The following is a 57,671-nucleotide window of genomic DNA, read 5'->3' as shown; positions in this document are numbered from 1 at the left end:
GGCTTTTTTGCGTCAAAGGCGATTTCTCCATCGCTATCGCAAGTAATATCCCATAGGCTAGCACCACGAGTAGGACGGCGATTTAGCCTATCTAGTGGCATTACGGGGAAATTTTGCCCAAGCCCCCAATAATCAGGCAAACTCTGGAAAAAACTACAATTTAGCAAATAACGCTCTTGGACTTGCTCTTGGATTCTAATGATTTCATTGTGATTTTTGTGCTTTAGAAGTTTGATGACTTTTTTGATGATTAGATGAACTAGAACTTCCGTGTTTGAGCGGTCTGTCAAATCGATATACCCCAAGTCAAAAAGCGTAAGTAGCGACTCCATATGGTCAAGACTATCGTGGAGATATTCTATGGCATTTTTCTCACTCATACTTCGGTATAAATCTAGCATTTCAGCAATAAGCGGTGGGTTTTTTTCTTTTAGTCTTAGGGCTTTCTCATCATACTCTTGGCTAAATAGCTCTAACACGGGCGCGACTAGCACGGCGTGATTTGCGCTGACAAATCGTCCTGATTCTATGAAAATATCTGGCTCTTTTTCTTGCTTGTTTTTGACAATCTCTTTTAGCGAAAACACGACATCTCCGCTAAATTCGCTTAGCGTGTAGTTGCGATTGTTTGCGCCATCGTGCTGGGTGTATTCTACGGCTAGCCCACCACCGATATTTACACAAGTGAGGTTTTTTGCCCCCATCTTTCGTAGCTCCGCATAGATATTTCCCACTTCCCTTATGGCTTTTTTTAGCGGGGAAATATCGCTTATTTGGCTACCTATATGGAAGTGAATCATACTAAATTGTGTTAAAAGATTTGATTGCTCAAGTAGTTTGATTGCTTCTAGCAACTCCGTAGAAGTAAGCCCAAACTTCGCATTTATGCCGCCTGACTTGCCCCACACTCCTGTGCCTGTGCTATGCAGGCGGATTCTAAGCCCGATATTTGGATATGGCTCGCCCATTTCTTTTGCCACTTCGATTATGGAGTTTAGCTCATTTAGTCCCTCAATAGTAAGCGTGATATTGTGCCCCATCTTAGCAGCGATAAACCCTAGCGAAGTCATCTCCTTGTCTTTGAAGCCATTTACCGTGATAGGACAATCCTCATTTGTATAAGCCATAGCGATGATAAGCTCGGACTTTGAGCCAGCCTCTAGCCCATAGCACCTACCTTGAGCACAATCCACAAGAGGTAGGATAAAGTTTGGCATTTGATTGACTTTGAGAGGAAAAACTGCTTTGAACTTGCCCTTGTAAGAATACTCTTTTATCGCGTTTTTAAACGCACCAAAAAGCTCTCTTATCTGCTTGTCTATGAGGTGTGGGAATCGCACTAGCAAAGGACCTTTATATCCTTGTGCGCGCACTTCTTGGACTATCTCTAAAAGCGAGGGTTTGCTTTGATGATTTACTTTGACAAGTCCATCTTCGATGATGAAATCATCATTTGACCAAAATTTTATCCCATAATCAACCACAAAAACTCCTTAAACTCACTTGTGAATAGAATCTATATATAAATCTGTGTCTTGGCTTATCAAAGCAATAGTAGCATTTGTAGCCACAAACCTCGCATTATAGCACAAAATGTTTTATATATTTTTCTAGATTTTGCTTGTTTTTGCGATAGATTTGCATAAGATTTGGCTACTTTGTCGCATAGTATTTGGTGTGTTTTTGTGATTGTTCTTGTTTGTGATTATTCTTGCTAAATTGCGAAATGCAAAAATAGCAAAATTCTATTATGTGTTTTGCATAAAACCTCTAGTTGTTAAGAAAATGCCTGCATTAAATAATATGTGCTAGAATGCCAAAATTTAGAGGGTTTAGAATTTTATGAGGTTTTAGAAATACAAAAAATCTAAAAATCCCAATCAAAAATCACAAGTAAGGAAAAATATGCAAAATCTAGCAAATACATTGCACTCATTGCGCAGTTTTTGCGCTACATTTTTTTGTGTTGCCCTAGTGAGTGCTACTTCAAGCACGGCTATGCTAGCAAAAAGTAGCAAAAAAGTATCACAAGAGATAAAAACCGCCACAGAAACAAACACAAATGGCGCAGATAAAAATGCTGATGAATCTAATGAGTCCTCCACAACCACACAAAACACACAAAACACCCCCGCAAAAGAATCCAAAAATCCAAAAAGCATAGCCCCCAAAAACATAGTCGGTGGAGTTGCCATAAAGGTAAATGGCGACCCTATCACTATCTATGAAATAAAAACTATCCAAAAACAACGACATTTTGACAAATCTCAAGCCGTAGAATTTCTAATCGCACAAAGGCTAAAAACACAAGAAATTGAGCGGCTAAAAATCAATGTCGATGACGAAAGGCTTGATAGAGAAATCGAAAATATCGCCTCCCAAAACCAAATGAATACGCAACAATTTATGCTAGCACTGAAACGAGAGGGAATAGAGTATGACTTATACAGAGATGAGCTAAAAGACCAGATAGAGACTAGGGAGCTTATGAGAAATGTGCTACTCTCTGCAGAGACTTCAAGTGAAGATGAAATCCACAAATATTACAATGAACACAAAAGTGAGTTTAACACCCCCAAAGAAGTCGAAGTCGCCCGCTACAGTGCCAAAAATCCAAAACTCCTAGAGCGCACCATAGCCAATCCAAACACAACCATAAGTGGCGTAGAAAAAACCCAAGAAAAGCTAGAGCTAAGTGCGCTAAACCCACAAATAGCACAGCTTTTTTCTTCGCTAAAAGAGGGGAGGTTTAGCCAGATTTTGGACGCAGGTGGTGGCAACTATGTAACTTTCCGCGTAGTCAAAAAGCACGGACAAACGCTTATGAGCTTTGAAGAAGCAAGGCAATATATCGCCCAAAAGCTATCCCAAAATAGCCAAGAAAAAGTGTTAAGTGAGTATTTTGAAAAAATCAAGCAAAAAGCCCATATCCAAACCTTGCGAGAACCGTAAGCAAAGCGTTTTTAGAAAACCATAAGCCAAGCAAATCAAAACATAAGCCACAAGGCTTATAAATCACATTTCTAAAGCGTAAAAATAAAGACAAAACGCAAACAAACATAAAAACACAAAATCACACAAAAAAGGGCATAATTTCAAAAAGTTTTTAGATGCGATTTTTGCAAATCCTTACAAAGTGTGATTAACAAAGGCGTATAAATGTTTGAGCAAGTAATGTATTTTTACCACGACCCACTTTTTGGGGCGAGTATTTTGCTAGGCATTGTGGCGATTCTTATTTTTGCTGATTGGAGTAGAAACAAATACAAAGCAAAAAAGAAAGAAATGGCATTGCAAGATTTTGCAAAATCTTATAGCGAGGGCTCGCTAAGCGATGAAATAATAGACTTTCTCTCCATATCCAAAAACCCCACTCCACCACTTATGCTACTTGCCAAAACATACGCACTTGCAGGCGATAGAGGCTATGCGATAAAAATCTATCTAGGGATTTTAGAAAAAACAACAAACACACAAGAAAAACTCATCATCTTAGAATCTCTAGGAATCACTTATTTTGAAGCAGGATTTTTGCAAAGGGCGAAAGAAATATTTCTAGAAATCATAAAAGCCTATCCTAGAAATAGGCAGGTTTTGGACTACCTTATGCGCGTGTATGAAAATATGGGTGAGTATGAAGAAGCCCTAGACGCACTAGAATCCATAGAAGAGCTAAGTGTGCCCAAGCAACGCGCTAGCATTGAGCAAATGCGCTCATATCTGCACTTTATGGTATTAAAAAATAGCAACTTTTTATCTCTAGAAAAAAAGCGCAAAGAGATTGTCTCGCTTATGCGCTATTGTGGCAAAATCAATCGCTTAGCCCTAGAATACCTAAGTATGTATGATAGAGAGGCTTTTTGGGCAGAAGTGTTAGCACTAGACACGCAATCAAGCATAAAGCACAGCTTGCACTCAAATCCCACTCTAATAAAAAATGAACAAAATCACATCGATTCTAATGAAGCGATTTTGCAGGTTTTGGATATTTTGTGGCGATTTACTAGAGAGGAAATCCCATTTGAGAAGCTAAAAAATCACAAAAGCATAATGGATATTTTTCGCTCAAAAGGCTATGTCAAAGACAGCCAAGAATGCGAGGTGTTTGAGCTAGAAGCGTTGCGGATTTTGCACGCACATTCTACGCAAAGAGGTGAGCTTACATTTGAATACCGCTGCAATCAATGCAAAAATATCTTTCCGTTTGACTCATATCGTTGCGCAGTGTGTGCAAATATAGGGCAAATGGATTTGGTGTTTAGAGTGGTAGAATCTAGGCAATCACAATTTGACTCTAGCATAGATTCTACGCAAAATAGTGCGTTTATAAATAGTGCAAAGCAATTTGCTAGCAATTTTTCTGCGACATAGATTTACGGCACTTTGGCAATGACTTTATCCACGACAAAACCTCACAAAGAAGCACAAATGCAAAAAACTATACAAATCCACACTGATGGTTCTTGCCTTAGCAATCCGGGGGCTGGGGGGTATTGCGGAATCTTGCTATATAAAGGTGTAGAAAAAATCATCAAAGGCGCACACCCCCTCACTACAAACAATCGTATGGAGCTAACTGCCGTGATAGAATCCCTAAAAGCCCTAAAAGAACCTTGCAATGTGGAGCTTTTTAGCGATTCTAAATATGTGTGTGAGAGCATAAACAAATGGCTTCCAAATTGGGTAGAAAAAGATTTTGCCAAAGTCAAAAACGAGGAGCTGTGGAGGGAATATCTGCGCGTGGCACAGGGACATAGGATTGAAGCGATTTGGGTGAAAGGGCATAATGGGAATATGATGAATGAAAAATGTGATAAAATAGCGCGTGAGGAAGCACAGAGAGAATCCCAAAAACAAGCCCAAAAAGGAATCTAAAATCCACAAAATAAGGCACAAAATCTTAAAAAAAGGAATGAAAAGAACTAGCGATAAAGACAAACTAAACCCAAAAATACACAAAGCAAAAATATGCAAAGAATATAAACACACAAAATATTTAAAACTAAGCTAAAATCTTAAAAAACACTTTACTAAAATCACTTCAAACCTCCAAAATTAAGGAAAAAAATGTCTAACTTCACTCGCTTAGAATCCGCACTTGGCTATCATTTCACAAACCAAAAACTACTCCAAGAAGCCCTAACCCACAAAAGCTGTGCTAGCACAAAAAATAATGAGAGATTAGAATTTCTAGGCGATGCGGTGCTTGATTTGCTAGTGGGGGAATATTTGTTTAAAAAATTTGCACATTTTGATGAGGGGAGGCTCTCAAAAATGCGTGCTAGCCTTGTGAATGAAAAAAGTTTCGCTTCATTTGCGCGGGATTTAGGGGTGGCAGATTTTCTCGTGCTATCTATGAGCGAGGAGCAAAACTATGGGCGGCAAAAAGATTCTTTGCTTTCAAATGCGTTTGAAGCGATTATGGGGGCTATGTATCTAGAAGCAGGGATTGATAAAGTGCGTGAGATTTTGGGTAAGATATTAGAAAAATTCTATCCAAATATGCGCTTTGAAAATCTACTCACAGATTATAAAACCGCTTTGCAAGAGCTAACCCAAGAGCGATTTGGTGTGCTACCTAGCTATGAGTTATTAGCGCAGAGAGGACCTGACCACAAAAAGGAGTTTTTTATCCAAGTTTGCATACACGATGCTATCTATGCAAAAGCAAGTGGCAACTCCAAAAAAAGTGCACAACAAGCTTGTGCAAAGCTCGCTTATGAAGAGCTAATCAAAGAATCCACTTCACAAAAACATTTGCAAAAAGACACGCAAAAAAATACACAAAATCAAAAAGAATCCAAAAAAGATTCTAAGCAAAAAAACAAGCACAATGAAAAAGAATCATACACAAAAGACAAAAAACACAAAAAGCCAAAATCTGCCAAAAAATCTCAAAAAAAGGCACAAAAATGAATACCTTTGGCAACTCCCTAAGGCTCACTACTTTTGGCGAATCTCACGGCACGCACATTGGCTGTGTGATAGATGGATTCCCAGCGGGGGTAAGGGTGGATATGGAGCTACTTGCAGATGAGCTATCTCGCAGGCAAGGGGGCAAAAATGCCTTTGGCACACCTAGAAAAGAAGCAGATACTCCGCAAATATTAAGTGGTGTATTTGAAGGAGTAAGCACAGGCGCACCTATCGCACTACTATTTGAAAATAGCAATGTCAAATCCAAAGATTACAGCGAGGTAGCAAGTGTGTTTCGCCCCTCTCACGCAGATTTTACATATCAGTGCAAGTATGGGATTAGGGACTATCGTGGTGGGGGGAGAAGCTCGGCAAGAGAGAGCGTAGCGCGCGTAGCAGGAGGGGCGTTTGCCAAAATGCTTTTGAGAGAATTTGGCATATCAACACAAAGCGGGATACTAAGTATAGGGGAGTGCAAGGGAAAAAAGCTAGATTTTGAGTATGCTTGTGCTAGCGAGATTTTTGCCCTTGATAAAGACAAAGAGGAGGAGCAAAAAGGCATCATATTGCAAGCGCGAAAAGAGGGGGATAGTATCGGTGGTTGCGCACTTATAAGGGCTTTTGGAAATAGAGAGGTTTTGCGCGGGCTAGGAGAGCCACTATATGATAAGCTAGATAGTGCCATAGGTAGTGCTATGCTTGGATTAAATGGTGTCAAAGCCGTAGAAATAGGGTGTGGGGTAGAATCTAGTCAAAAAAAAGGCAGTCAAAATAATGATGAAATGAAGCTAGAATCTAGCATATATTGCGCTAATAATGCAGATAGGGATTCTTATGCGGATTCTAGCTTTGGGGCAAAATCTCCACTAAGCCAAATAAGATTTGCTAGTAATCATAGTGGCGGGATTTTGGGTGGTATCGCAAATGGAGAGGACATAATCGTGCGCGTGCATTTTAAGCCAACTCCTAGTATTTTTCTCCCACAAAGCACGGTAAAGGTAGAGAGTGCAAAATCTCATATAGAGCCTTATAAGCTAGAGCTAAAAGGCAGGCACGACCCTTGTATCGCCGTGCGCGGAAGTGTGGTGTGTGAGAGTATGTTAGCTTTTATCCTAGCTGATATGCTTTTGGCAAACACTCACGCAACTCTAAAAAATCTGCAAAAAATCTATTTGGATTAGACAAGAGTAAAACTATATGGGAATCTAAGATTTTATAAAATCACTAAAAATTTTTACGCAAATCCACTTCAACCAAAAAGCCAACTAAAAAATCTAAAAACTATACCGCATATCTATGAAGTAGCTTCTGCCTGCACCTGCTAGATATGTCCCGCCTGTGAGATTCCCGCTAGTAGAGCTTATGCTTGTGTTTTGATATGCGATATAAAATGTGTCAAATACATTCCTAACCCCCGCAGATAGAACAAATGTGTGAGAATCTCTGTAAGTGTAGTTTATGCCAATATCACTTAGGATATAGCCTATATCTTTGTTGATTTTGATTTGGTTGAAATCGACTTGATTGCCCTGCCAAGAGTTATTTATCCACACATTTAGCTTGTTGTTGCCTATTTGTAGCACCCTTACATCTGCCAAAAGTGTAGCCTTAAAGAGCGGCGCATAAGGGATTGGTTTGCCCTCCATAAAAGCCCCCGTAGAAGTGCGCCTAGTGCTTACACTCTCCCGCCCCTTTAGCACATTTGTATATAGATATGACACACTCTCACTTAGATTTAGAATATCGCCAAACAAAGAATGCTTGCCGCTTAGCTCCACACCTAGTCGCTGTGTCTGCCCTATGTTGAAATACTCCGTAGTAAAGCCATTTAGCCGATGACGAATTTCATTTAGCGTGTGGGTATAAAAGATACTTGCGCTAAAAGATGAAGTCCTAAAATAATCCCTTACCCCAATCTCGCCTGTGAAATACTGCTCGGGCTTTATGTCGCTTGGGACTTTTGGGGCGACACCTGTGCTTGTGGTGTCATAGTTTGGGTCAGAGCTTATGACTTGTCGCACGCTAGGGCTTATGTAGCCTAGCTCGCCTTTTAGATATACCACGCCAGAATCGCCATAATGAAACGCAGGGGTTATCTCGGCTGCGTATCCCCACTGCGGTTTTGAAGTGCTTATGGGGAAGTAGCTATTGTAGCTACCAAAACTCATACCCGTATGCCCTCTAATCATAAAGTATGAAAAATCCCCTCTACCACCAAGACTTAAAGAAAACCACTCTGCAAACTTCATCGTATCCAAAAAATATGCTGATAGGGAGTATTTTTGTCCTTTGTTGCGGACATTTGTAGAGCGAGATTTGGCTAGATTGTCGCTTAGCTCGATTTGATTATCTAGCCCTAGCATAATGGTATTTTTGGGGATTTTGTGCTTTATTTTTAGGTTTAGCCCTGCGCTTTGATTGTTAAAAGTGTTGCGTGTGTCGCCTCCTAGCTCTTGGCTAGGAAAAAGAAAGTTGCTAAACTGATAAAACAAAAGCGCGTCAAATGCGAGGCTCTCGCTAGATTTTGCATTGTAGTTGAGTGAGGTTTGGACAAAGTCTTGGGTAACTTCGCCACTGCTGTTTTCACTACCACCATTTGCGCTTGCTGGCGAAGTGTATCGCTCTGCTTTTAGAGAATCATAATCACGCAACACTGCATTAGTGCAGATATTACCCGTATTGTTTATGCAGTTTATCCTGCTGTGATAGCCTGCGAAATATCGCCACATTTTTGAATAGCTTATGTTGAAATCAAGTTTTTGATTGGAGGTGATTTGATAGATTGTTTGAAGCGCAGTGTAGAGATTGTGGGTGTATTCTTTGGGGCGTGTGCCACTTTGATAGTCATAGCTTGCACTAGCAGAGAGAAATAGCTTTTTGCCAAGTGCTTTGCCACCATCTGCGCTTACGCCACCACCTAGAGAGCTCCTACCCTCATAAGCCAAGCCACGAAGTGAAAATCTAGCAAAATCCTTGCTTGGCTTTTTGGTAACGATATTTACCACGCCACCGCGTGTGCCTCCACCATAGATGACAGAGCCACCACCGGGGATAATCTCTATGGATTCTATTGATTCTATGGGTATGTGATTAAACGGAGCAGTGCTTGTATTTCCGTGTGCGCTACTTGGATTGCCGACATCTTGGAGATTGATAGGGACACGATTTACTAGGACTTTTACAGCGCGTGAAGCATCTAAGCCCTGTCCGCGAATGTCGATATTTTTTGTGCCTTGTGGTCCTGCTATGAAGCTTATAAAAGCCTGCTTTTCTAGTGCGTCTTCGAGGTTTTTATAGCCCCTATCTTGCAAATCCTCTTTGTCGATAATGATGATATTTTTGACTTCTTCTTTTAGTGGCAAATCAAACCCCGTAGTCGCACTAACTGTTACTTTGCCCAAATCTTTTGCTTGCAATTCTTGTTTTTCTTGTGTGTTGTTTGGTTGAGTGTCATTTGTCTCATTTGTCGTATCGGTGTTGCTTGTATTTTGGTTTGTGATAAAATCTGTGCTTTGTGTGGCAAAGATAAAGGTTAATTGCGTGTTTATCGTAAATATCACAAAAGCAATATGGCAAAGTAAGCGTTTTATGTTTTTGGCAATCTTTTTCATTTTTGTTCCTTTATGAGAATCATACTTACACATAAAATAAAAAAATGCCCGCATTATAATACAAAAAAATAAAAATAAAATAAAAAAGCGAGTAATTCTTATAAATGTCTTAAAATGAATATCTTAATGAGAAATCTTGCTTTTATCGTGCTTTTTAGCTTTCTGCAAAAAGCGCGTGTGAATGAAAGTGCTTTGGTAAATGCGTTTTGTGTGAATTTATTATGTATTTTTATTGGTGTTAGATTTTAAGCGCGTTGCAAGCACATTTTGGGAAGTAAAATGCTTTTTGTAGGTTTTGGTAGTTTTAGAAGTTTGATTTGTGTCGCGGTTAGAAAAATCTTTTAGAAAAATCTTTTAGAATCTTTGAAAAACTTTTTTGCGCTTTTATCACTGCTTGATAAAATGCCTTGATAAATTGCTTAGAGGTTTTGTGATTGCTTAAAAAAATCACAAAACCAAAAAGCGCGTAAAAATGCCAAACTACTCACTTAGAGCACTATGCACGGCTTTGGCACAGCAAACCCCATCAGCGATAGCCCATACAACGAGGCTTTGCCCTATGCGTGAATCCCCACAAGCATAGACTTTGTCCCTGCTTGTGTGAAAAAGATTTGCACTAGATTTTGCGATACCACTTTCAATATCGCTCGCAGAAAAATCTGTGGTTTCTTTCTCCAAAGAAGTGGCTAAAGACTTGCTTGGGCTAGAAAATCCCGCACTATCGCCACATTTTGTAGCTACATTGCCGTTGCTATCAAACTCCACCCCAAACGCGCTTTTTAGGACTTCTTCACTCCCGCTAAACCCCATAGCAAGTAACACCAAATCCGCTTTGTATTCTTTCTCGCTTCCGCTTACTTCAGAACGAACTCTTTTTTCGCCCTCTTGTTTCCACTCCAAATCCACTGCGACTACACCGCTTACCTGTCCGTTTTTGGCGATAAATTTTTTGGTTAGCTTTTGATACTCACGCACATCTTTTCCAAAATGCTCTATTGCCTCTTCTAGCCCATAGTCTGTGTAAAAAGTCTGCTTTTTTAGTGGCCAAGGATTTGATTTTGCGCGGTTTTGCTCTCGCTTAGGACTTCGCTCAAAGCGTGTGATAGAGCTAGCTCCTTGTCGCAATGCCACTGCCACGCAGTCTACGCTAGTATCGCCACTGCCGATGATAAGCACGCGTTTATCTTTTGCTATGTCGCTACCTTTTTTTGCGCACTCTTTTTTGGCTGAAGTCGCGCTTTGGAGGAGTTTTTTTGTATTATCACGCAAAAAATCCATAGCAAACATTATCCCCTTACTATCCCTGCCCTCGATTTGTAAATCAATAGGCTTGCTAGCACCTGTGGCTAGCACCACTGCGTCATATTGGGCTAAAATCTTATCTGCTTTTGCTTTGGTGTTTATATCCTCATTTACGCGAAATTCTATGCCGCTTTTTTGCATTATCTCTACGCGTCTTTGCACGATAGATTTATCTAGCTTCATATCAGGGATTCCATACATTAGTAGCCCACCTATTTTATCGCTTCGCTCATAGACTACCACACTATGCCCTAGCTCATTTAAGCTATTAGCGCAAGCTAGTCCTGCAGGACCAGAGCCGATGATGGCGACTTTTTTGCCACTTTTGACTTTGGGGCTAAATGGCTTTACAAGCCCATTTTCAAAGGCATTCTCAATGATATTTAGCTCGGTGTTTTTGATTGCCACAGATTCGCCATTTATCGCGCATACACAAGAATCCTCGCAAGGTGCTGGGCATACACGCCCTGTAAATTCAGGGAATGGATTGGTAAGGCTTAATCGATGATATGCCTGCTCCCAATGGGAACGATAGACTAAATCATTCCACTCGGGAATAAGGTTGTGTAGCGGACAGCCTATCTCGCCTCCGCTTACTCGCCACGATTGTGAAGTGCAAGTGGGGAGATTTTGCCTAGCGACTTCGCTATAAGGCTTTTGGGCGGGGGCATTTATCCCTGTGTGGCAAAACGCAACACCACAATCCATACACCGCCCTGCTTGTCTTTGCTGCTCCTCTATGGGCAATGGTGTATAAAACTCCCCATAATGCTTGATTCTCTCTTTTGGGCTTTGCGCCTGTGGTTTTTGCTTGCTAAAATCAATAAATCCGCGTGGGTTACCCATTTTTTACTCCTTATTGGCTTTTGTCAAAATATTTGCCTTATTTTTTTGATGCTTTTGTGATTTTTTCAAACGCCGCTAGCTCGGGATTTGGCTCGTTTTTGCACGATTGCAATGCGCGCAATGCCACCTCATAATCGCGTGGCAAAATCTTAAAAAAGTCATTTTTGTTAAATCGCCCTAGCACTTCTTTTGCCTTTTTTGAGCCTGTGTAGTCAATGTGGGTTTGTAGCATTTGCTTTATCTCGCGCTCATCTTCTTTGCTTAGCTCTTTTATGTCTACTAGCTCGGCATTTACACGCGGGATATTGTGCTGTCCTAGCACAAAAGCATAGCCCCCACTCATACCTGCTGCGAAGTTTTCGCCCACATCGCCTAGACATAGCACGCGCCCACCTGTCATATACTCACACCCGTGCACTCCCATACCTAGCACTACCGCGCTCACGCCAGAATTTCGCACGCAAAATCTCTCCCCTGCTATGCCATCTAGATAGACTTCCCCTGCGGTTGCACCATATAGGCAAGCATTGCCTACGATTATGTTTTCCTCAGGGCTTAGAGAGGATTCCTCACTTATGCGAGCGATGATTTTGCCACCACTTAAGCCTTTGCCTAGATAGTCATTTGCATCGCCTATGATTTCTAGCTTCACTCCGTAGTTTAGAAATGCTCCAAAGCTATTGCCCGCACTGCCTATGGCTTTTATGTGGATAGTGTCCTCTTTTAGCCCCTTTGCGCCGTAGATTTTTGTGATTTCATAAGAAAGCATAGCACCAAATGTGCGTGAGAGATTTGAAACTTCTAGTGCTAGATTTGTTTTGCGCTCCTCTTGGAGAGCTTTTTTGCACAAAGGTAGCAGTATGGTAGAATCTAGCGTTTTTTCTAGCTTATTGTCTTTGAAATCTTTACAATAAGTGGCGGTTTGGTTATAGGTGGGTAGATTTTTTATCATTCTATCTAGGTTGATTTTTGAGGCTTTGCCTGATAACTTTTTTTGTCGCAATTTATCTACACGCCCTACCATTTCATCTATGGTGCGAAACCCAAGCCTAGCCATATATTCTCGTAGCTCTTCAGCGATAAATCGCATAAAATTCATCACATCTTCTACCTTGCCAGCAAATCGCTCTCTAAGTAGCTTATCTTGCGTAGCGATACCAAATGGGCAGGTGTTTAGATGACACACCCTCATCATCGTGCAACCCATAACAATAAGTGGTGCGGTGGCAAAGCCGTATTCTTCTGCACCTAGTAGCGTAGCGATAGCCAAATCCCGCCCGCTTAGCAGCTTGCCATCTGTCTCTAGCCTCACTCGCTCTCTAAGTCCATTTAGAATCAGCGTTTGATGAGTCTCTGCTAGTCCTAGCTCCCAAGGCATTCCAGCATTGGCAATAGAAGTTTTGGGGCTTGCTCCCGTCCCCCCGTCATAGCCAGAAACTAGGATAATATTTGCCCCTGCTTTTGCCACGCCAGCAGCGACTGTGCCTATGCCAGATTCTGCGACAAGTTTGACAGAGATATTTGCGTGAGGGTTTGCGTTTTTTAGGTCATAGATTAGTTGGGCTAAATCCTCAATAGAGTAAATATCGTGGTGTGGTGGTGGCGAGATAAGCGCGACACCGGGGGTAGAGTGTCTAGCCCTAGCTATCCAAGGATATACTTTAAACCCCGGGAGCTGTCCACCCTCGCCCGGCTTTGCGCCTTGTGCGACTTTGATTTGGATTTCTTTTGCGTTGGCAAGGTATTCGATATTTACGCCAAATCGTCCGCTAGCGACTTGCTTTATTGCGCTTGATTTAGAATCTCCATTTGGTTCTTTTTTGTATCTCTCTGCGTTTTCGCCACCCTCGCCACTATTGCTTCTAGCACCTAGTCTATTCATAGCGATTGCTAGGCATTCGTGAGCTTCTTTGGATATAGAGCCATAGCTCATCGCACCTGTTTTAAACCGCTTGATGATAGAATCTATACTTTCTACCTCATCAAGGCTAATTGCTTCGCTAAAGTCTAGCTCAAGTGCGTCTCGTAGATTTACTAGCTTAGAATCTATAATACTTGTGTATTCTTTGAAAAGCTCATAGCTTCCACGCCTGCAGGCTTCTTGTAAGCGAAAAATCGCCATAGGGTCAAGCAAATGCTCCTCTTTGTCGCAAGAGTGAGTGCTTGCAGAATGTGTGTTTGCGGTGCTTGCTTCATTGCTATATCCTGCTCGCCATTTGTGTGCGCCTTTTGATTGCAGGGCGTTGATTTGTGGTGCGCTAAAGGCGGCTTTGTGCACGCACAGATAGTCTGCTTCAATGTCCTCTAGCCCTATACCCTCTATCTTGCTAGGCGTGGAAGTGAAATACCTCTCAATGACTTGTGAGCCTATGCCTATGCACTCAAAGATTTGCGCACCATTGTAGCTTTGCATAGTGGAGATTCCCATTTTTGAAGCGATTTTTACGATACCTTTAGAGGCGGCTTTTATATAGTTTGCCAATGCTTTCTCATAGGGAATCTCCAGCTCTTTTTGCAAAATCAGCTGATATAAGCACTCATAAATCAAATACGGATTTATCGCAGTCGCACCAAATCCTAGCAAACACGCAAGATGATGAATCTCTCTTGGCTCGCCTGATTCTATGATGAGGCTTGCGTGAGTGCGGCGGTTTTTGCGCACAAGGAAGTTGTGCAAGCCAGATACGGCTAGAAGTGAGGGAATCGCACAAAGATTTTTGTCTATGCCTTTATCGCTTAGGATAATGATAGACGCGCCCTTTTCGATAGATTCTAGCGCGTCTGCAAATAGTGAATCTAGCGCGTCTTGTAAAGTCTGCTTGGTGTAGTCAAACACAATAGAGAGTGTTTTTACGCTAAAGCCTTTTAGGTTTTGGATTTTGTGTAGCTCTTCATTGCTAATGATAGGAGAGGTTAGCTTTACTCGCTTGCAGTTTGTCTCATTTGGCTTTAGGAGATTGCCCTCGCGTCCTAAGTAGATTCTCTGTGAAGTTACGATTTCTTCTCTTATAGCATCTAGTGGTGGGTTTGTTACTTGAGCAAAAAGCTGCTTAAAGTATTTAAATAGATTTTGTGGGGTAGAATCTAGCACCGCCAAAGGCGTGTCAATCCCCATAGCAGCGAGGCTTTCTTTGCCTTGCTGTGCCATAGGTAAGATGCTAGTTTTTACTTCCTCATAGCTCCAGCCAAACGCGCTTTGCAGTAGCAAGACTTTCTCTTTTGACATAAACTCGTGCTTGTGCTTGCTAGATTCTAGTTTTTCGATTTTGATAAGGTTTTCTAGCCATTTTGTGTATGGCTTTGCATTGGCGTATTGGTCTTTTAGCTCGGAGTCAGAGACTAGCCTACCACGCGCAGTATCCACTAGAAGTAGCTTGCCCGGTTCTAGTCGCTTTTTTGCTTTTATGTTTGCTTCATCTATGTTTAGTGTGCCTGTTTCGCTAGCCAAAATCAAAAAATCATCTTTTGTGAGGTAGTAGCGCGATGGGCGAAATCCATTTCTATCCAAGCTCGCTCCCATAATAATCCCATCGGTAAATATGATAGAAGCAGGTCCATCCCAGGGCTCCATAAGCGTGGAGTGATACTCATAAAACGCCCTTTTGCGCGGGTCCATATTGTGATTTTTGCTCCACGGCTCGGGTATCATCATCATAAATGCTTCTTCTAGGCTTCGTCCATTTAGGCTTAAAAACTCTAAAGTATTATCAAACATCGCAGAATCACTTGAGGGCTTAGCAATGATAGGAAACACCTCGCTTAAATCATCAAAATAATCACTTTTGCACAGCCCCTCACGCGCTCGCATAGAATCTACATTGCCCTTTATGGTGTTTATCTCGCCATTATGCACCATATAGCGATTGGGGTGGGCGCGCTCCCAGCTAGGAAAGGTATTGGTGCTAAAGCGCGAATGCACTAGGGCGATAGCAGACTTCATATTGACATCTTTTAGGTCTAGATAAAAATCACTTAGCTGTGTGGAGATAAGCATTCCTTTATACACGATAGTCCGTGATGAAAAAGAGCAGATATAAAACCTAGCTAGATTTTGGGCATAAGCCTTTTTCTCAATCGCTCGCCTTGCTATATAGAGTTTGCGCTCAAAATCTATCCCTTGAGCAATGTCTTTTGGACGAGCGACAAAGACTTGGAGGAAGTAGGGCATCGCATCTCTTGCTACTTGCCCTATTGCGCTTGGATTTACAGGGACAAAACGAAATCCTAACACTTCTAAGCCCTTTTCTTGCAGGGTTTGGGCTATGAGGGCTTTGCCCTCCTCTTTTGCCTCGACATTTGGAGAGAGAAATACTTGCGCTACGGCATAGTCCCCCTCATCTGGGAGGGCAAAACTTAGATTTTGAGAGGTAAAAAACTCGTGTGGAAGCTGAAGCAAAATCCCCGCACCATCGCCTGAAGTGTCATCTGCACTTGTCCCGCCTCTGTGCTCAAGCTGAAGCAGGATTTGGAGGGCGTTTGTGATGACTTTGTGTGAGCGGATACCACGGATATTTGCCACCGCGCCGATTCCGCACGCATCGTGCTCAAATCGTGGCTCATATAGCCCGATATGGTTAGAATCTAGTGGATTTTGGCAAATGTGATTTGTGGTGTGGGTAGTATGCTGTGATGGGGTTTGTAGTGAATTTGAAGCGTGTGAGATTTTGTCTAAAGGCTTTGGGGGGATTTTTGGGATTTGCTTGGGGATTTGCAAATGTGCTTGTTTGCTCATTTTCTCTCCTTAAATTGTGGATTTTTGTTGTGGATTTTGCAGTTTTAGATTTTGCAAGATAGTTTGTAAAGATTCTGCCTTTAAGTTGCCTTTTGTCCTAGATTTGCCCTATTTTGCTAAAAGCGCGTAGCTTATGTATTGCTTTGGGCAGTTTGTCGCTGTGAATTTTAGGGAGGGCATTATATTATTATTATGCTTAGATAATGATAAATTACTAGCAAAACTAAGGTTAAGTTGCTTTAAGCAAAATTTCACGCGCTTACAAAAATCGTTGGCTAAAAATGCTTGGTAGTTTTTGGCGATTTTTTGTTTTCGGTTATGATATTTTCTCTTATTAAAGTTTGATTAAGTTTATTTGTTTTATCATTTCATATTTTTATTTTGCATTTGAATCTTATTTTCTTAAAAAGCTATGAATAATGAGAAAATATCTTTTGTGGTGCAAAATATGGCGCGAAAATATTTTAAGGAGTTGTTATGAAAAATATGCAAAAAAGTATTCAAAAGGCGTTTTTACTTGCAAATGCGATGGGTGTGCTTGCTACGCAAGGGATATTTGCTAGTCAAATCGCTAGTGGGATTGCACTCGCTGATAACGAGAGAGAGAGAGAGAGTAGCTCACGCACAATCCCTACGAAGTCTTGGCAAGTGGATTCTAGCAAATCTAGCAATTCTAAAAATATTGATTCTAACGCCACAAAATCTAAGCAACAAAACAAAAACATTGCCAAGCTAGCTTTAGTAGAATCTACCCAAGATTTTGATAGCCCTACTACGCAAGCTACACAGACTACAAAACGATATGACAAACCCCAAAAAGACGCTTCACAGACTATCACCGAGAGAGATTTGGGACGCATAGTCGCTTATGGCTCGCCCGATGTGAAATCTAGCTCAACTGCAAAATACCAAAGCAATGCTGGGGTAATCTCAAAATCAATGATACAAACCCACCCAAGTGGCAATGGCGATATAGGCTCGATTTTGCGCTTGCTACCAAATGTGCAATTTGACAATGCCCAAAATCGCTCTACCGCGCAGGGCGAAATCGACCCTGCAAATATCAGCATTTCAGGTGGGCTTTATTATCAAAACAATTTCCAAATTGATGGACTAAATATCAACAACGACTTAGACCCACACGGCGAAGTAAATAACAACATAAACACCTTGCGAGGTGGGCAAAATCAAGGCTTTGCCATAGATACAAGCCTGCTAGAGGGTATTGTCGTGCAAGATAGCAATATCAGTGCGGCTTATGGGAGATTTAGCGGTGGTGTGATAGAAGCCACCGTGCGCAAACCACGCAGAAATGCGGGTGAAATAAATGGCTGGAGGGCAAATATAAGCTATCAATTTACCTCAAGCGATTTGACAGAGTATCATCTAGATAAATCAAGTGAGGAGTATTTCTATGCTAGCGCAAGTGAAGCCTATCAGCCAAACTTTCACAAGCATATTATCCGTGCTAGCACAGAGGGCTATATCACGGACAAAGTCGGGCTAGTGGCTAGCTTTAATACCACGCAGAGCTTTATCCCGCTAAAATCCTATCCACAAACAACTGCGGCAAATACGGCATACATAGGCACAGAAGTGGGAGGCACAAGGCAGCAAAAGCGTCAAAGCTATAATTTCTATGCTAAGATGAACTATGACATTACAGAAAATCTAACGCTTGAAGCATATCTAGGCTATATGCCTCAAACAAACACCTACTTCACAAATAACGCCAAAGACAGCTTCTACCAAATGGATTCTGGCGGAATCCAAAGCGGGCTAAAGGCAAGTCTGCAAACTCCTATTGGATTTTGGCTAAACTCGCTAGGCTACACACGCATAGAAAACTCTCGCCGAAGCGATAAAAACTACTATATAAGCTGGTATGGCTCAAGTATTCATAATTGGGCTTATACCAATGTCACCACAGGCAATTCAGGTAGGGCTATTGAGGGGGGATATGGCGATTTGGATACACTGCAAGATACACTTAGCCTAAAGAGTGATTTTACTTTCAATTCTTTGTCGTGGGGAATCTTTGATAATGTATTTCGCATAGGCACAGAAATCAATTACCAAAAGGTGCAAAGAAATCGGCTAGAAGATGTGTATTTCACTTCTGGGCTACCACTAAACACAAATACAAACACCTGCTACAAAGACCAATTTGGAATAGGGCAGGATTTTTGCTCGTCTGGCGATACATTTACCACAGGGACGACACAAGCAAATGCAAATTGGAGTGGGCAATACTTCAATGCCCTGCAAGTATATCAAGCAGGCAAAACAAGCCTAGATTCCGTGTCTTATGGGATTTTTGCAGAAGATGATATGAAGCTAGATTTGAACTTTGAGCGAGTGAAAATAGGCGAACTAAATGCCAGAATCGGTGTAAGACTTGATGGCGATGACTATATGAGTAAGCATACGATTGCTCCTAGATTTTCACTAGGATATATAACGCCCATTGCGAAATCCTACCAAACTACACTTACTTTTGGGGCAAATCGCTACTATGGGCGCAATCTTTTTTCATATAGGCTTTATGACAATGAACAAAACTTGCGAAAAAACTACACAAGGACTTCCTCAAATCAACCGTTTGTAGAATCTAACACAACAAATAATTCTACTTACAAATTTAACAAACTAAAAGTCCCTTATGATGATGAGCTAATGGGCGCAATAAGCCAAAATCTAAATTATGCTCAAATCGCGTTTAAATACATTTATAGGCAAGGTAGAGATGAGATAATGCGCCGCTCTAGGACAAATAGCAATGGTTTGCCAAGCTTAGAGGGCTACTCAAATAATTACACGATTTGGACAAATGATGGCAGTAGCCAAAGCCATATCTTTAGCCTAAGTGTAAAAAACATAAAACCTATATCGACTTATGGTGTGGCACATAACTATCTCTTTGCCTTTGACTACACTCGCACAAGTCGCACTTACAACCTACTAAGTGCAGATGAAGCCTACTACAATGATACACTTATCAAATACAATGGAGAGATTATCAACTATCGCGATAGACCTGTGGAAAATTGGGCGCGCCCTTTTACCCTGCGACTTGATACCACACACGCTTTTAAAATCGCTAAAACAAAGTGGGTGTGGAATAACTTTTTTAGATTTCGCGCGGGCTATGACAGAATGGTGATACTCACAAGGACTGACCCACGCTATGATTCTAGCTTTTTGGGCTCTCAATATGGAAAAATGCGTTTTCCAAATGCTTTTAGCTGGGATATGAGATTGGGATTTGAGCTAGATATGTATAATGGGCAAACACTATATATGAATGTAGATATTTTTAATGTCTTAAATAGCAAAATCAAATCAACTATTGCCAATACTGCTTATGCTGGCAGCACTTCAAGTGGGGCTTTTGCTTCCTCAAGTGCTGTGGCAGTCTATGAGGTGGGGAGGCAGTTTTGGCTACAATTGGGATATAAATTTTAGCGTTTTTATCGTTACGCTTAGATTTTGGTTTGTAGCTAGGAATTGCTAATCAAGGTGTTTTATCATCTAAAGCATTGTTTATAAGCATTTTGTAACCTTAGACAAATTATAATTATGGCTAATTTTTGCAAAATCATCTTGCAAAAACTTCCCTAAATCCAAGTAATCAAAGTTTGTAAGGAGAACAAAATGGCGTTGCGTATTTTGAAATGGTTTGCAGGTATCGTAGTGGGGCTGTTGCTACTTGTGTATGTGCTAGTGTTTAGCCCTATTGGTAATTTTATCTTTAAGCCTGTGGTGCAATCCCAAATAGACAAATACTCGCCCGTTCCACTCACGCTTAGCACCTTTAGCGTAGGGCTTACAGGGCTAGATATTGTAATCAAAAACGAGCCAAAGCTAGAGATTACGCTAAAGGGGGATTATAATCTTTTCACGCTAAATATTGACACTGCACTAAATATAAATGCTAGTGATATTTCGCTATTTGATGAAGTAGCTGGAATGCCTCTAAGTGGTGCTTTTGTGCTTGAAGCAAGCGCAAAAGGCAAGGTATTTGGTGCGCTAAGCGCAGAGGCCCATAGCAATATCGCCAAATCCAAAACCGACATAAAAGTAGAACTCCAAAATCTAAACCCACTAAAAATCTATGCCGACATAGTCCACCTAGAGCTAGCAGAAGTGCTAGCAATGATAGGTCAAAAGCCTTATATTGAGGGTGTGCTAAGTCTTGATGCGGACATAGTAGGCAACGAAAATATGGAATTTAGCGGGAAAAATATCTTAGAGATAAAGCAGGGGGATTTTAGCCAACGGCTTATCGCTAAAGATTTTGGTATCCAAGTCCCAAAAACCACATTTACCATACGCCAAGAAAGCATATTTGACAAAAAAGACATTAAGCAAGATTTTGTATTTGACTCAAATGTCGGCAAAATCACACTTAGCTCGACTTCAAACATAGAATCATTTGACACAAAAGGTGTGTATAGCATAGTTTTAAGCGATATTAGCGCGTTTACGCCATTGCTAGGAATGAAAGTGCGTGGTGCGCTTCGCACAGAGGGAAGCATAGAGGGAGGGCTAGAAAACATACTTATCGCGGGCAAAACTGATATAGCTGATTCTGCTAGCACTTATAGCGCAAACATTGTCAAATCCGCACTTGCAAAAGTGAGGTTTGATACACAAAATTTGCGCATAGAAAAGCTACTTTATATGATATATCAACCCCAATACATTTCTGCTAGCGTGGGTGGCAAGGCTGAAGCGTGGGATTTTGACAAAGGTATAAGCACGCAAGCAAACTTCTCCCTAAAGGGCGTAACCTCAAATCCCGTAATCAAAAAAGAATTTGACTTAGATATGCCAAATACACCTTTTAACGCGAATCTAAGTGCCAAACTAGACAAAGGTGTGGGCAATGCAAATCTTATCTTTGACTCAAATCTAGCAAGGCTAAATGTGCCAAATATCGCTATTGACTTACATAAAGGAGCTTACTCCTCGCCATATAGCGCGATTTTGCCAGATTTAAAAAAGCTAAAATTTGCAACCAAAATCGAGCTTGTGGGGAAATTTGAAGCGAATGGGGATTTTGCTCTAAGTGAGAATCTAAAAGCGACTTTTCATACCAAAAGTCTTGGCGGAAATGTCGATGCGGAGCTAAATGGCGATAATTTCAATGCAAAGATAAAAGAGGTGGATTTGGACTCTGTGCTAAGTATGGCTCAAATCCAAAAGGTGTTTAGCTCTAAGGTAAATGGCGACTTGGTGTATAACACTGCGAGCGAAAAAGGCACGCTAAAAGCTAGGCTTGATAATGGTAGGTTTTTGAAAAATCAGCTAACAGACGCACTCAAGCAATATGCCAAATTTGACGCCACAGGGCTAGTATTTAACAACATAAGTCTAAATAGTGATATAAACAAAATGGTGCTAAACTCCGCGCTAAATATGCAAAGCGGGGATTTTAGCCTAAGTGGGCAAAATATCATAACAGACTTGGAAAAAAGCACGATAAATGCTAAGCTAAAAACCACGCTAAAAAAAGACACACTAGGCATAAAGCTAAGTGGGAATCTCACTTCCCCCAAAGTCGAGCTAGACTTGGGCGAACTGCTAAAGTCTAGACTTGGCAATGAAGTGCAAAAAAGCGTAGGCAAAGAGATAGAAAAAGCACTTGATAAGCACATAGATGAGGGGGCAAAAAAAGAAATCGGCAACACGCTTAAAAAACTTTTTAGATAGATTTTGCTTGATTATTTGGATTGGCTGTGCGATTTAGGGTAGAGGGACTAAAAGGAAGCCAAAAAATCACTATATTTTTGCGTGGCTCATCTAGCGATATAGCTATGCAAAAAGCCGTAAATAAAGGCATATATCCACTAAGCATAGTAGAGTGTCCTTATAGTGGATTTTTTGCTAGCTCCTTTGTGGGGAGGATTGTGGGCTTTTGTGTGGATTTTTGGAGAAATGTTTTTGCAGAGGTTTTGTTGGTGTTTCGCCCATTTGTTTCAAGTGGCACAAAGGGTGCAAATGGTATAAGCAATCAAAATTTTGCAAATCTTTTTACCCGCCCTATAAGCCCGCTTAGCATATCACAAGACTTGGCATTACTAAGTATTATGCTAGAGTCTGCCCTGCCTTTGCAAGATGTGTTTTTGAGCCTAAGTGCGACTACGCCTAGCCCTACCCTAGCGCAAATGTATAGAAAGATTTTGCTTTCTTTGCAAAATGGAGAATCTTTGAGTGAAGCAATTTCTCCGTTTGAAAAAATCTTTACGCCTATGGGGGTAGCACTTCTGCAAGCAGGGATAAAAGGTGGCAAACTTCCATCTATTTTGCAGATTTTGAGTGAGTATTTCCACCATATAGCAACCACAAGGCAAAATCTTACAAAAGCTCTTTTTTACCCCGCGTTTGTTCTTTTAAGCACGATTTTGGCGTTTGTATTTATCGCGTATTTTGTTATCCCAGAATTTAGCGAGCTGTTTTTGTCTTTTGGTGTGGAGCTGCCTTTTAGCTCCAAAAGCCTTATTTTTGCTTCGCAGATTTTGCAGGATTTTGGTGTGTATATACTGCTTTTTGTGTGCTTGGCTACGGTGTTTGTAGCGCAGGGAATGAGGGCAAAAAATCATATTTATTTTGCCCTCCATCGCTACATATTAGAAGCACCGCTTATAGGTAAAATCGTGCTATATAGGGATTTGTGGGTGTATTTTTTGAGTTTTTTGCATTTGTATGAAGCGGGGGTGGATTTTGATACCACGCTAAAAGTCGCACCAAATGCTATCCAAAATCCACACCTAAAGCACGAGCTAAGCCTAGCACTCACTCGCATAAAAAATGGTAAAAATATCTATGAAGCGTTTAGCCCCTGCCCGCATATAGAATCAAATATCAAGCATTTTTTGAGTATAGCACAGCAAAGTGGCGAGCTAGCAAAAATGCTAAATCTATGCACGAAATACTATAAAAACAGATATGAGCAGTTAAGCGCAAAGATTCTAGCCTATATCGAGCCATTTTCTACTATCATCATAGCACTTCTTGTTGCGTGGCTAGCATTTGGGATTTTCCTGCCGATTTGGGAGCTAGGAAGTGTAGGCTTTTAGTGTCATAAGCATTTAGTGCGAATCTTTAGAACGATAGCTAGTGCGTGAGATTTTGCTTTTTGAGTGGGGCATAAAATCATATAAGCAAATTATGGTATTGTTTTTGCTAGCAAAAGTGCATAAAGACACTTTCAAAGGAATCATACCAAATGAGGCTAAAAAGACTTTTAGCGATATGGGCAGGTGCGCTAGCTGTGCTGTTTGGAGCGGGTGAGGTGCGTATTGATAATGCCCCTGCGAGTTCGTTTGCAGATGGGTTTAAGCGTGGGCTTATCTATGGGCACGCAGGATTGCTTTTTCAGCAGTCTATCGGTGCTAATCCCTACTCCACTTATGGCGACATAAACCTAAGTCTAGGCTATGAGACAAGGCGATTTATGGGCTATAAGTTTGGTGCGGAAATGTGGATAGTGCCTAAGCTATATGAAGCAAACGCAGGGGATTTCACACGCTCGCAGACTTACTTTGAAGTGCCTCAAATCTATGCGGATTTTTATAATGAGTATGAGAGATTTGGCGGAATTATAGGGCGATTTAAAACCGATGAAGAGTGGATAACCAACTACACAGAGGGCTTAAGTGCTAGCTATGATAGAGTGCGAAATCTATCGCTAAATTTTACTTGGGCTTTAAGAAATGCGTTTTTTACTAATTATTTCGCGCAAAATTATCAAGTATTTGGCGACTATCAAAGCGGAAAAGTAGGCAGCTTTAGTGGTGGTGCGTTTAATCTGCGTGCAGATTTTGCTATCCCCCAAGCTGCACTTGTGCTTAGCCCGTATCTATATATGGTGCCAGATTTTTTTGTCGCACCGGGGCTAAAGACGAAGCTAGACTTGTCCATCAACCAAAAGCTATTTTTTCGCGCACTTATCCACCTCGCTTCCTATGTGGGTGTAGGCAAGCAAGCTAGCTCTACAAGCGGAGGTGGTGGGGTTATTTGGGGGGAAGCACAGATTGATTGGGGGAGATTTGTAGCGGCTGGGCAGGATTGGCAAAGCTTTTTGACCGCAGGCGTGGGAATCATAAACACACCAAATCGTGGGGCGATATATATTGATAGCTTTGGGCAAAATACGCCTTTTGAGAGGGCGGATGGAATTTTTTATTATAACTCCACCACGCCTTATGCCTTTGCTTCGGTAAATCTATGGCGATATGTGAGCTTGTATGGGGCGTTTCGCACAAGTATCATCTCTAGCAATGAAACGGTGCTAAATTGGGAAGCGAGAGTGGATTTTCGTCCTATCAAAAGTGTATTGCTAGGAGCAAGCGCGGTGGGTGTAAATAGCTCGGTAAATGTTAGAAATAATCGTGTGATGCCAACGAGATTTGGTCCAAGTGGTAGCTATACGATATTTCGCGGGTATGTGGAGTATAGCTTCTAAGCCATAAAAGAGATTAAAACTCTATGCGCGTGTGCAAGAAGTAAAACAAGGAGTAAAAATGGAAAAGTTAGTCAAGTTTTACAAAATCTATGTAATCGCTTTGGTAGCCGTGATAACTATCGCTAGTGTGGTGTTTCGCGTCATAAATGGAGCTGATGAAGTGGGATTTGGTGGAATGGTGGCACTATTTGGACTGCTGCTGTGGCTACCTCTTTTTGTGTATGGGACTTTTGTGTATCTACCAAGCAGAATCTATCAAAAATTTCAACGCCCAAAAGAGGAGCAAAGAGATTTCATCGTGTTTGAAAACACCGCGTTTGAAATGCTGTATTATCTCTCGCTTTTTGTGCTAGCATTTGTCGTAGTGGTGGTGATGAAAGGCATTTTGTAGCAGGGTTTAATCTAGTAGTCAAAATCTTAGCACCAAGCCCACTTGCACAAGAGAATCTAAGAAAGAATCTAAATGGATTCTTTGCTTTTTTCTGGCTTGTCTGCTTTTGTATGTGCGCTCATTATCTTTAGCACTTCTTCTTCGCTTAGGCTTTTTAGCTCTTTGTAATAATGCTCGGTGCTGACAAAATAATCTATGCTTGCCACACAGATAAGCATATCACTTTGGGATTTTAGTAGCTCGGCGACATCGCGTGAGATTACAGGGGCTAGGATAAATATACTTTTTGCTTTTTTTTGGATACAAGTTTTTATCGCTAGGCTCATTGTGATTCCGCTCTCTACTCCTTGGTCAATGAGAAAAACATCTTTTTGGGACAAATCGCTTAGTGTCGCACCCTTGCGGAATTTATAGATTCTAGGAAGCAAGACTTCATCATAGGTGCGTCTAGCCTCTCCATAGACATAATCAAGCGTAATATCAAAACTATCAATGAGCTCTTCATTTAGCACAATATCCATATTTTCACTCACGCTTGCTATCTCGCACTCATCATTCATCGGCGCAAATATAGGTGCGCTAAAAAGCAAATCTAGCTTGGAGTTTAGCTTGTGTGCAAGATTGTGCGCGAAAAATAACCCATCAAAGCTCGTGGATAAAATAATATTTTGGCTAGAATCAATATGCTGATTGACAAACATATCATAGAGTTTGTCAAATGCGTCTTCTCTATTTTCAAAAAGTTGGGTAGCTAGATTTGTTAGTCCGTGTAGACTTCTCTCGCGTGCCTCATTAGATAGATTTTGGGATAGGTTTTGTGGTAAGTTTTGGGCAAATGATTTTGCACTCATTTGGTTTAGGGTTTGTATGGTGGATTTTGTGCTTCGTAGGGTATCTTGGGGTTTGAGTGGTTTTGTGGTTTTGGTAGGAGAGGGCTTTTGCGCATTTGAGGGATTTTGAGTGCTTGTAGGATTTTTTGATTCTAGGCTAGATTGTGTGCTAGCAAAGTCTTTGTCTAAATCACTAGCGTTTATATCTTTTGGTGTGGGCTTTGGTGCGGATTTTATGCTTGATTTGGCGTGCTTTTGAGCGATTTTGCTTGGCATACTCTCTCCTTAAATCTTAAAAATCTCTAAATAAATTTGAGACAAAAAAAGTGGCTAAAATCTAAAAAGCAAGTATATCTCATAAAAAGCAAACTTGCCAAATCTATACCCAAAACCTCTATCAACTCCCCTATATCAAAATCTATCAAAATCTCATAGAAAGTCCTGTGCCACCTAAGGGAACGAAATTAAACACTACGCGCACGAAATAATCACTTTGGATAAAAAACGGATTATCCTCGTTGTTTGTGAGGATAGGACGCCTGCGGTTTATAAACTTTAGCCCAATCCCAAAACAACGCACATTTTTATAAACCCCTATATCCCAATCAAGAAAAGCATCTCTGCTAATGTCATATCCTGCCTGCATAGATAGGGCAAAAACCCCAAAATCTTTTGATAAAACTCCGCGAATATAGTGAGCGTGGGTATTTGTAGTGAATGTATTTGAAGTCAAATCAAACCCACGATTTGCCCCGCCGTCTTTGTAGTAGTAGGAAAGTAGCGAGCTAAATGTGCCGACATTGTAGCTAATGCTAGCAGAGATTTCATTTAGCGAGCCATAATAAAAAGAGTAAAAAAAGCTTGTGGAGAGATTTAGCCCATCTAGTGGCGAGTAGGTGAAGCGATTTTCTAGCGGGCGTCTAGCGATTTGTCTTGGGTCGTTTATGTCTCTTATTATACCATTGCTATCGGCGTCAAAATTTAGCCTCTGAAAGATTTTCCAATCAAAAATAGGATTGCCATTATTGGTTATGAAGTATTGGCTTAGCTTCAAATCTAGCGTGTTTGCTAGGATAGAATACGCGCTTATACCGCTTGGGTCCCAAATGTCATCATAATATTTCCACTCACCATTTACCCTAAATGGATAAGTGTTGGCAAATTCTGCGTTGTTTGATAGGGTTGCGCTATTGCGATTGTTTAAGCCACTTGCACGAATATTGGCAAAATATCCGCCTGCTTGCCTATCAAAAAGCCCATCTGCATAAGAAATGTAAGGATATGGTCCGCTAAATAGGGCTTCAAATTGGATAGAGTGAAAGATTTTGTCAAAACTGCGTGATAAATCCGTGTTTAGCGACAGGGAATAATTAGCCGAAAAGATATTGCCAAATTTTAGTTGGTTTGGGAGATTTTGGCTTTGGCTCTCACTTGTGATGACGCCTCCTACATAGCTATTTTGAGCGGAGTGGATATTTAGATTTTCTGCATAAAATTCATTCCAAAATCCAATGGAGAGGTATTTTTTGAAAAGTGAGAACTGCAAGCCCACAGGGATTTTCACAGCGTTTTCGATATAGCCATAGCCACGCGTGCGGATAGTGTTTTTCATCTGATAGTCTATGGAGTAGAGCAAAGACTTCCAAAAAAGAGAGTTTGTGTATTTGTGGTATTGGAGGTTTGGCACGGATTGTAAAGTGGTGGAGTTGCTTAGCTTGGCTAGGTTTAGGAAATATTTGATATTTAGCCCAAAGTAGTGATTATCTGTTTGGAGGTAGAAATTTGCCTTAGAAGCGTAAGTAGCGTCATAGATTCGCTTATTTGCCTTATCTAGACGGTAGTAATCCAAATCATTCATATGCACCATATTGACATAGATTCCATTATCTAGCTCGTTTTTTAGGCGAAAATACTTTTGGAGTGGCTGCTTGCCTAGATGATAAAATCTAAAGCCATAAACTTCTCTGTTTTTTATATTGTATCTTTCTTTGTAAGAATCGAAATTATAAAGATAGCCCACTTCTGCCATAGTCCTATCATTTGCACTATCTACTAGCCTCATCTCAAAGTGTCCGCCTACACCGCGAGAAGTTCGCACTTGGGGCGTGAAAGTCATATCAAACCACGACTTTATAGGCACGAAGTAGGGCTGTGCGTAGATAAACCCCTCTGTATTTGATGACAAAAAGTAAGGAAACAAAAATCCGCTTTTGCGATTTAGGTTTGTATCTATGGTAAAGTATGGGAAATAAAAAATCGGCACATCGCCGATATAAACGCGCGGATTCCACAAAGATACACGCTGTTTCTCGGCATTATATGAGCCAGAGCTAGCTTCCATTCGCCATATCGGGCTTTGGACTTGACAGCCCGAGATTATGGCTTTTTTGAAGCCATATACACCTTTTTTGGAGCTACCAGATATGGCGTTTACCCACATTCCGCTAGTGGTGTCTTGCAAATATAGTGGCTCTAAAATCCCATAGTGCTCATCTAGCTCAAAGCTCGCAGAATGAGTGCGAACAAGCAAAGTGCCACCCCGATAGATTCTCACTTCTCCCTCTGCATAGACTTTTTTGTTTTCTATGTCGTATTTGATGACATCGGCTATGGTGTATAAATCAGGATTTATCATCACGGCATTGTGGATAGCGTGTATGACATTGTTTTCGCTTTTTACCTCATCGGCTAGTAGCTCAAAAATGCGCTGATTGTCTTTGTCATACTCTGCAGCTGCGGTTTTAGACGCAGAAGATAGAGGGAGATTTGGTGGGATATTTTTGGGAGTTTGTTGAGTTTGGGCTTGGGTAGGCTGCGTGTCTTGGGGAGTTTTAGCAAAATCTTGAGTGGTTTTGGCTTCTTGTAGTGCTTGATTTTGGGTGGTTTGATTTTGTGAGGAATGTGGTGCTTCTTTGGCAGAATCTTTTTGTGTATTAGCGTGAGTAAAATCCTGCGTGGATTTTGTGCTATCTTTTATTTTGCCTTGTGCTTTTCTTTGGGATTTGAAAGTTTGAGCTAGGCTATCATCATCGAGATTAAAATCCCTCATATTTGTGCCAAACTCATTTGAGAGGCAGATTTCAGCAAGTAGCACACAAACAAGCAAAATCCAAAATCTAGCGCGAAAGGCTCTAGGAAATCTAGCGCAAATTAGGCTTAAAAATCCGCGATAAAATCCCCCCCAAAGTCCGCACCAAAATCTAGCCACGCAAAATCCCTATTGCTTTTTTTGGATAACGATACTTTGGCAAAGTCTATCATATAGCGTGCGCCTAAAGCTATCGCTTAGCGCAAACATAAAAGGGATATAATACACAATCTGTGAAACCTCACGCAAAAACGCGCGAAGTAGCGACTTTGGCACGGAGGGCGAGTCAAGCAAGTCTATGCTTACCACTTCGATTTTGCAGACTATCTTGCCTACACTTGCACCATACCACGCCACGAAAATCCACTGATAAATCATATCTATCACAAACATTTGCAATAGCATTGGATTCATAGCGTTTATGATTTGCTCTGCGTTGCTCTCTTGGAGGCTTTTGTTGATACTCTCTAGCGCACCAAAATTTAGCAAGCAAACCACCACACTTACTATCAAGCTATCTAGCACAAAAGCAATGAATCGCTTATCAATGTCTGCTAGCTGTATGTCCTCTCTATCAAGGATTTCTTGGATTTGCTCATCGCTCATTTTTTGGATTCCTTTTGTTTTGGCTATGGTTTGGATTTTGTGGTTAGATTTTGCTAGATTTTAGGATTTTGGCGTTTTTTTGGCATTTTTGGGCGAAGTTTGTTGCCTAAGGCTTGATTGCTTTATCTGCTATGTCTTTGCGATATATTGCACCCTCAAATTGTATGGACTTTGCGATTGTGTAGGCGTTTGCTTGGGCTTTTGGCAAACTATCTGCTATGCCAACTGCTAGGGCTACTCTACCACCGCTTGCTAGCATAGAATGCTCCTTATCCTCGCTACTCTCACTCACTCCTGCATAATGCACTCGCCCTAGATTTTCATCATAAGGAGTGATTTTGATAGTATGAGGAATGCTACTACCAAAGGGGTAGTTATGACTTGCAAGCACTACTGCTACGCAGTGCTTATCGCTAAAACTCACTTGGAGATTTTTTAGGTTTTTGCTTTTCACAGCTTCGCAAATATCAAGCAAAGGCGTTTGCAAAAGTGGCATAAGCACTTCGCATTCTGGGTCGCCAAAGCGGACATTGAATTCTAGTAGATATGGCTCTAGCTCGCCCCCTTTTTCTACCACCATTATTCCTGCGAAAAGCACCCCACAAAAAGGCGTGCCTCTTTTTTTCATTCCCTCTAGCGTAGGGGCAAAAATCCTAGATTCTATTTTTTGCATTAGGGTTTTATCGCAAAGCGGTGTCGGTGTGTATGCACCCATACCACCTGTATTTGGTCCTTTATCTCCGTCATAAAGCTGCTTGTGGTCTTGACAAGCGGGCAAAGTGATAAAGTCCTCTCCATCACAGATTGCAAATACAGAGAGCTCATAGCCTACTAGATACTCCTCCACCACGATACGCAAGCCCGCTTCCCCGAAGCTTTTCCCACTTAGCATTGATTGTATGCTTTGCTTGGCTTCATCATAAGTTTGGGCGATGATTACGCCTTTGCCCGCGCACAGTCCGCTAGCTTTGACTACGATAGGAGGGGTAAGCGTGCGTGCAAAATCTAGGGCTTCTTGTGGATTGTCTGTTTGGATATATTTCGCAGTTGGGATTTGAAACTCACATAAAAAATCTTTCATAAACGCTTTTGAACCCTCTAGCTTTGCAGCATCTTTGCTAGGTCCAAAAGCCTTTATGCCCTCTTTTGCTAGTTCATCGCTTAGCCCTGCCACTAGCGCACTCTCCCCACCGATAATTACCCAATCGATTTGCTTCTCTTTGCAAAAGGTAGTGATTTCCTCATTGCTTTTTAGCTCTACATTTTGCCCTAGCGTTTTTGTGCCTGCATTGCCTATGGCAAAATAGATTTCCCCTACCCGCTTATCACTTCGCAAATGCTCGCCTAGCGCGTATTCTCTGCCGCCATTGCCGACTATGAGTATGGATTTTTGATTTGTGGGATTTTGGGAAGTGGAAGAGGATTGCGCGGAATAGGATTGCGAAGTGCTAGGGGGGTTGCTTGACATTATTAGCCTTTTTAAGATTTTGTATAATAAAGCACCCAAATAACCGCTACTTAAACTTTGCGCAGCCCACTCTTACAAGCTACAAATAAGGCTGGAGGATTCTCTTAGGCGGCAGACACTCGCCTACTTAAAGGCTTCAGGCGCGAATACCGACACACAAAAACCGCTACCAAAGCCTAAAATACTTCGATTAACGGACTCACCAAAAAAAGAAACACGAGTTATTCAGGCGCAATACTTGTGATTGACACATTTTATAAGGCATTATTATAAAGTTGTTTGGCTTAATTTTGGGTTACAAAGTAATCAAAAAAAATTTATTTTAGGACTTCTTGGCTTTTGCTAGTGTGTTTTTTATCTAGCCATAGCCATTGAATCATAAGTATAGCCACGCCTATGTCGATACACACATCAGCGACATTAAATATCGCAAACTCAAACCAATAATGCCAATGCACAAAATCCACTACCGCGCCGTGTATAAATCTATCAATGACATTAGAAACCCCGCCTCCTAGTATAAGCCCTATACCCAAAAAATACCGCTTCATTGCGTCATTGTTGAAAAGCAAGTATGCAAAAATCGCTAGCAAAAATCCCATTTGAAGCCATTTGAGATATTCACCTAGACTTGCTAGCATAGAGAAAGCCACGCCGTCATTATACACAAGCACGATAGAAATCATCTCGCTACTCCAGCGAAATCCATCTAAGATAATGCCTTTTACATATTGGTCGCAGGCAATCACGGCTATGATGACAAGGATAAGTTTTATGAAACCATAGATTTTGCTTTTTGCAGTGGAATGGGGAGCTTTTTTGGGGGATTTGGGGGGGAGATATGAAAAAAATGTCGTATTTTGTGAGATTTTCACCCTAACGCTCCTTTGAAAAATGTCTCTATCTCTGCGCTCATCTCTTCAATCACACTCATTTGCTTGCCCTCTAGGAGAATCCTTAGCTTGTTTTCTGTGCCAGAGTAGCGGATAAGCGGGCGCAAATGTGCTTTTGTGATTTTCTCACATAATTGTTTATAGCCGTTTAATGATTCTAGTGGTGGCTTTGAAGTTACTTTGATATTTAGCAGTTTTTGTGGGTATAGCTCAAATGGACGCAGGGCTTTGTGGGATTTTGCCTTTTTGCGCAAGATAAGTGCCATTACCTGTATCGCGCTTAGGACACCATCTCCTGTGGTGGAATAATCACTAAAGATAATATGCCCACTTTGCTCGCCACCAAAGTTTGTGCTATGCTTTTTCATCGCATCAAACACATACTTATCCCCTACCCCACACCGCTTAAGTGATATATTTTGGGATTGTAGATATTCTTCTAAGGCAAGATTGCTCATCTGTGTGGCTATGACTATGGAATTCTCTAGCTCATTTATAGAATGCAAATACACACCAAGCGCACCTATGAGGTTGTCCCCATCGACTATACCGCCTTTGTCATCTACGACTACAAGCCTATCTGCATCGCCATCAAGCCCAAATCCTATATCCCCTCGATATTTTAGCACCGCTTTTGCTAGGTTTTGAGGATGCATAGCCCCGCACTGCTCGTTTATGTTGAACCCATTTGGCTCGTTATTTAGCACTATGACATCTGCACCTAGCTCGCGAAAGATTGTGGGGGCGACTTTGTATGCCGCGCCGTTTGCACAATCTAGAACGATTCTAAGTCCTTGCAGGGTAAGCTCTTTTGGGAAAGAGTTTTTGATATGAACGATATATCGCCCGATGACATCATCTATGCGCTTTGAGCTACCGATAGACTTGCCTTTTTTGTAGGCATTGTCAAAAAGTGTGGGCGAGTGGAAAATCTCCTCAATGTGAGATTCTGCCCTTTCATCAAGTTTGTGCCCAAATCTGTCAAAAAACTTTATGCCATTGTCCTCATAGGGATTGTGGCTTGCAGAAATCATTATCCCCGCATCACAGCGCATATCAGCAGTGAGAAACGCAATCGCAGGAGTTGGCATAGGTCCTACTTGTATGACATCATAGCCCACGCTTGTAAGTGCACTAACTAAGGCATTTTCTATCATATAGCCACTGCGCCGCGTGTCTTTGCCAACTAGGATTTTATTGGTTGAGGGGATTTTGGAGTCTTGTGTGTTGTGAAAATATAGCCCCGCAGCTATGCCAAGACGCAAGCATAAACTAGGCGTAATAACACCTCCCGCTTCGCCACGAACGCCATCTGTGCCAAATACTTTTTTAAGAGCTTGTTTTTGTGATTTTGTGGTTTTTGTCATTTGTCTAAAAACTCCCAAAGAATTTTTTATGCGATTTTGCACTTCCCCTATTTTCACTATTTTCACTTGCTTTTTTAGGCTTGCTTTTTGTTTGTGAATTGTTTGCAAACTAGAATCTTACACTATTTTTGCAACTATTTTTGTAATGTTTTTGGGGCAATTAAACTCATTTTAATCAAAACTGCTGTAAAATGCGCAGTTTAAATTTTCCCAAAAGGACAATCTTATGGCAAACCATAAATCCGCAGAAAAACGAATAAGACAAACACAAACGCGCACGCTCCGCAATCGCTACTATCGCACTAGAATCAAAAATATCATAAAATCCGTGCGAGAAAGCATAGAAAGCAAAGACGCGACAAAAGCCCAAGAAGCATTCAAAATCGCAAACAAAGAGCTGCATAAATTTGTCTCTAAGGGTGTTTTGAAAAAAAATACTGCCGCTAGAAAGGTAAGCAGACTAAATAGCGCACTAAAAAAACTAAGTGCGTAACTTCACAATCTTGTAATACTTCATCTCTTTCCGCAGTACGCAGAATCTAGCACAAAATCCAAAAGAGCAAATCTTAGAAATGCTACTTGATAAGCTAAAGCCAATCATTTCTCGCTACGAGGAAATAAGCTCAAAACTAGCTGATTCTGCAAGCCTAAGTGATGTCAAACTACTAACCGAACTTAGCAAAGAGCAATCCTCCATAGAGGAAATCACTCAAAAAGCCAAACAATACATTTCTACGCTGGATTCCATCACGCAGAGCAAAGCCCTGCTAGATGACAAAGAGCTAGGCGAACTCGCAAAAGAGGAGCTAAAAAGCCTAGAAGCGACAAAAGCTAGGCTAGAAGATGAAATAAAGATTTTACTAATCCCCAAAGACCCCAATGGCAATAAAAATGTATTTTTAGAAATCCGCGCAGGGACAGGAGGTGATGAGGCGGGAATATTCGTGGGCGATTTATTCAAGGCGTATTGTCGCTATGCGGATTTGCGTAAATGGAAAGTTGAAATCATAAGCTCGAGCGAAAATAGCGTAGGAGGATATAAAGAAATCATCGCGCTAATAAAGGGCGAGGGCGTGTATTCGCGCCTAAAGTATGAGGGTGGCACACACCGCGTGCAGCGCGTCCCAGAGACAGAATCGCAAGGGCGCATTCACACTTCTGCCGTAACCATCGCCATAATGCCCGAAGTCGATGATGTGGAAGTGAGTATCAACCCAAATGACTTAAAAATCGATGTGTTTCGCAGTGGCGGACACGGCGGACAAAGTGTCAATACCACCGATTCAGCGGTGCGAATCACGCACATTCCAACGGGCATTTCAGTCTCTATGCAAGATGAAAAATCCCAGCACAAAAACAAAGACAAGGCATTAAAAATCCTCAAAGCGCGAATCTATGAAATGGAGTTAGAAAACAAAGCAAAGACAGAGGGTGCAAACCGCAAGGAGCAAGTCGGCAGTGGCGATAGGAGTGAGCGAATCCGCACTTATAACTACCCGCAAAATCGCCTAACCGACCATAGAATAAATCTCACGCTGTATAGCTTAGAGGAGATTATGCTATCAGGCAATCTAGATTCCATAATAGACCCGCTTATCACACACGCCCAAAGTGAAGCGATGAGTGCGAGTGAGTGAAACTATAAGTGAAGCGAATGTGGGATAAATCTGCGTAGCAAAGTTTTTAAGCAAGCCAAACAAAGTTAGGATAAAGTAAAAACGAATTAGAATAAAAAAGCAGAATCTAGTTTTTGAAGTTTTTTAAAACACTATCGCAGGTAAGGCAAAAAGGCTAATAAAGCAATACTAGACTTGCCAAATAAGGCTAGCTAAATGTTGTTTTGGCTAGTTGTAGTATCTATGAAATCACTTCCGCAATACAATCAAAAAAAAACTTGTAAAAAACACCAAAAAATGCCACAAAAATCTAGCGAAAAAACATCGCTACACTTGGCTTTGACTAGAAAAGACATTCTAGTCAAAATATTTCTATGCTAAATAGCTTTAAAGAAACGCTATTTTTTGAGCCATTTTGGTGGATTTTTCTCTAGGGCAGAATCTTTAAACATATCTTTCATTATCGCATCGGGGCGTAGCTTATCCCCCCAAGCGTCCAAATTTTGTTTATAGGCAGGAGTTTTCTCAAACATTTTATTCATATTTTTGACATTGCGGATATTCCACATATCAAGCGGCTGATTAAACGCCTTTGTACCATAAAACATTCCTTTCATTGAGCGAACTCTGCTGACATTCCATTTATCAAGCGGTTGGTTAAAGGCTTCTGCTCCTGCAAACATAGCTATCATAACCTCTACACTACTGACATCCCAATTATTTAGTGGCTCATTAAAAGTCTCCAAACCCTTAAACATTAGACTCATATCCTTGACATTGCTGACATCCCAACACTCAATCCCCTTAAACTCATACCTAAGTGGGATAAGGTATTCGGTATCTGGGTCGTTTTCGTCTTCTTCTGTGTCAAAAAACAAACGCTTCATATCTGTGATTTTGCTCGTATCAATCTCGCCTAGATTTATACTTTCATCTCTTATGAGCTTTTTTAGGGCGATTAGATTTTTGGGGAAGTATTTAGGGTTGGGGCAGTTGTCATATCCATCATCACTTGCATCTGTGGCTATTTGACGAGAATCTGCTAATCGTTTGCCGCTAGGAAGTGGTATTGCAGAGCTTTTAATCTCAAGTTTTGATATATCTAGCTCTGTATCATCGTCTTCTGTGGACTCACTTTGGCTGTCATCATCTGCTATATCTTCGCTTATGGCTTTGTCTTTTTGGAATAGTGCGCAACCTGTCGCGCCAAATATCACAGCCATTCCAAAAAGCCCTACAAATATAGCTTTGCACAATGTGGCAGACATTCCTAGTAGAAACTCCAAAGACAATACCAAAGAAGCAGGCTTATTAGGCTTATATTGTTGGCATTCTTGTTTTGTGTGTTTTTGGTTTTTGTATAGCATTTGCTCTCCTTATTTGGATAGTAAATTTTTAAGGTAAAATCGCTATTGTAGCGCAAAAAAATATCTAAAAAGATACATTCTCTTATTTTTTAGATAAGTTTTTAGCAAAATTGATAGGATTTTGGAAAAGTCTTAAAACAAGTAGCGTGAAATGCGACAAAACAAGACGCTACATAGCCCGACATTATTTAACGATGCTAGGCAAATGTTTCTTAACGAAGCACAATCCCTCAAATGTCGCACAAAAGCCTATTTACTGATACTTTTGCATTTTTTGTGGCTATTTTTTATTCTCAAAAAGGACAAAATTATGAATTTATATTAGTTTTTTTTGCATTTTTATAGTTATTTAATAAGACTTTTAAATGTTTATCGTTACAATCAACCTTTTATTTTGCAAAAGGAGAACGCAATGGCTGAAGTAAAAAGACGCGATTTCTTGGGTATGGCACTAGGCGGCGTTACCGCTGTGGGTGCTGTGGCTTCACTAATCGCTGTGAAAAAGACTTGGGACCCTCTCCCAAGCGTTGTTTCTGCTGGTGTAACCACCGTAGATGTGGCAGAACTAAAAGAGGGGGATTTTTCTCGCGTTGAGTGGCGTGGTAAGCCTGTGTTTATCATTAGAAAAGACGCTCAAGATGGCTTTGATGCGAAGCGAAACTTCAAAATAGGCGATGCTGTGTATACGCTTGGTTTGCAGATTTGCACTCATTTGGGTTGCATACCATTCTACAAAAGCGATGAAAAAAGCTTCCTTTGTCCCTGCCACGGCGGACGATTCACGCTAGATGGCATAAATGTCGAGGGCACTCCACCACCTAGACCATTTGATGTTCCGCCATTTAAAGTAGAAGGCACAGTGCTTACGCTTGGTGTTTCTGGACCCGAGTATGAAGCTATGCTAAAAGCATAAAGGAGAGAAAATGGCGACTTTTAACAAATCAGAAGGACTTATGGATTGGCTTGATAAAAGGCTTGGTGTAAATAAATTCCTCAAAGTGATGATGACGGAATATTGGATTCCTAAAAATATCAATTTCCTTTGGGCTATGGGCGTGCTTTTGCTGACGCTATTTACGCTACTTGTGGTAAGCGGGCTGTTTTTGCTTATGTATTACAAGCCTGATACGGACTATGCGTTTAATAGCGTGAATTTCACTATTATGAAAGAAGTGGAGTTTGGCTGGCTGTGGCGACATATACACGCAGTAGCTGCAAGTATGGTGTTTGTGATTATTTACATTCATATGTTTGTAGCGATTTATTATGGCTCGTATAAGCAAGGGCGAGAAATGGTGTGGATAGGCGGTATGTTGCTGTTTGTGGTATTTTCTGCGGAAGCATTTAGTGGATATATGTTGCCTTGGGGACAGATGAGCTATTGGGCTGCTACTGTTATTACCAACCTTTTTGGGGGGATTCCATTTATTGGTGATGATTTAGTCGAGTGGATACGAGGAAACTATGTCGTAGCCGATGCGACTTTGACAAGGTTTTTTATGCTTCATGTAGTGCTATTGCCTGTGGTGATAATGCTACTTATCGCATTTCACTTCTATTCACTACGATTCCCCCATGTAAATAACCAAGATGGCGAAGAGATAAACTTCGAGGAAGAAGCAAAAAAATACGAAGAGGGCAAAAGAGCAGAGTCCAAAGTTATTCCTTTTTGGCCTGTGTTTATGTCCAAAGACATTTTTGTGGTATGTGCGTTTATGGTGCTATTTTTCTACCTTGTGTGCTATCACTTTGATTTTGCTATGGACCCTGTGAATTTTGACCCAGCAGATTCTCTAAAAACTCCTACACATATTTATCCTGAGTGGTATTTCTTGTGGAGCTATGAAGTGTTGCGTGGATTTTTCTTTAATGTGGGACCGATAAAAGCTAGCGACATAGGACTTGCAGCATTTGGTGTGGCACAAGTGGTATTTTTGCTACTTCCTTGGCTTGATAGAAGCCCTGTGGTAAAGCCAGCCCACAAACGCAAGGCTTACTTTGTATGGTTTTGGCTACTTATCATAGATTTAATCGTGCTAACCGTCTATGGCAAGCTCCCACCAGAGGGGATAAACACCTACATAGGTTGTGTGGCTTCTATTGGATTTTTGTTCCTTATCTTTGTCGCACTGCCCTATATCACTATCAAAGAGCGTAAAGCTACGCAAGGAGGTGGGCTATGAGAGAATTAAAGATTTTAGTCATTGTAGTGATTGTGATTGGCGTGATTTATTGGGGTGTGGAGCCTTTGGCACATAGCGTTATGCACCCAAAAGTCGCTCCTGCAGAATTTGACTTTGTTGCAAGTGGCAAAAATGATGTCTTTGACTTAAAGCAATTAGTCAAAAAAGCTGATGCCAACCTAAAATCTGCACAAAAAAGTGGCAATCAGCTAAACATAGAACGAGCGCAAAAAGAGCTAGATAAAGCGCAAGAAAATCTAGCAAATCTTGATGGATTTTGGAGCAAGATGGACTTAAAAAATGGCAATGCAGAGGAGGGCAAGCAAATCTTTGTAGAAAACTGCAACTCCTGCCACACTGTGAAGTCCCAGCCTGATTTGGCTGCTCGCAGCACAGAGCAAAGCGATGAGGAAGTCTCTCAAGCCTATGGTGTTATCCCGCCAGATTTATCTACCGTGGCAGCTGTGCTAGACCACAACTTTTTGGCGCACTTTATCAAAAACCCTATCCTTGCTTCTAAGCTATGGCACAAAGAAGACCTAGTCTATCCTATGTCAGGCTACGATTGGCTAGGAGATGAGGCGATAGGAAATATCGTGGCATATCTTTCCTCTATCGCACCAAAAGAAATCAGTGATAAAGAAGTATTTGAGCAGGCTTGTTTGCGCTGTCATAGTGTGAATTATGACAAGCTCACTTCACCTAGTGTCATCGGCGATTTGAACCGCTACTTGGGTGCTCGCTCATATATCTACTTCTATATGAGCTCAAACTCTAGCACTGATGATTTGGAGAGATACTTAGGAGCGCGTGCGCCTGATTTGTCTATGATGATTCGTGCGCGCGGCGAGGACTATCTATATAAATTTATGAATGACCCACAAAAACTTCTGCCCGGCACTTCTATGCCACGACTAGGGCTTACAAAAGAAGCTGAAGAAAAAGTCATAAACTATCTAAATGAAGTGGGAGACACTAAGAAAGAGCAAAGAGAATCGCTAGGCTGGAAAATAATGCTATTCTTTGGCATTATGGCAGTGCTTGCGTATCTTTGGAAGCGCAAAATATGGGCTGAATTGCATTAGTGTTTGTTTGGAGGGGGGTTTAGATTTTGATAGCGTTTTACTTATTTTTACCTATTTGGGATTTCAAAATAGTGCGGAATCTAAGAAAAATTAGGTTCTCTTTTTTGAAATCCTACTTTTTGATTCTGCATAATATTTCAACTTTATCCACCATTAGCTTTAGCATTTTACTCTACTAGACAATTTTAAGTGCGATTTGGACAAGTATTTAAGCCAAGATTCCAAGCAAAATCCCGTGCACAAAATAATGTCTAAGTCAAAATCAAACAAATCTTTTTAAACAATCCTAAACTATTCTGTGGCTTACAAATTTGGAATAGTTATCCAAGATTAGCCCCTCTTTGCCTTTTTTGGCACTTTTGCGAAATCCTAGCCCGCAAGATTCATAGGCAAAAAACACATTTGGTTGATAGTAAAATCCATTATGCTCATTTAGCTCGCAAAACTCCTGATACACAGGCTTGAAGTTGGCATACTCACCGATATTTTGTGCCAAAGTCGCTCCACTCTCATCAAAAATCTCCACTCCCCCGCCCTCTCTTCCGAAGCTTGCCTTTTTGACTTGGGCTAGCTTTGTGCCACCATTTGCGCCACTATTTGAGAGCGGCTCAAAGCTAGCAGGCAATAGCAATGGGTGGTTTGGAAACAAATCCCACAAAATCTTTAGCATTCTTTTGCTTTGGAAAAGCAAAGTATAGGCAGGATTTAGAAAAATACCTGCTTTATTTTGCATTATCCCGCGCATAAGCAGGGCTAGCTCTGGCTCATCTATGGCGATAGATTCCCAAGGCAAAAGTTTAAATAAAAATTCGTAGTTCTCATCATTAAAAAACACCCCCTCACTCTCGCTAAACTTCACTTCATCTATGTAGCCAAATTCACTTGCAAAGCCCACACTTTGCGCGATTTCTTGCAAAAATCTTGTTGTTTTTTCTTCTTCGGCATTTCCTTTCACACTTGCAAAGAGAATCTTCCACCCCTCATAGATTTCGCTAAATCTAGCTGTATCCTCTCCTAGTGTGATTATGCGCTTAAAATTCTCTCCCAATGCCTCATAGATATTGTTAAATTGCGCGTTTTCATCATATCCATTTGCCTTTAGCATAGCCCACGCTATCACAGAGCTTTCATATAGTAGCGTTGGTGTATCAGCGTTAAATTCTAGCAATTTTATAGGCTTTTCATCTAGCCCGCCACTAAAATCAAATCTCCCATACAAATGCCAATGCACCTCCTCCTCCCAGCTTTGCTCTATCATAGGAATTAGCGAGTTTGGTATATCTAGCTCGAAGTATAGCTTTTCATCTATGACATATTGCGCCGCTTCGCAAAACATATCATACAGCTCATTTCCCGCTTCATAAAAAGCCTCGCTTTCCTCCTCGCTTATCTCTACCATTTCAGGCTCGATATATGGTGTGCTATCAGCATCTGTGTGCCAAGAAAGTCCTAGCTTTTCTAAGTCATCATTTGTGATTGGTTTTAGTGGAGTTACTTGCATTTAGTGTCCTTTGTTTGTAGTATTTTGCACATATTTTTGCATTATATCAAAATCTATATTTACTAGCTTTTTAAAGCATATATTTTGTGCTTTTGCGCACGATTTGAAGCATAGCATTTGTGCTATAATGCCAAGTGCAAACAAAGGCACATAATAATGGTGTATTTTGTAATTTGCATTATAAAAAAGGCAATCAAAATGAGTAAAATCATAAATCAATCAAGTCAAAATCCAAATGATAAAAACTATGACAAGCCAAAGGCATATATTTTTGCAGGTGTAAATGGTGCTGGCAAAACCACTCTTTATTATGATAAGCTAGAGCAAGGGAAGCACTTTGGACTGCGAATAAATATTGATGAAATTGTAAGCTCTTTTGGGGATTGGCGTGAGCAAAAAGACCAATTTCGTGCTTCAAAAATCGCCCTAAAAATCCGCACAAGCTACATAGCCCAAAAACAAAACTTTAATCAAGAAACCACACTTTGTGGAAAAAGCATAATCACACTATTTGACACACTAAAAAAAGCTGGATATGAAATCTATCTTTATTATGTAGCTCTAAATTCTGTCAATCTTGCAAAAGAGCGTGTAGCAATGCGAGTAAAAAAAGGTGGGCACAACATAAAGCCACACCTAATAGAAAGAAGATATGTAGAATCACTACAAAATCTAAAAAAAATCACGCCACTTTGTGAAAAAGTAGAAATCTTTGATAATTCGCAAAACACGCCAAATGGCACAACAAGCGCATTTAGGAAAACCACAGATATGAGCTATATAGATTCTTTATTGAGCTAGTTTTTTGCTGTCATAGATTTTTTAGATTTTAGTGCCTTTGCTTCATTTGCCCCATAAGCCCCATTAGCTCTTGCATTCCACCCTTGCCACTAAATCGCTTTGCCATTTTTGCTGCGTTGTCAAACTGCTTGACAATGCGATTTATATCTGCGACTTCTAGCCCCGCTCCTTGTGCGATTCTCTTGCGTCTTGAGCCATTTAGCAGGCTTACATCTGCTCTCTCTTTTTTTGTCATAGAGTCTACCATTGCGCGGATATTTTTTATCTCTTTGGAGTTGTCTAAATCGATATTTTTTAGCCCACCTGCCACTTGAGATAGACCGGGTATCATAGAGACTAGAGAACTCATTGAGCCTAATTTTTTGACATTTTCTATTTGTGCTAGAAAATCCTCAAACCCAAACTGCCCCCTTTTTAGCTTTTTGGTAATGTCTTTTGCTTCTTTTTCGTCAATCACTGCGGCGGTTTTTTCTGCTAGAGATACTATATCGCCCGCACCCATAAGCCTAGATACGATTCTATCTGGCATCGCTATGTCTAAGTCTGGGATTTTCTCTCCATTGCCGATGAAGCGCAGTGGGATTTGTAGCTGATAGGCGATATTTAGGGCGATTCCACCTTTTGAATCGCTATCAAATTTGCTCAAAATCACACCACTTAAGCCCACCTTTTGATGAAATGCCTCCGCACTACGCAAGCCGTCTTGTCCGCTTAGAGAATCTGCTACATAAAAGATTTCATTTGGCTCAATAGATTTTTTTATCGCTTCTAGTTCGTCCATTAGATTTTCATCGATTGATAATCGTCCTGCGCTATCGACTATCATCACATCAAATCCCCCTTGCAATGCCCTTTTTTTGGCTTCTTTTGCGATGATTTGGGGTGTGAGATTTTTTTCGCTAGATTGTTCCGCAAGGCTTTGGGGTGTGAAAACCTCCACTTCGATTTGCTCTCCCAAAATCTTTAGCTGGGAAACTGCAGCTAGCCTAGCCAAATCGCACGCCACAAGTAGCACCTTTTTATTGCGAGTTTTTAGGTAGTTTGCTAGCTTTGCGCTAGTGGTGGTTTTGCCACTACCTTGCAATCCGCACATAAGCACGACTGTGGGCGGACGAGGCGCATACACAAAGCCATAGTTTCCACTTGTGGTTAGAATCTGCGTTAGGCTCTCACTCATCGCGTCCAAAAAACTTTGCTTACCTATGCCTTTTTGCTTGGTTTTTAGCGCGATAGATTCTAGCAAGGCTTTGGTTACTTTGTGGTGGACATCGTTTTTTAGCAGGGCTTTTTTTAGCTCATCTAGTGCGCGATTTAGTGATTTTTCATCATCATTGAAGCGGATTTTGGAAGCAATGGTTTTAAAAGAGGTGCTTAGAGTTTCAAACATTTTTTTCCTTACAAAAGCTAGATTTTACAAAAGCTAGATTTTGGTGCAAAATCTTAAAGTGTCAAAATCTTGGCATCCAAAATCTTAGCTTCTGTGATTGGGCTTTGCATTATTTTCACAACGCAAACACAAAATGCAAAATTGTAATATATTTTGTTTAAATTTTTATGAGATTTCTAGTTAGATTTTGCGATACAATAATGCCTTATAATTTTTGGCACACATTTAGCATAAATCACACAAAACACCTAAAGGCTTTCAAAATGCAGGCAAGAAAAATCATAAGTGTAACCGTAGTCAATGAGCATAGCGTCCTAGCGCGTGTTTCAGGGCTTTTTGCAGGGAGAGGATATAATATTGAGTCCCTAACCGTAGCACCTATCCCAAATAGTGATTTATCGCGAATCACTATCGCCACAGAGGGAGATTCTCGCGTGCTAGAGCAGATTATCAAGCAGCTTCACAAACTTATCCCCGTGCTAAAGGTAAGCGATGATGATGATTTACTAGAGAAAGAAACAGCACTTATCAAGGTGGGGATTGATGAGGATTTGGCAGGGATTGAAGCACTAGCTAGGGCTTATAATGGCAAAATCGCCAATGCCAATGAAAAATACATAATCATCGTAGCCACCGAAAAACCACACCGCATAACAAGCCTCATAAAAGCCCTAAGCAAGTTTAAGCCAAAAGAGATTTTGCGTAGCGGTGTCATCGCTATGGAGAGATATTAGCTAAAACTTATACCCCACTTGTAGCCAGAATTGTCGTCCCACTTCATAGACTGCGTAAGTGTAGCTAGAGCCTGCTATATCATAGCCTGTGTTTCCGCTTGATTGGCTTATAGTTGTTTCATTGCGAGCATTTAGGACATTATAGATGTCTACATTCACATAAAAAATATTTTTGTGCCACATATCCACTTCAAACCCTAGTCGCATATCCCAGCTAAATGCCCCCCTAAAGTTCTTTTTGACATACACACCCTCTATGTTTGGATAGAGTGCTTGCCACTGCTTAAACACCGCGTTGCTTGCGCTTGTGGTTAGCGTTACCATTCGGCTATATGGCGAGCGATAGCGAAAAAAATTGTTCCATAGCCACCTAAACTTCCCTATATTGAAGCTATGTGTAGTGCTTAGTCGCAAGCTAAAAGGACGCACAAAATTATCCACAGGTCTATCTCTATACCTAATAGGTGCATTATCATAGATGATTAGAGGGTCATTTAGGTATTCATCATCAGCACTATTTGCAAAGATATTGTAAGTCCTTTTGCTATGAGTCCAATCTAGCGCAAACAAATAGTGGTGCTTCACTCCAAATGTTTCAATAGTGCTATGATTTTGCGCTATTAGTGAGATGATATGACTTTGGCTTTTTCCCTCATTGCTCCATACATTGTAGCTAGTGGAGTAGCCCTCTTGTGCGGGCAGATTTAGCGCGTTTGCGCTTACGCGCATTATCTCATCTTTGCCATTGCGAAAGATATATTTTAGTCCCACGCTAAATTTTCCTAGATTGTTAGAAATCCCTCCCATTAGCTCATCACTATATGGAATCCTTAAGCTACTAAATTTCACGCTTGAAGTCCAAGCAGGATTTAGCGCGGTATTTAGCTCTATTTCCTCCCAATCACAACTCACACAATCCCTTTTATACGAATGCCTAGTCGCAGAAAAATCTAAGAATCTATATGAAAAAAGATTGCGTCCGTAGTAGCGATTTGCCCCAAAGGTAAGTGTGGTGCGCCACTGCTTGCTTGTAGGGGTGGCATAGCTAAGCGAAAATCTAGGAGCGATAGTATGCTTATCCATATAGCTATCGCCATCAAATCTCAATCCAAGACGCGCATTCATATCCCCAAATTTGCCCAAATCTAATGACATATCATCTTCTACAAACGCACCATAAGCGACATTATCAAGTGTGATTTTGTTTGCTCCATAATATTGCGTGATGACATTGAAGTATTGTGCCACCGCGCTATCATAGTTTGCCCAAGAGTTTGCTCCTGTGTGTTGGGATTTTACTTGCTCGTTTCTTGAGTTTTGGGCGTAGACTTGATATGTTTGGTTATTTCGGTAGATAGTGGTGTTGGGGTTGAAAGTTGGCTTGCCGTTCATACACGCGATAAGCCCTAGATTATCAGGTGTGGTGGGGCAAGGAGTGGTTGATGGCACAGGGATATTATTGTCATTTGCGAATTGCACATAAGGCGATAGCCTCTGCCTTGTAGCTTTTTGATAGGACACTTCTGCACCAAGTGAAAAATTGTGCGTGGTGCGCCACACAACAATAGGATTAAACAAAAAATCACTCTTTAGTGTGGGGATATGTGAATTTTGTCGCATATTGCCATAGTTTGCCGCAGTGTAGATAGACGCAGAATTTGTATCACTACGAGCCCAATCTACCGTATCGCTTACAAACCAAAGTGCATAATAAGTATATCTAGAATCAGCACTTCGCTCACTATCTATGTATGAGTAGCCTATCGTGGTGGTAGATAGCCCGATAGGCGTTTGATACATTGCCTTTATGCCAGCTTGAGCGCCCCCGCTTTGCGCGACATAGTCCGCATTATACGCTCCACCACTCCAAAAATAGCTATTATATTGTGGCATATAGCCTAGATTAGCCTCTATGGTTAGATTTTGGGTTGGGTTGTAGTAGGCTTTTATGTAGTAGTTGTAGGATTGGCGTTTTTGGTCTTTTTTGTCCCCAGCATTTTGCCCGCTTGTGTTGGTAAGAGGGTTTGCCACAAAAGTGGGGATAAAGCTCTGCGTGGTGGAAAAACTAGCGATGATTCCTAAATCTTTGGTGGCATAGCCCTCTAGTGAAGCGCGAACTAAGTGCTTAGTGAAGTATGGGTGATAGTATTCGCTTGTAGAATTTAGGAAGTTTGATTCTATGGAGGGGTCGATATGATAGTGTGTGAGGGAGATTCCGCGTGCATTGCCTTGTGTGAATTGATAGCTAATATTTGCGTGCCAGCCCTTGATTCCGCTCATTTCCTTGCGTGGTTTGCGCACATTTGCCTCCACCACCCCACCGCTAAACCCACCATAGCTCGCACTGATATTAGAATCTTGCACGATGATAGATTCTAACAAGGAAGTATCGATACTAAAGGCTTGGGAGCGCGGATTTTTCGCTCCTGTGCCATTTACGCCATTATCGCTAGTGAGATTTGAAGTGAGGTCGTTATTGACATTGAAGCCATCAAGTTGGAAATTGTTTTGATAAAAAAGTCCACCTGAAATGCTGATATTTGCAGGGTCGATTTCGCCCTGTGCGGTAGAGCGATTTTGGCCGTTGTCATATTGCACATTTGGCAAAATCCTTAGAATTGAGCCTATATCGCCATTTCCACTTGGGCTAGATTCTAGCATACTGCGTGAGATTTCTCCTGCACTGCTTTGGTATCGCTCCCTAGATTGAGTGCCATTGTCCTTGTATCCTTTGGCTACTACTTTGCCTAAGTCTTTTGCTTGTAAATCTTGTGATTTTAGCTCTTTTGATTTTGTATAGTGTGTATTAGAATCTTGTGCTTTAGAATCATATATTGCAGAATCACTCTTTTTGGATTTGATAGAATCGCTAGAATTTACTTGCCAAGACTTCGTAGGGATTGCGCGGGAGTTACTCTCTCTCTCTCTCTCTCTCGTTATCAGCGGATGCAATCTCTCTAGTAATCCCACTGCCAACAATCTCACTACTAGCAACTTCACTAGCAAATATCACTTGATTTGTAAATGCACTCATTACACTTGCAAGCAAAAACACTTTTTGAATATTTTTCATAAAAAACCTTTTTTACACACTCTATACATTCCACACATTTCACACACGCATTTATGCGCATTTACACACAATTTTTTTTGCATAATTTTTTTGCATTTTTACTTTGCCACTCTCATTATTTCTATGCTTTTAAGAAAAGTAAGAATTATATGCAAAATAAATGCGTATAGTAACTCAAATATTCTTAAAAAGATTTTAATCGCAATTAAAGTTTTGTCTAAAAAAAGATTTTTAAAAATATATTCTTCACACAGATAAACTCCACAAAATCTTTAAGTTAAAAATATTTTTACCAAGTTTTATTTTAGTGTTTATTTATGCAAACTTATGTGCATTTTTTATATAAATTTGCCACTCTTTACCGATATAGTTTGGATACATTTTGGTCGGGTTTAGTGTAGGAGTTGCGCTTTTTATACAAATTTCCAAACAAAAGGGGCTGACTATGAAGCTGTTTTCCAATCTCTCTATTGGAGCAAAAATCGTATCATTTGTTTTTGGTGTCGTTGCGCTTGGGATTATTTCCCTTGTGCTAATCGTATCGTTTCGCCTAAGTGAGACGATGAAAATCAGTGCCGAGCAAGTCATCGCAAACGCTTCTGCGCGAAACGCGGATTTTGTGGCAAACGCATTTGGAGAATCTAGCTCTATGCTATCTGCTTCGGTGCAAAACCTAGAGGATATTTTACATCTCATACCTTACTATGAGATTGACCCTACGATTTTTGAGGACACTCTCACAAACGCTCTTGACAATCTATCTTATGCTACTTATGGCTATATTTATTTGACAAATCCCCCAAGTAATTTTCGCAATAAAAATTCCAATTTCACAAGCCAAAATGGGGATTTTGTGATTTTTTATAAAGATGAAAATATGAAAGCGCACGGCGGGCTTAAGCTACAAAAAGCAAATAGTGCTATTGTGGGGCTATCAAGCGTGCAAAAAGCCCTAAAATCTAGCTATGGCAAAGAGTTGGTAAATTTTGGTGAGCCAAAAAATATCAATGTCGGTGGCAACCTAATCGGTGTGAATGTCGCTGCACCGATTTTTGACTCAAACAAAAAAATCATAGGCGCGATAGGATTTATCATTGATTCTGCGATTTTGGGGGATTATATACTTGACCCAAGTCTTAGAAATTTTGTAGGCGAAGATAAAATGCTAGTAAATAGCAATGGAACAATTACCGTGCATACAAACTCCAAAATCGTGCTAGAGAATTACTTTGATTTAAACAAATCTCCAAAAGTCCAAAAAGTCTATGACACCATAAAGCAATCCCAAGACAAAATCTTTGATGATTATAAGACTTTGGGAGGTGTAGATAGCTATATCAGTGTGAGTTCTTTTAAAAACAGCGATGGCTCTTCTTACTCTATCGTGGTAAGTGCGCCCAAAAAAATGGTGCTAGAGCCACTATATAATCTCCAAAAACTCATATTTTTTGTCTCTGTGGTGGTGCTTGCTATCATTATGGTAGTGCTATTTTTCTTTGTCAAAAAAAATATCGCTATGCGCTTGCCTATTATCCTAAACACGCTTGATTCATTTTTTAAATACCTTAATCACGAGGGAAATGAGGTGCATACCATAAAAATCCGCGCTCAAGATGAGCTAGGCAAAATGGGGCAAATCATCAATGAAAACATAGAAAAATCCCAAGTATCAATCGACAAAGACGCAGCCCTAGTCAAGCAATCCCTAGAAGTCATAAGCAATATTCAATCAAGTGGTGTGATAGATAGACGCATTTCACTAGAGGGTAGCAATCCACAGCTAAATGCACTAAGGGATTCTGTAAATAATCTAATAAATGGGATAAATACAGCTGTGGGCACAGACCTAAACGAAATCAATCGTGTATTTGATAGCTATACAAAGCTAGATTTTACTACTGAAGTAGCAAATCCAAAAGGACGCGTAGAAGTCGTTACAAATACACTAGGTGCAGAAGTAAGAAAAATGCTAAAGACTTCACTAAACTTTGCAAACTCTCTTAATGAGCAAAGTGATAAACTTGAAGAAGCAGTAGCTTCTCTTACTCAAAGCTCAAACTCTCAAGCCTCAAGTCTAGAGCAAACAGCAACAGCAGTAGAGGAAATCACTTCATCTATGCAAAATGTATCCTCAAGAAGTAATGAAGTGATTAACCAAACAGAAGACATTAGAAATGTCATAGGAATCATAAGAGATATAGCAGACCAAACAAACTTACTTGCACTAAATGCAGCTATTGAAGCAGCTAGGGCTGGTGAGCACGGCAGAGGATTTGCCGTTGTGGCTGATGAAGTGAGAAAGCTAGCAGAGCGCACAGGTAAATCACTAGGAGAGATTGAAGCAAATACAAACTTACTTGTGCAATCAATCAATGATATGGCAGAATCTATAAAAGAGCAAACGGCTGGAATCGCTCAAATCAATGAAACCATAACAAACCTAGAATCTGTAACCCAAGAAAATGTAAGCATAGCAAATGCTAGCTCACAAATCTCTACAAGTGTATCTAATATCGCTAAAGCAATATTAGATGATGCTAATAAGAAAAAGTGCTAGGGAGAGAGTATAAAAAGAGAATGTGAGGGATTGAATTTTAGTGTGGTAGTATGGGGATTGGTGTTTTTGTTTGGATATTTTATTGTGCGAGAGAGAATGTAGAGTGAGGGTTAGAAAGTGAGTGAGGGAGTGAGGGAGTGAGGGAGAGTGAGGGAGAGTGATGGTATGTAATATAGTGGAAGTGGGATTTGTGCTAGAGAGTGAGTGAATGTGAGGGGAGTTTGAGAGTGTAGAGAGGGGTTAGAGGGTTGAAGTTAAAGTGTTGAAGTTAGAGGGGGTTAAATAGTTGGGTAGTGAGAGGATTGGAGTTGGAGGGTTTAGAGTGGATAAGTGTGATTTTATAGTTCATTGTTTGGGGATTAGAGTGTGTTGATGTTGTGTTGGTGTTGTGGTGTGAGAATGAGAGGGTGTTAGGAGTTTTAGCGAACTTGAGGGAGATTTTGGATATTTCGGTTTCTTATAGAAACCTCAATATGACAATGTCAATGCAGCTCAATATGATAAAACAGGTGGGCATAATGACAACACAATCGTCATTGCGAGAATCTGCGTTAGCAGATTCGTCAATCCACCACACCGATATTATAAGACGAAGTTTCGCCATTGTGAGACTTGAGGAAATCAAGTCGTGGCAATCCATAATTGAATTTAAAGAGGGTAAAACCATAAATCCTCCCTCCCTTAGCACGAGTAGGCTTTAGGAAAAGCAAACTCCGCAGTTTGTCATACTTAAGCAAAGTGGAATATCCAAAAATCCAAACGCAAATGTGCAAAATCCTTTGGATATTTCGGTTTCTTATAGAAACCTCAATATGACAACGAAATGAAGCGGTATGGCAATGTTGATTCTATTGCGAGTAGGCATAATGTAATTCCCTACTCTATTGTAGGTGGCAACTCTACTTATTCCCCCTCCCTTAGCACGAGGGGTTTGGGGGTGGGTAGATACCACCTATGCTTCTTAAGCAAAGTCAGCAACTGCTAGCGACAAAAACGCAACTGCTAGCAATGCAAATGCCCCCATTATCAACAAGGCAAACACAAACACTTCTGTCATTACTAAAGAAACTTCGGCTACGCCTTGTTTTCTAAAGAAACTGCGCTACGCTTGTTTTCTAAAGAAACTGCGCTACGCTTGTTTTCTAAAGAAACTGCGCTACGCTTGTTTTGTGAGCGAGCGAAGCGAGCGTGGTAATCTACAAAAGTAAAGAAATGGATTGCTTCGTTGTGGCTAAAGCCACTGCCTCGCAATGACGGTGTGGTGGATTGCCACGAATCGCTACGCGATTCTCGCAATGACGCAAAGTCAGCACATAATACAAAATCAACGCTCAAAGACGCAAGACTTACCCACCCCCAAACCCCCTCCGCAGAGGGAGGGGGCTTTTGTCCTCCTCACACACGAAGTGGCAAAAAGCACGGTTACTCTAAGGGAGAGGGCTTTTAAATCCCAAACTTACCCAAATAATCATAAACCCACCCAAATCCACCCATAAACCCAAAACACACCCCCAAAAACAATCCCCAAACCCCCTCCAAAATCACGCAACCCCTAAATCACACAAGCCCTAAAACCAATGCGCGAAGCGCAATGAAAATGCCGTGCTTACGCCACTGCTAGCTTGAGAGCTAAAGCCAGCGAAAAATACGCCTGTGTAGTTTAGGCTAAGTTCGCTATTTTTTTGCAATACCCATATCGCGCTTAAGTCTAGATTTGCATAGAGTGGTGGCAGTGGGATTACCGCAGTGTCATTATTACCCGCGTAAGAGAAGCTAGCTTTGTTTAGATTGTGTAAGATATTGTATTTTGCGCCGATTGTCGCGCTAGTTTTAAAGGTATTTTTCCAGCTTTTGTAGTATTTGACACTTGCCATTAGTTGTGGGAAATGCCAAAAATGCCTGCCATAGCTTTCATTTGTGGATTCTATCCTAAAGCCATCTAGACTTAGCATATCATAGCTTAGCCCGACTTCAGGCGAGATATAGGAGTTTTTCTTCACAAAAAAGTGTGTTATCCCACCGCGAATATCTGCTCCTAGTGAGTAAGCAAGTGGTTTGAAATTCTGCGTAGCTCCAAGTGCTATGAATGATAGATGAGGCATTTCTAGGCTAGCGTGTAAGCTAGATTTGAGATACCATTCTGCAGGTTTGCTACTAAATGGATAAGTCTTAAACAGATTTGCACCTACTTGTAGGCTATTTGTTTGGATATTGATATTTGTGGCAGTGAGTTTGTTATCAAGGTTTGAAAACTCATAGCCTAGATAGCCACCAAAGACGCCTTTGCCTTGCAAGTTTTTTTGGATACCAACTATTGCGCCACCTGCCCACTCTGTGGTGGCACTTGTGCTATCGCCTAGAGTGGCGCTATGCGCGCCATAAGGCAGGATAAACGCCCGCGTATTTCGCTCTCTCTCATAGGAGATAAACATTCTATCAAGCTGGTCTATTAGCTCATAAGTGTTGTAGCCTTTTGTTAGATTTACTCCTTTGCTTTGTCGCAATGTATTTTTTGCGAGTTTATCACGCATTTTATCTAGCTGTTTTTGGTCGCGTTTTTGTTGCTTGGAGTATTTGGAGCTACGATTTGTAAGGCGAGCCATATCATCTTTTAGCATTTTATACTCGGTGTCTTGCTCGGCTTTGTAGTTCGCCCTAAAGCTCTTTGTAGTCATAGAGTCTAGTATATTTTGTGTCATCGTGGCGCGGCGCATAAATGAGAGAGTGATATTTTTTAGTATAGCAGCACCATAGCTTGTGGTTACATCTGGGGATAGAGAAAATCCTACCCCGCCGTCTCTATTGTGGATTATGTTTAGTCCGGGTGCAGCTAGCACATTGCGAGAATTAAATTTTCCATTCCCCTTACTATTTGTAACGATACTATTATAGTTGTAGGTTTTGTCGCGCTCGCCACCTTGAGCAAGGCTTACGACAACACTTCCATTTACATTGGTTATCGCAGGTCCTGTGCTATCCACATAGAGATGTTCTTTTTTGGTATAGTCTGTGTCATTTGCTTGATTCCAAGTGCTTGCCGTGCTAGCAAGGCGGATAGAGAAGTTATTTAGATTTAGGTTTTGTATCGTGCCATTACCACTGATATGTCCTAGCGAGCCACCATTTAGGTTTAGATTTTGGAATGTGCCACCACTCACGGTTAGAGTGTTTAGAGAGCCATCGGCGTTTATGTTTAGATTTCCTAGTGCGCCACCGCTTATGGTTAGGGTATTTAGCGTGCCTCTAGAGCTTATGCTAAGGGTTGGGATACTTCCGCCACTTAAATTCAAAGTATTGATTTTGCCACCACTTTGTATGTCTAAATCGTTGATTAGTCCGCCTTTTTGCTCTAGGGTATTTATAGTGCCGTATATGAGGGTTTTGGTTCGGATTGTGCCACTATTTGTCATAGTGTTTATAGTGGCGGGGGATTGCACGATAAGTGAAGCACCACTCTCAAATCCTTGTGTAAGCCCTCCACTACCTGCAAAGCCAGAATTTAATTCGCCATCTTGCTCTATGGTAAAACTTTGTGTCGTGCCAGAGCGGAAATTAAACCCACCAAATCGCCCTGTAAAATACTGAATAGTATTTGGTCGTTGCTGTCTTTTTAGCGTGATTGATTCCATATTTTGCTCGACTATGACAAACTCTGCCCAATTGTTGCCTACGGCACTTATGAGAGCGGAATTATTCGGCGCGGTAACCCAAGTGGTAGCACCACTCAATCGATAATATAAAGCATTTCCTGTTACTTGAATGCGATATGGAGAATTTAGTAGCCTGCTTGCATCAACGCTTGGCTGCTGCCATACGGTGATATAGCCCGCATACGCAAAATGTGGTAGCCCTAAAACGAGAGAGAGAGAGAGAGAGTGATTAGAGATTTTCTTTTAGCGAGTATCGCTTGCTTCATTGTGAGATTCCTTTTTGTAGTTTTGGGTTTTGACAATTACTTGGCAAAAAATAAACAAATGGTAAATAAATATAGCTTAAGAAAGAATTAAATGTTAAACAAAAATATAAAAAATACAGCGAGTGCGAGCTGTGCAAAATCTAGCGTTTGCCAAAAAGCTACTTGCCAAAAAAGCTAAATAATGCTAATTGATAAAAAAATGCTAAAATTTGTGGATTTATAACTTTTGCGCGTGGATTTTGCGATTTGTCGCGTGGGATTTTGCAAAAACTCTAAAAAGATAAGGGATAGATATGGATTTTTCGGTAATGATTTTAGCCGCTGGAGCTGGCACTCGTATGCGCTCATCTAAGCCAAAAGTATTGCATAGTATTTGTGGCAAGCCGATGATTTTTTATATCGTCCGTGAGGCACTAGCTGTGAGTGGAGATGTGCATATCGTGCTATATCATCAAAGGGAAATGATACAATCCTACCTGCAAGAGTGCCTAAAAAGTGGCGAGTTAAAAGGAAATCTAACATTTCACATACAAAATCATAGAGAGTTCCCCGGGACAGGCGGGGCGTTTTTTGAAAGCGAATGTGATTTGGGCAGTGAGGGCAAAAAAATCATAGACTTTGCATATCCGCGTGTGGTGGTGCTAAATGGCGATACACCGCTTATCACAAAGACAAGCATAGAAAATCTAGCAAAATCTAGCTTGCAAGACGCTAGCGACTGCACTGCCAAAAACGCCTCTGCCAAAGCCTACACCAAAATCACCATAAGCACGATGAAGCTAGAAAATCCACAAGGCTATGGACGCATAATCTTTGAGGGAAAATCTATCGAAGCCATAGTAGAGGAAAAAGACTGCACTAGGGAGGAAAAACTCCTAAATATCGTAAATGCTGGAATCTATGCGTTTGATAGAGAGATTTTGAGCGAGTTTTGTCCCAAAATCTCTAATGACAATGCTCAAAAAGAATTCTACCTCACAGATGTCATCGCACTAGCGCGAAAAAGTGGCGTGCGTATCGGGGCGTTTGAGGGGTGTAGAGATGAGTTTATGGGGGTAAATACCAAAAACGAGCTAGCAAAGGCAGAGGAAAAAAAGCTAGAAATATTGCGCAATGAAGCGATGAAAAATGGTGTGATAATGCACTTGCCAAGTAGCATATATATCGAAGAGGGTGTGGAGTTTGAAGGGGAGTGCGAGCTAGAAAATGGCGTAGTAATCAAAGGAAAATGCCTAATCAAAGATAGTATCATCAAGTCTCACAGCGTGGTAGAATCTAGCAAAATCATCTCTAGTGATATTGGACCATTTGCACATATCCGCCCAAAAAGCGTGATAGATTCTACGCATATAGGGAATTTTGTGGAAACAAAGGCTGCGGATTTGCGCGGGGTGAAAGCTGGGCATCTAAGCTATCTAGGGGACTGTGAGATAGGGAGGGGAAGCAATGTGGGAGCTGGCGTCATCACTTGCAATTATGATGGCAAAGCAAAGCACAAAACGCGTGTGGGGGAAAATGTATTTATCGGTAGCGATACGCAGCTAGTCGCCCCTGTGAATGTCGAATCTAGCGTGCTTATCGCGGCTGGCTCTACTATCACAAATGACATAAAGAGCGGGGATTTGGCGATTTCTCGTGTGAAGCAGGTAAATAAAGCGGGGTTTTTTAAGAAATTTTTCGGGGATAAGTGAGGGGATTTGTGAAAGGGGATTTGTGGGATAGATTTGCGGGGGTAGATTTGTGGTAAATTTGTGGCGGGGATTTTTGCTTTTTTGAGAGCAAGTATTGGATTTTTAATAAAAGCTATTTTTTAAATCTGCGTGTTTTGTTGTTTTGGGGTATTTATCAAGCTGTGTCGCCGTGTCGCTCTGTATGACTAAAAATTTTGACAAAATTTTGGGATTAGAAAAAAAATATTTTAAAAAAAAATCAAAAATTTTTTTACTTTTAAGTAAATTTTAATAAGGGGGGGGGGTAAAATATCGCTTGGCAAAGCAGTTTTGCAAAATTTGTTTTGTGAAATTTGATAATCCGCAGGTTTCATAAAAAGATAAGCACTGTGTTTATGCGTTGTGTTTAATGTATTTTGCGCGGTGCTTTTTGCTTTGCAAACTAGCTTTGCCAAAAATATTTACTTTAAGGAGCGCGAATGCGAAAGAGAAAATATCTAGCAATAGCTAGTATGCTAGCTGCTATGAGTGTGGCAAATGCCGAAAAAAGCGGTGCTTTTGTGGGGCTAGAAGCGGGGGTAAGTATATTTAACCTAGCTTCTCAAACAAGCGACCTAAAAGACAGCAAATTTGGCGTTGGCGGAAGCTATGGAGTTGTAGCGGGGTATAAGCAGTTTTTTACCCCCTACTTGGGATTGCGCTACTATGCAAACCTAAGCTACGCACACGGCTCTGCACCAACCCCCACCGTGGATGGAGACAGGAGCATAACAGCAATGGGTGGCGACAATGCCTATCATCAAAACTACTTGCTAAATTATGGCGTAAATGTGGATTTCCTAGCAAATTTTGTTAGCAAAGAGATTGAAAATTTTGGTAGCTTTGATTTTGGTGGATTTGTCGGTGTGGGACTTGGTGGCAATACATACTTATCTGATTTAACTATCGTTAGCGAAAAATTTGATGGTAGCGACTCGAAGTCATTAAGTCCACAAGAGACTACGAAATTTAATGTCGCACTAAATGTGGGGCTAAGGGCAAATATGGCTGAAAATCACGGGGTTGAGCTAGTGGCTAAAGTGCCATTTATCAAGGCGACAATGATTGATGATACGAATTTTAATAATGTGCCACTAACAATAACACGCACATACTACACCGTGTCTTTGCGCTATACATATAGCTTTTAGCAAAATACAAGATAAGGAGTAGGAAATGGTAAGCAATAACAAAAGCCAAAGCAATAAAATAAGTCCTAGAGACAACTCTGCAAATCAGCAAAATGCAAACAAAGGCACAAGTGGCACAAATCGCCAATACGACCAAGCACAAGGGAATAGAGGCAAGCAGATGAATCCAAACAACCCCCCCCCAAAAGTCCAAAAATAGGTGAAGCAAAAAGCAATAGCTTGTAAAGAAAAATGCTATAAATGCTTATCTATTTGAACGATGATTGGTAAAAATGTGGGGATAAAAAAATCATCGTTTTGGGTAAAATTGATTAGCTTTTGCGCTGAATGTTTTTAGATTCTCTATATTTTGTAAAAAATATAGAGAATCCCCCCTAATGATTACTTCGCAAAACGATAATTTATATGGCTGATTTTAAGCCTTAAAAATCTAATCAAATATTCTTTCTAAAATACTTCAAAAACACTTAAAAACCCTAAAATCCTCCATAAATCAAAACCTATTTCACATTTTGTCATACCAACACTTTATCTTGTCATACTAAGGCTTTAGCCGAAGTATCTCAAAAGCCACATAGAGATTTTTAGCGTAGTGCTCAATATGACAAACAAACAAATCACAATATGACAACACTAACGAGTTAGAATCTCAAATCAATAAGCTAGTCTATCAACTCTACGACTTAGATTCAAACGAAATCAAAATCATAGAATCCAAATAACTATGCTACAATACGCGACAAATTCACTAAAGGACAAGCAATGCTCATAAACGCAGTGATAGAAAAAGACGAAAATGGCTACTTTGCTTTTGTGCCTGAGCTAAAGGGTTGCGTAAGTGAGGGAGCAAGTTTTGAGGAAGCTAGAGCAAATATCAAAGAAGCCATTGAGCTATATTTGGAGAGTTTGGGGGAGAGCGAAATACAAAGTATTGCCACAAAAGAGGCGATGATAACGCCTATCGAGGTGGCATTTGGGCGATAAGCTACCCAAACTCACGGCTAAAGAAGCAGAGGCATTGTTGCTACAAAATGGCTTTGTCATTGATAGGCAAAAAGGTAGCCATAGAAT

General features: G+C 40.8%; 42 protein-coding genes and 2 pseudogenes (2 of these 44 only partly in view). 28 read left to right on the top strand and 16 right to left on the bottom strand.

Annotated elements, in window-relative coordinates:
• Positions 1–1,484, bottom strand: the 5' portion of a protein-coding gene (gene speA, locus HMPREF2086_RS08750; RefSeq protein ID WP_023928432.1) for an arginine decarboxylase. Its footprint begins 373 nt before the window's first position; the window shows 1,484 of its 1,857 coding nt (coding positions 1–1,484); the start codon lies at positions 1,482–1,484; its stop codon lies beyond the left edge, outside the window.
• A 421-nt stretch (positions 1,485–1,905) separates the two neighbouring features.
• On the opposite strand from speA, the gene HMPREF2086_RS08745 reads away from it, so the two are divergent.
• The 5 genes and pseudogenes from HMPREF2086_RS08745 (at position 1,906) to aroC (ending at position 7,097) form a co-directional block, all read left to right on the top strand.
• Positions 1,906–2,952 carry a peptidyl-prolyl cis-trans isomerase gene (locus HMPREF2086_RS08745; protein WP_023928431.1) on the top strand — a complete coding sequence of 349 codons (1,047 nt, stop codon included), beginning with the start codon at positions 1,906–1,908 and terminating at the stop codon, positions 2,950–2,952.
• 207 nt (positions 2,953–3,159) lie between these two features.
• On the top strand, positions 3,160–4,371 hold the full coding sequence (locus HMPREF2086_RS08740; RefSeq protein WP_023928430.1) for a tetratricopeptide repeat protein: 1,212 nt from the start codon (positions 3,160–3,162) through the stop codon (positions 4,369–4,371).
• Between the two features lie 57 nt (positions 4,372–4,428).
• Entirely contained in the window at positions 4,429–4,875 is a 447-nt protein-coding gene (gene rnhA / locus HMPREF2086_RS08735) for a ribonuclease HI (protein ID WP_023928429.1), read from the top strand.
• A gap of 192 nt (positions 4,876–5,067) precedes the next feature.
• Positions 5,068–5,736 (top strand): annotated as a pseudogene (gene rnc, locus HMPREF2086_RS08730) (ribonuclease III); the annotation flags it as partial.
• A gap of 176 nt (positions 5,737–5,912) precedes the next feature.
• A complete protein-coding gene (gene aroC, locus HMPREF2086_RS08725; protein WP_023928427.1) occupies positions 5,913–7,097 on the top strand; it encodes a chorismate synthase in 1,185 nt (394 codons plus the stop codon).
• Positions 7,098–7,190: 93 nt separating this feature from the next.
• Here the strand turns inward: aroC and HMPREF2086_RS08720 are convergent, their stop codons facing one another.
• The 3 genes from HMPREF2086_RS08720 to gltB form a co-directional block, all read right to left on the bottom strand.
• Positions 7,191–9,527: a TonB-dependent receptor gene (locus HMPREF2086_RS08720; RefSeq protein WP_023928426.1), complete on the bottom strand. Its 2,337-nt coding sequence runs from the start codon at positions 9,525–9,527 to the stop codon at positions 7,191–7,193.
• 480 nt (positions 9,528–10,007) lie between these two features.
• On the bottom strand, positions 10,008–11,675 hold the full coding sequence (locus tag HMPREF2086_RS08715) for a glutamate synthase subunit beta (protein ID WP_023928424.1): 1,668 nt from the start codon (positions 11,673–11,675) through the stop codon (positions 10,008–10,010).
• A gap of 37 nt (positions 11,676–11,712) precedes the next feature.
• Entirely contained in the window at positions 11,713–16,407 is a 4,695-nt protein-coding gene (gene gltB, locus HMPREF2086_RS08710; protein ID WP_023928422.1) for a glutamate synthase large subunit, read from the bottom strand.
• 477 nt (positions 16,408–16,884) lie between these two features.
• On the opposite strand from gltB, the gene HMPREF2086_RS08705 reads away from it, so the two are divergent.
• From HMPREF2086_RS08705 to HMPREF2086_RS08685, 6 genes are all read left to right on the top strand, one after another.
• Positions 16,885–19,872 carry a TonB-dependent receptor gene (locus tag HMPREF2086_RS08705; RefSeq protein ID WP_023928419.1) on the top strand — a complete coding sequence of 996 codons (2,988 nt, stop codon included), beginning with the start codon at positions 16,885–16,887 and terminating at the stop codon, positions 19,870–19,872.
• A 189-nt stretch (positions 19,873–20,061) separates the two neighbouring features.
• Complete coding sequence (locus HMPREF2086_RS08700) at positions 20,062–22,122, top strand: translocation/assembly module TamB domain-containing protein (RefSeq protein WP_023928418.1); 2,061 nt, start codon at positions 20,062–20,064, stop codon at positions 22,120–22,122.
• Between the two features lie 26 nt (positions 22,123–22,148).
• Complete coding sequence (locus HMPREF2086_RS08695; protein ID WP_023928416.1) at positions 22,149–23,489, top strand: type II secretion system F family protein; 1,341 nt, start codon at positions 22,149–22,151, stop codon at positions 23,487–23,489.
• A gap of 40 nt (positions 23,490–23,529) precedes the next feature.
• A complete protein-coding gene (locus HMPREF2086_RS12195) occupies positions 23,530–23,703 on the top strand; it encodes a hypothetical protein (RefSeq protein ID WP_222859736.1) in 174 nt (57 codons plus the stop codon).
• The gene (locus HMPREF2086_RS08690; protein ID WP_023928414.1) at positions 23,639–24,877 is read left to right on the top strand and encodes an outer membrane family protein; all 1,239 of its coding nucleotides are present in this window, start codon (positions 23,639–23,641) and stop codon (positions 24,875–24,877) included. The genes HMPREF2086_RS12195 and HMPREF2086_RS08690 overlap by 65 nt, the downstream gene beginning before the upstream one ends.
• A gap of 58 nt (positions 24,878–24,935) precedes the next feature.
• A complete protein-coding gene (locus HMPREF2086_RS08685; RefSeq protein WP_023928412.1) occupies positions 24,936–25,268 on the top strand; it encodes a hypothetical protein in 333 nt (110 codons plus the stop codon).
• A 68-nt stretch (positions 25,269–25,336) separates the two neighbouring features.
• On the opposite strand, the gene HMPREF2086_RS08680 is transcribed toward HMPREF2086_RS08685, so the two are convergent.
• The 6 genes from HMPREF2086_RS08680 to glmM all read right to left on the bottom strand — a co-directional run bounded on the left by HMPREF2086_RS08680 (position 25,337) and on the right by glmM (position 33,520).
• Positions 25,337–26,374, bottom strand: coding sequence for a hypothetical protein (locus HMPREF2086_RS08680; RefSeq protein WP_023928411.1), 1,038 nt, complete (start codon positions 26,372–26,374; stop codon positions 25,337–25,339).
• A 145-nt stretch (positions 26,375–26,519) separates the two neighbouring features.
• Positions 26,520–29,306: an LPS-assembly protein LptD gene (locus HMPREF2086_RS08675; RefSeq protein WP_023928410.1), complete on the bottom strand. Its 2,787-nt coding sequence runs from the start codon at positions 29,304–29,306 to the stop codon at positions 26,520–26,522.
• A 9-nt stretch (positions 29,307–29,315) separates the two neighbouring features.
• The gene (locus HMPREF2086_RS08670; RefSeq protein WP_023928409.1) at positions 29,316–29,792 is read right to left on the bottom strand and encodes an RDD family protein; all 477 of its coding nucleotides are present in this window, start codon (positions 29,790–29,792) and stop codon (positions 29,316–29,318) included.
• A gap of 106 nt (positions 29,793–29,898) precedes the next feature.
• Complete coding sequence (gene purD / locus HMPREF2086_RS08665) at positions 29,899–31,260, bottom strand: phosphoribosylamine--glycine ligase (protein ID WP_023928408.1); 1,362 nt, start codon at positions 31,258–31,260, stop codon at positions 29,899–29,901.
• A gap of 317 nt (positions 31,261–31,577) precedes the next feature.
• Positions 31,578–32,135, bottom strand: a complete 558-nt coding sequence (gene lspA, locus HMPREF2086_RS08660) for a signal peptidase II (protein ID WP_023928407.1) — start codon at positions 32,133–32,135, stop codon at positions 31,578–31,580.
• Entirely contained in the window at positions 32,132–33,520 is a 1,389-nt protein-coding gene (glmM, locus tag HMPREF2086_RS08655) for a phosphoglucosamine mutase (protein ID WP_023928406.1), read from the bottom strand. The genes lspA and glmM overlap by 4 nt, the downstream gene beginning before the upstream one ends.
• Before the next feature lie 226 nt (positions 33,521–33,746).
• Between glmM and rpsT the strand changes: the two genes are divergently transcribed.
• On the top strand, positions 33,747–34,013 hold the full coding sequence (rpsT, locus tag HMPREF2086_RS08650; RefSeq protein ID WP_023928405.1) for a 30S ribosomal protein S20: 267 nt from the start codon (positions 33,747–33,749) through the stop codon (positions 34,011–34,013).
• A gap of 79 nt (positions 34,014–34,092) precedes the next feature.
• On the top strand, positions 34,093–35,157 hold the full coding sequence (gene prfA, locus HMPREF2086_RS08645) for a peptide chain release factor 1 (protein ID WP_023928404.1): 1,065 nt from the start codon (positions 34,093–34,095) through the stop codon (positions 35,155–35,157).
• A 377-nt stretch (positions 35,158–35,534) separates the two neighbouring features.
• Here prfA and HMPREF2086_RS11010 read toward each other — a convergent pair whose 3' ends face one another.
• Positions 35,535–36,503, bottom strand: a complete 969-nt coding sequence (locus HMPREF2086_RS11010) for a BspA family leucine-rich repeat surface protein (protein ID WP_023928403.1) — start codon at positions 36,501–36,503, stop codon at positions 35,535–35,537.
• A 151-nt stretch (positions 36,504–36,654) separates the two neighbouring features.
• On the opposite strand from HMPREF2086_RS11010, the gene HMPREF2086_RS11750 reads away from it, so the two are divergent.
• The 4 genes and pseudogenes from HMPREF2086_RS11750 to HMPREF2086_RS12565 form a co-directional block, all read left to right on the top strand.
• Positions 36,655–36,828 (top strand): hypothetical protein, encoded by a 174-nt coding sequence (locus tag HMPREF2086_RS11750; RefSeq protein ID WP_156921331.1) that lies wholly within the window; start codon positions 36,655–36,657, stop codon positions 36,826–36,828.
• A gap of 87 nt (positions 36,829–36,915) precedes the next feature.
• Positions 36,916–37,416 (top strand): ubiquinol-cytochrome c reductase iron-sulfur subunit, encoded by a 501-nt coding sequence (gene petA / locus HMPREF2086_RS08635; RefSeq protein ID WP_023928402.1) that lies wholly within the window; start codon positions 36,916–36,918, stop codon positions 37,414–37,416.
• Positions 37,417–37,426: 10 nt separating this feature from the next.
• Positions 37,427–38,686, top strand: a complete 1,260-nt coding sequence (locus HMPREF2086_RS08630; RefSeq protein WP_023928401.1) for a cytochrome b — start codon at positions 37,427–37,429, stop codon at positions 38,684–38,686.
• Positions 38,683–39,291: pseudogene (locus HMPREF2086_RS12565) on the top strand (c-type cytochrome); the annotation flags it as partial. The gene HMPREF2086_RS08630 and the pseudogene HMPREF2086_RS12565, both read left to right, overlap by 4 nt.
• Before the next feature lie 766 nt (positions 39,292–40,057).
• Here the strand turns inward: HMPREF2086_RS12565 and HMPREF2086_RS08620 are convergent.
• Positions 40,058–41,272, bottom strand: a complete 1,215-nt coding sequence (locus HMPREF2086_RS08620) for a glutathionylspermidine synthase family protein (protein WP_023928398.1) — start codon at positions 41,270–41,272, stop codon at positions 40,058–40,060.
• Positions 41,273–41,470: 198 nt separating this feature from the next.
• Here HMPREF2086_RS08620 and HMPREF2086_RS08615 point away from each other — a divergent pair, with 198 nt between their 5' ends.
• Positions 41,471–42,073: an ATPase gene (locus tag HMPREF2086_RS08615; RefSeq protein ID WP_084330402.1), complete on the top strand. Its 603-nt coding sequence runs from the start codon at positions 41,471–41,473 to the stop codon at positions 42,071–42,073.
• Positions 42,074–42,101: 28 nt separating this feature from the next.
• On the opposite strand, the gene ffh is transcribed toward HMPREF2086_RS08615, so the two are convergent.
• The gene (gene ffh, locus HMPREF2086_RS08610; protein WP_023928395.1) at positions 42,102–43,460 is read right to left on the bottom strand and encodes a signal recognition particle protein; all 1,359 of its coding nucleotides are present in this window, start codon (positions 43,458–43,460) and stop codon (positions 42,102–42,104) included.
• A gap of 263 nt (positions 43,461–43,723) precedes the next feature.
• Here ffh and ilvN point away from each other — a divergent pair, with 263 nt between their 5' ends.
• Complete coding sequence (ilvN, locus tag HMPREF2086_RS08605; protein ID WP_023928393.1) at positions 43,724–44,194, top strand: acetolactate synthase small subunit; 471 nt, start codon at positions 43,724–43,726, stop codon at positions 44,192–44,194.
• On the opposite strand, the gene HMPREF2086_RS08600 is transcribed toward ilvN, so the two are convergent.
• Both HMPREF2086_RS08600 and HMPREF2086_RS11745 read right to left on the bottom strand, forming a co-directional pair.
• Entirely contained in the window at positions 44,195–47,164 is a 2,970-nt protein-coding gene (locus tag HMPREF2086_RS08600) for a TonB-dependent receptor (RefSeq protein ID WP_023928391.1), read from the bottom strand.
• The gene (locus tag HMPREF2086_RS11745) at positions 47,106–47,267 is read right to left on the bottom strand and encodes a hypothetical protein (protein ID WP_023928389.1); all 162 of its coding nucleotides are present in this window, start codon (positions 47,265–47,267) and stop codon (positions 47,106–47,108) included. Before HMPREF2086_RS11745 ends, HMPREF2086_RS08600 begins: the two co-directional genes overlap by 59 nt.
• Positions 47,268–47,712: 445 nt before the next feature.
• Between HMPREF2086_RS11745 and HMPREF2086_RS08595 the strand changes: the two genes are divergently transcribed.
• From HMPREF2086_RS08595 to HMPREF2086_RS08590, 4 genes are all read left to right on the top strand, one after another.
• Positions 47,713–49,824 (top strand): methyl-accepting chemotaxis protein, encoded by a 2,112-nt coding sequence (locus HMPREF2086_RS08595; RefSeq protein WP_023928387.1) that lies wholly within the window; start codon positions 47,713–47,715, stop codon positions 49,822–49,824.
• Between the two features lie 497 nt (positions 49,825–50,321).
• A complete protein-coding gene (locus HMPREF2086_RS11740) occupies positions 50,322–50,525 on the top strand; it encodes a hypothetical protein (RefSeq protein WP_148374516.1) in 204 nt (67 codons plus the stop codon).
• A gap of 122 nt (positions 50,526–50,647) precedes the next feature.
• On the top strand, positions 50,648–50,809 hold the full coding sequence (locus HMPREF2086_RS11735; protein ID WP_156921330.1) for a hypothetical protein: 162 nt from the start codon (positions 50,648–50,650) through the stop codon (positions 50,807–50,809).
• A gap of 240 nt (positions 50,810–51,049) precedes the next feature.
• Positions 51,050–51,271, top strand: a complete 222-nt coding sequence (locus tag HMPREF2086_RS08590) for a hypothetical protein (protein ID WP_034561552.1) — start codon at positions 51,050–51,052, stop codon at positions 51,269–51,271.
• A 121-nt stretch (positions 51,272–51,392) separates the two neighbouring features.
• On the opposite strand, the gene HMPREF2086_RS08585 is transcribed toward HMPREF2086_RS08590, so the two are convergent.
• Positions 51,393–53,552, bottom strand: a complete 2,160-nt coding sequence (locus tag HMPREF2086_RS08585) for an autotransporter domain-containing protein (protein WP_034561550.1) — start codon at positions 53,550–53,552, stop codon at positions 51,393–51,395.
• A gap of 481 nt (positions 53,553–54,033) precedes the next feature.
• Between HMPREF2086_RS08585 and glmU the strand changes: the two genes are divergently transcribed.
• The 5 genes from glmU to HMPREF2086_RS08560 all read left to right on the top strand — a co-directional run.
• Positions 54,034–55,431 carry a bifunctional UDP-N-acetylglucosamine diphosphorylase/glucosamine-1-phosphate N-acetyltransferase GlmU gene (gene glmU, locus HMPREF2086_RS08580; RefSeq protein WP_023928385.1) on the top strand — a complete coding sequence of 466 codons (1,398 nt, stop codon included), beginning with the start codon at positions 54,034–54,036 and terminating at the stop codon, positions 55,429–55,431.
• Positions 55,432–55,889: 458 nt separating this feature from the next.
• Positions 55,890–56,600, top strand: a complete 711-nt coding sequence (locus tag HMPREF2086_RS08570; protein ID WP_023928384.1) for an outer membrane beta-barrel protein — start codon at positions 55,890–55,892, stop codon at positions 56,598–56,600.
• 25 nt (positions 56,601–56,625) lie between these two features.
• Positions 56,626–56,799 (top strand): hypothetical protein, encoded by a 174-nt coding sequence (locus HMPREF2086_RS11955; protein WP_023928383.1) that lies wholly within the window; start codon positions 56,626–56,628, stop codon positions 56,797–56,799.
• Between the two features lie 563 nt (positions 56,800–57,362).
• Positions 57,363–57,584, top strand: coding sequence for a type II toxin-antitoxin system HicB family antitoxin (locus tag HMPREF2086_RS08565; RefSeq protein WP_023928382.1), 222 nt, complete (start codon positions 57,363–57,365; stop codon positions 57,582–57,584).
• Positions 57,574–57,671, top strand: partial view of a type II toxin-antitoxin system HicA family toxin gene (locus HMPREF2086_RS08560; RefSeq protein WP_023928381.1) — the start only. 100 nt of this gene lie beyond the right edge of the window; only the first 98 of its 198 coding nucleotides appear in the window; it begins with the start codon at positions 57,574–57,576; its stop codon lies beyond the right edge, outside the window. The genes HMPREF2086_RS08565 and HMPREF2086_RS08560 overlap by 11 nt, the downstream gene beginning before the upstream one ends.

Origin of the sequence: Helicobacter macacae MIT 99-5501 (genome assembly GCF_000507845.1) — a bacterium.
GTDB classification, from domain to species: Bacteria; Campylobacterota; Campylobacteria; order Campylobacterales; family Helicobacteraceae; genus Helicobacter_B; species Helicobacter_B macacae.
This window is presented reverse-complemented; position numbering and strand designations above follow the sequence as displayed.

Excerpts from the sequence above, each read along its gene's own strand:
- HMPREF2086_RS08745 (WP_023928431.1), top strand. The coding sequence starts at position 1,906 with ATGCAAAATCTAGCAAATACATTGCACTCATTGCGCAGTTTTTGCGCT.
- HMPREF2086_RS08740 (WP_023928430.1), top strand. The coding sequence starts at position 3,160 with ATGTTTGAGCAAGTAATGTATTTTTACCACGACCCACTTTTTGGGGCG.
- rnhA (WP_023928429.1), top strand. The coding sequence starts at position 4,429 with ATGCAAAAAACTATACAAATCCACACTGATGGTTCTTGCCTTAGCAAT.
- aroC (WP_023928427.1), top strand. The coding sequence starts at position 5,913 with ATGAATACCTTTGGCAACTCCCTAAGGCTCACTACTTTTGGCGAATCT.
- HMPREF2086_RS08720 (WP_023928426.1), bottom strand. The coding sequence starts at position 9,527 with ATGAAAAAGATTGCCAAAAACATAAAACGCTTACTTTGCCATATTGCT.
- HMPREF2086_RS08715 (WP_023928424.1), bottom strand. The coding sequence starts at position 11,675 with ATGGGTAACCCACGCGGATTTATTGATTTTAGCAAGCAAAAACCACAG.
- gltB (WP_023928422.1), bottom strand. The coding sequence starts at position 16,407 with ATGAGCAAACAAGCACATTTGCAAATCCCCAAGCAAATCCCAAAAATC.
- HMPREF2086_RS08705 (WP_023928419.1), top strand. The coding sequence starts at position 16,885 with ATGAAAAATATGCAAAAAAGTATTCAAAAGGCGTTTTTACTTGCAAAT.
- HMPREF2086_RS08700 (WP_023928418.1), top strand. The coding sequence starts at position 20,062 with ATGGCGTTGCGTATTTTGAAATGGTTTGCAGGTATCGTAGTGGGGCTG.
- HMPREF2086_RS08690 (WP_023928414.1), top strand. The coding sequence starts at position 23,639 with ATGAGGCTAAAAAGACTTTTAGCGATATGGGCAGGTGCGCTAGCTGTG.
- HMPREF2086_RS08685 (WP_023928412.1), top strand. The coding sequence starts at position 24,936 with ATGGAAAAGTTAGTCAAGTTTTACAAAATCTATGTAATCGCTTTGGTA.
- HMPREF2086_RS08680 (WP_023928411.1), bottom strand. The coding sequence starts at position 26,374 with ATGCCAAGCAAAATCGCTCAAAAGCACGCCAAATCAAGCATAAAATCC.
- HMPREF2086_RS08670 (WP_023928409.1), bottom strand. The coding sequence starts at position 29,792 with ATGAGCGATGAGCAAATCCAAGAAATCCTTGATAGAGAGGACATACAG.
- purD (WP_023928408.1), bottom strand. The coding sequence starts at position 31,260 with ATGTCAAGCAACCCCCCTAGCACTTCGCAATCCTATTCCGCGCAATCC.
- glmM (WP_023928406.1), bottom strand. The coding sequence starts at position 33,520 with ATGACAAAAACCACAAAATCACAAAAACAAGCTCTTAAAAAAGTATTT.
- rpsT (WP_023928405.1), top strand. The coding sequence starts at position 33,747 with ATGGCAAACCATAAATCCGCAGAAAAACGAATAAGACAAACACAAACG.
- prfA (WP_023928404.1), top strand. The coding sequence starts at position 34,093 with ATGCTACTTGATAAGCTAAAGCCAATCATTTCTCGCTACGAGGAAATA.
- HMPREF2086_RS11010 (WP_023928403.1), bottom strand. The coding sequence starts at position 36,503 with ATGCTATACAAAAACCAAAAACACACAAAACAAGAATGCCAACAATAT.
- HMPREF2086_RS11750 (WP_156921331.1), top strand. The coding sequence starts at position 36,655 with ATGCGACAAAACAAGACGCTACATAGCCCGACATTATTTAACGATGCT.
- petA (WP_023928402.1), top strand. The coding sequence starts at position 36,916 with ATGGCTGAAGTAAAAAGACGCGATTTCTTGGGTATGGCACTAGGCGGC.
- HMPREF2086_RS08630 (WP_023928401.1), top strand. The coding sequence starts at position 37,427 with ATGGCGACTTTTAACAAATCAGAAGGACTTATGGATTGGCTTGATAAA.
- HMPREF2086_RS08620 (WP_023928398.1), bottom strand. The coding sequence starts at position 41,272 with ATGCAAGTAACTCCACTAAAACCAATCACAAATGATGACTTAGAAAAG.
- HMPREF2086_RS08615 (WP_084330402.1), top strand. The coding sequence starts at position 41,471 with ATGAGTAAAATCATAAATCAATCAAGTCAAAATCCAAATGATAAAAAC.
- ffh (WP_023928395.1), bottom strand. The coding sequence starts at position 43,460 with ATGTTTGAAACTCTAAGCACCTCTTTTAAAACCATTGCTTCCAAAATC.
- ilvN (WP_023928393.1), top strand. The coding sequence starts at position 43,724 with ATGCAGGCAAGAAAAATCATAAGTGTAACCGTAGTCAATGAGCATAGC.
- HMPREF2086_RS11745 (WP_023928389.1), bottom strand. The coding sequence starts at position 47,267 with ATGAAAAATATTCAAAAAGTGTTTTTGCTTGCAAGTGTAATGAGTGCA.
- HMPREF2086_RS08595 (WP_023928387.1), top strand. The coding sequence starts at position 47,713 with ATGAAGCTGTTTTCCAATCTCTCTATTGGAGCAAAAATCGTATCATTT.
- HMPREF2086_RS11740 (WP_148374516.1), top strand. The coding sequence starts at position 50,322 with ATGATAAAACAGGTGGGCATAATGACAACACAATCGTCATTGCGAGAA.
- HMPREF2086_RS11735 (WP_156921330.1), top strand. The coding sequence starts at position 50,648 with ATGAAGCGGTATGGCAATGTTGATTCTATTGCGAGTAGGCATAATGTA.
- glmU (WP_023928385.1), top strand. The coding sequence starts at position 54,034 with ATGGATTTTTCGGTAATGATTTTAGCCGCTGGAGCTGGCACTCGTATG.
- HMPREF2086_RS08570 (WP_023928384.1), top strand. The coding sequence starts at position 55,890 with ATGCGAAAGAGAAAATATCTAGCAATAGCTAGTATGCTAGCTGCTATG.
- HMPREF2086_RS11955 (WP_023928383.1), top strand. The coding sequence starts at position 56,626 with ATGGTAAGCAATAACAAAAGCCAAAGCAATAAAATAAGTCCTAGAGAC.
- HMPREF2086_RS08565 (WP_023928382.1), top strand. The coding sequence starts at position 57,363 with ATGCTCATAAACGCAGTGATAGAAAAAGACGAAAATGGCTACTTTGCT.